The organism is Proteus sp. FME41, from assembly GCF_014897315.1.
In the GTDB taxonomy this organism is placed as follows: domain Bacteria; phylum Pseudomonadota; class Gammaproteobacteria; order Enterobacterales; family Enterobacteriaceae; genus Proteus.
Genome location: NZ_JABUYL010000003.1, coordinates 115,343 through 173,013, shown reverse-complemented (window position 1 = coordinate 173,013; position 57,671 = coordinate 115,343). Strand labels below are relative to the sequence as shown.

Genomic DNA, 57,671 nt, shown 5'->3' with positions numbered 1-57,671 from the left:
CACAGATCTTAATCTGGGATAAAGCCAATCTGGATGGTAAGGTCGTTGTTAATGATATTACTGAAACAGCGAAAAAATTCGTCCCTCAAATGAAAAAAGAGGGAGCTGACCTGATTGTGGCTATTCCTCACTCTGGTTTTGCATCAGAGCCATACAAAGCGATGGCTGAAAACTCAGTGTATTATTTAAGTGAAGTTGATGGCATCAATGCCATCATGTTTGGTCACGCTCATGGCGTATTCCCAAGCAAAGAATTTGAAGGCATTAAAGGCGTAGATACCGCTAAAGGTACAGTAAACGGTGTTCCAGCTGTTATGCCAGGCCAATGGGGAGATCACTTAGGTGTCGTTGATATGGTTATCAATAACGACAGCGGTAAATGGGTGATGACGGAAGCAACGGGTGAAGCGCGTCCTATTTTTGATAAAACGAACAAAAAAGCATTAGTTGAACGTGATGCTGAGTTAGCAAAAATTATCGAAAGCGCACACCAAGGTACTCGTGATTTCGTGGGTAAACACATTGGTAAAGCGTCTGCTAATATGTACAGCTTCTTAGCATTAGTACAAAGTGACCCAACAGTACAAATTGTTAACGATGCACAAGTTGATTACACCAAACACTTTATTCAAGGTGATCCAAATTTAGACGGATTACCAGTATTAGGTGCGGCAGCACCATTTAAAGCGGGCGGTCGTAAAAATGCACCAGCAGACTTCGTTGAAGTTGAAAAAGGTGACTTAACATTCCGTAACGCAGCAGACTTATATCTGTATCCAAACACTTTAGTCGTGGTTAAAGCGACCGGTGCGGATGTTATTGAGTGGTTAGAATGTTCAGCGGGTATGTGGAATCAGGTTGATCCTAATTCAACTAAACCACAAGAACTGATCAACTGGGATGGTTTCCGTACTTATAACTTCGATACCATCAGTGGTGTGAATTATAAAGTTGACTTAACTCAACCAGCTAAATATGACGTTGATTGCCAAGTCGTTAACAAAGATGCGAATCGTATCAAAGAAGTGACTTATGAAGGCAAACCAATCGATCCTAAAGCGACATTCCTTGTTGCAACCAATAACTACCGTGGATACGGCGGTAAATTTGCAGGTACAGGTGAAGCGAATATTGCATTTGCCTCTCCAGATGAAAACCGTGCAATTTTAGCCTCTTATATCGCTAAACAAACGAAAGAAAAAGGTGAAGTAGCAACGAAAGCAGCTAACAACTGGTCATTCTTACCGATTAAGACTGATAAAGCGTTAGATGTTCGTTTTGAAACTTCGCCAAGTGAAAAAGCAGCGGCATTTATTAAAGATTTCTCTCAATATCCAATGACCTTCGTGGAAAATGATGAAATTGGTTTTGCAATTTACAAAATCGATTTAACAGAGAAGAAATAAGTTATTAGGCCTGCCCATTCAGGGCAGGTTTTTCTTACCTTTTTGAACCAAAAGAGTGAATTAATTACTCTTTAAGGGGATTTTATGCGCTTTATGAAGCTATTGCCTGCTATTTTTGCTTTAGTGCTAGCAGGATGTGCAACGCAAGCACCTGAAATTACAGAACCATTAAAACCTCAAGCTAAATTAGTTGAAGGCGTATCTTGTATTTTACCTGATGCACCAACAGCACCTTACGACTACATCGCGTCTAATGATCGCTATGGTCAAAACAGCACAGCATCAACAGATTATTTTAAGTTAGCGATTAACTACTCACCCGCTTTCTGTGATTATAAAAGCAATAATATTAAACGTTTAAATAACGATAATGAAAAAGATCGTGCAAAACGTGAGTACGATAAATTTGAAATCCAGTGTTTCTCAGACAATAAATTCGGCTGGATTGTTCATGGGCTGTGGGCTGAAACCTGTGATGGTAAATCATGGGAAGAGTGCCGTGATTGGAAAGACATACGCAAGCATCCTCGTTTATGTAAAGGCGATTTACCACCTTTAGAATACTCTGCTATCAAGCCTTATCTGTGTGATTCTCCGGGTATCGATCTGTTACAAGGCGAATGGGAAAAACATGGAGTGTGTGCATTTGATACACCAGACGCATTCTTTGGTAAACAAAAAGAGTTGTATGAAGCGTTAGTATTACCAGAAGGCCGTCCTTCAAACAGTGCATTGATTAAGTTCTTAAAAGAACATAATCCATCACTGAAGGACAAAGAAATTCAAATTAATCGAGATGAATTCTATATCTGTTATAGCAAAGATTTCGAAGTCATTGATTGTCCGAAACGTGAATTTTGATCTTAGGGATAAATTTTAAATGAACCATAAATACAAACTCGTTGCACTTGCAGTAAGCTCAGTCTTATTAGCAGGTTGTGCAAAGAACTACGACGAAGCTAATGTTGTTGATGTGCGTGTTATCGCAATGAACGACTTCCACGGTGCGCTAAAAGCGCCAGGTCCAAACAAACCTGGTGGCATCGAGCATATGGCTACGTTAATTAAAGAAATGAAGAAAGATAACCCGAACAACATCGTTGTTGCGGCGGGTGATATGGTTGGTGCAAGCCCACTGTTATCTTCAATGTTCCATGATGAGCCTTCAATTGAAGCATTATCATTAGCTGGCTTAGAAGCAACTTCTGTGGGTAACCACGAATTTGATAAAGGCATGGGCGAGTTACTGCGTAAACAAAACGGTGGTTGCCACCCAGTAACGGGTTGCCAAGGTCCAACTGAGTTTAAAGGTGCAGATTTCCAATACTTAGCGGCTAACGTTATTGTTAACGAAACGGGCAAAACCTTATTCCCAGAATACGTGATTAAAGAATTCAACGGTATTCCTGTTGCATTCATCGGTTTAACTTTAGAAGGTACTGCGGCTATCGTAACACCTAAAGGAACCGAAGGTTTAAGCTTCCACAATGAAGCAAAAACAATTAATGCATTAGTGCCTCAGTTAAAAGCAAAAGGCGTTCAAGCAATTGGTGTCCTGATCCACGAAGGTGCTGCACAGCGTCGTGATGGTGGTCCAGTTAATATCAACGCATGTAATGGTATTACAGGTAAAGTACTGGGTGTTGTTGAACAATTAGATCCCGCTATTGACTTCGTTGTTACTGGTCATACTCACCAAGCTTACAACTGTACTATCAACGGTAAATCAGTAACATCTGCACAATCTAATGGTGCAATGTTAACGCGTATCGACCTAAAATTAGATAAAACAACAAAAGATGTTGTTGATATCAATGCAAAAAATATTTGGGTTGATAATCGTAAATATGAAAAAGACCCTGCAATCACTAAATTGCTAGAAGCTTACGAAAAAATTGCTACCCCATTAGCTAACCGTATTATTGGTAAGTTAGAAGGTAACCTGAACAAGCAAACTAATGACGCGGGTGAGTCTGCACTGGGTCAAGTAATTGCTGATGCGCATTTATATACTGCAAAACCAAAAGATATGGGTGGCGCACAAATCGCATTGATGAACAGCGGTGGTATTCGTGCAGATATGACAGGTGGTGATGTTTCTTATAACGCAATCTACACTGTACAGCCATTCTCTAACGTCCTGTTAACTCAAACGTTAACGGGTGAACAAATCAAACGCCTATTAGAACAACAATGGGATCGTTCACGTCCACAAGTGTTAGCGATTTCAGGTAACTTCCAGTACACATGGGATAGCAAAGCGTCTAATGGTAACCGCGTTATCGCAGAATCAATGAAAATTGATGGCAAACCAGTAGACATGAAAGCGTCTTACCGTGTTGTCGCTAATGAATATTTAGCCACTGGTGGTAGTAACTTCTCTGTACTGAAAGAAGGTAAAGATCCAGTTTACAGCGTGCCAGATGTTGATGCAGTCGTGAAATACTTTGCTGAGCAGTCTCCAATTGCTCAACCAAAAGCAAATAACATCACACGTAAATAACGTATTTTCATACGCCTTGTGAAAATCGCACCTTTTACTTCGGTAAGAGGTGCGTAAATAAATAAAGAGAGCAAAGTGTTGAACACAAAGGGTCCATCCCTACCTTTGTATTCATTGCGCACTTTGCTCTTTTTTTATTAGTGTATTTTAAATAGGATGGAATTTATTGTTGCTTAACGCGATAAAATGTCGCATTATGTAAATAAGATCTTTAATTAAGTAAACCTATAAACCAGATGGCTTGGAGTGTAAATCATGGCTATTTCCGTAAGACTAGATGAAGACTTTGTGTCTGATGCTAAAATTCATGCGGAAGCGAAAAGCAGAAGTGTTCCTAAACAAATTGAGCACTGGGCTAAAATAGGGCGTATAGCTGAAGATAACCCTGACCTGCCATATAGCTTTATCGAAGAATTGTTACTGGCACAGGCGGAAGTCGAAAACAAAAAGGTTTCTCGATATGTCCGAACCACAAAAAGAGATTGATGTTTATCAGTCGGCTCGATTTGAAAAGGCAATGAAAAAATTGCCTGAATCAAATGTGAAAATTATTGAAGATGAAATTGATCAAATAATTGATAATCCATTGATTGGTGAGCAGAAAAAAGGTGATCTTGCTTACCTTAGAGTACACAAATTTAGGCTTAATGAATTAACTGTACTACTAGGTTATTCGTGGATAGCCAACAACGTTGAGCTATATCTACTGCATATAGGGTCTCATGAAAATTTCTATGATGCTCAGAAAAAACAGCGAAAAACCGATTTGAAATTAATTAAATCATAAATGAATGGTGGCATAAGGTCGCCATTCTTGTTTTGTGGATATGTAATAAAAAAAAAGCCCACAGTGGCTGTGGGCAAGGAATAAAAGTAAAGAAAGAGGGTATTATTTAGGGTCTTTTGTCAGATGTCTGTTCTAACACTTATTTGAAGATTTTAAAGCGTGCATCATCTTCTATATAATTCTTCTCGCCAGCCTCTTGTTCAATTGAACCAAAGACCATTTGTGCTCTTAATTTCCATGTTTTTGGCAGATCCCAAGTTGCATGAACTTCGTCATCAATAATTGGGTTGTAGTGCTGTAATGAAGCGCCTACGTTTTCTGCTGATAATGCTGTCCAAACAGAAAGCTGTGCCATACCGCTTGCTTGTTCTGACCATACAGGGAAGTTATCCGCATACAGTGGGAATTGCTCTTGAAGACCTTTTACAATATCGGTATCTTCAAAATAAAGAATGGAACCTGCACCTGCTGCAAAGCTATCAATTTTAGCTTCAGTTGCACTAAAGGCTTCTGCGGGGACTAATTTTTTTAGGGTGTTTTTAACGATATCCCACAGTTTTTGATGTTGTTCACCAAACAAAATAACCACACGAGATGTTTGTGAATTAAATGCTGTTGGGCTTTCTTTAACCGCTTCTTTAATCACTGCAGTGACTTTGTCTTCGCTAATGGGAAGTTGATTACCTAAATGATAAATTGTTCTACGTTTTTTCATTAAATCAGTAAATGCGTTAGACATGATGTCTCCTTGATAAATTTAAGCGCTTAAAGCGTGTCTTAGCTTGAGCTAATCTATGGACATACTATAGGGGCTATTAGTGATTTATTGATATATAAAAAATTTAATCAGCTACGTCAAAATATTCGACCTAGTTTTTAACTGCTTGATTTAGATTCTGTTTATCTCCATATCTAAACTCAGGGGCAAGCTGGCTAATACCTAAGCCACCGCCTTTCTTCACTTTTATCTGCACGGGAATGCGTTCTTTCATGGCTTCTACGTGACTAATTACACCAATAATTTTTCCAGAAGCATTAAGACTATCGAGTGCATCTAGTGCGATATCTAGTGTATCAGGATCTAGCGTGCCAAAACCTTCATCTAAAAACAGTGATTCAATTTGGGTCTTATTACTGACCAAATCTGAAAGCGCTAAGGCGAGCGATAAACTGACTAAGAAGCTTTCACCACCAGAAAGAGTGCGCGTATCCCGTAGCGCATCGGCTTGCCATGTATCAGCAATTTGTAGCTCAAGACTTGCTGGTGTTTTGCGTTGTAAGAAATAACGACCATGCAGTTTTTCTAAACGGCGATTGGCTAAATAAATGAGGTGATCAAGCGTTAAGCCTTGAGCAAAGCGGCTGAATTTATCACCCGAGGCTGAGCCGACGAGTTCATTAAGATAGCTCCAATCATCAAAATGCGCCTGCTGCTTAGCAATATGAGTCAGAAGGCTTTGTTGCTCTTTACGCTTTTCTTCATCGGTACGCAGTTGTTCTTGAATACGAAATTTGGCTTCTTGCAATTGGGCAAATTGCGTTTCTAACAGTAATAATTGCGCAGTAATTTGTTCAATATTTTGCTGTGTTGCCAATAATGGCCGTTGTAATAAGTGTTGCTGATAGGCTTTTTGTTGAGTATCTAAGCGCGTTTTTTCTTGTAGTAGTTTGTCTAGGCGTTGTTTTTGCTGTTGTTGTAGATGTTCTCTTTCTTCAACCGATAATAAAGACGCTAAAAACGCAGCTTCATTAGCAAAAGGGCTTTGTGCTAATGCTAGCTGATAGTGTTCAGTCGCCTGTTGTGATTGAACGCTTGTGCGTTGATACGCTTTTTCATTTTCTTGATATTGACCAATAAGTTGATTAAGGCGAGTTTCGAGCCTATTTTTTTCTTCGCTATAGTGTTCAATTTGTTTTTGTAACAACTGGCTTTGTTTATCTAATTCGCCGCGAACATCTTCGGTCGTTTGTATTCCCAATAGTGCTTGGCGTTCTGTCTGTAATTGTAATTGCTGATGGTATTGCTGTTTTAAATTGACCAATAAGCTATCGAGCTCTTTTTGTGTTTCTGCTAAATAACGGGTTCTCTCTTCTTGTGTTAATTGCCATTCACGAAGAGTTTGCAGCAATTCCTGATACGCTTTTAATGTTGATTGATATTGTTGGCTCTCTTTTTTACGCTCACTAAGCCATTGTGTTTTTTCTCCAAATTGGCATAACACATAGCCTTGCTGTTCAACGCGAGATTGAATATCGTGAGCTAACTGTGTCTGCTGTTGAAGATATTGTGCCGTTTGTTGCTGTTTATTGGCGACTTCTTTTTGTTGCTGAGCAAACTCATTTTGTTGATGAATAATCACTTGCTGTTGTTGATTAAATTGCTCTTTAGCTGCAGACAATTGGGTATATTGTTGCTGTATTTGGGTTTCTAATGCCTTATAGTTTGCTTGTTTTTGTGTGAGTGATTTATCTTCTTGTTCAAGAGTAGAGTCTAATGCCGTTAATGCATTTTCTTCGCAATGAATAGTCGGTAATGCATGTGCTTGTGATAAGGTTTGCCACTGTTTTTCTAATATTTCACGCTCTTGTGTAAGTTGCTTAATTTCTTCATTTAATTTTTCATTTTGTGTCTGATAATGAGTACATTGTGTTTTTTGTTCGACTAATTCTACCGTTAATGCATGGACGTATTGTGTTAGGGTATCTAATCGTAGTTTTGTTTCATCAACTTGAATTTCTTTGTATTTCTCAACATAAGGATGTTCAGTTGAACCACAAACAGGGCAGGGATTATCTTTAATTAAACGCTGTCTCTCTTCTTCATATTCCGCTAGTTTTCGTATTAAAAGATAATTATCATTTAAGTCTTTAAGGTGTTGTTCTTTCTCTTTTAAAACAAGATCATTTTTGTGGATGCTTTCAGTCAGCATGACTATTTTTTGCTGATTTTCTGACTGAGTTTTTTGGTGCTGATGTTCAGTTTTTATTGCTCGTTGTAATTGAGCGTGTAATCCCATCAGTTTAGCAAGTGCATTTCGTTGCTGAGATATTTGCTGTAAACGAGGTGGGATGTCGGCAATTGCTTCTGTTTTATTTTGTAATTCAAGTTGTGTTTGTAACTTATTTAATTGTTGTTGCTGTAAGTTAAGGTTGTGCTGTTGTTCTTCTAGTGCTTTAGTCGCTTTTGCTAGGGCGAGTTTGAGTGATTGTTCCTTTTCTTGCTCTATTTTTTCACTCTTTTGGCTAATAAGATATTTTTCTGTGACTTCGTCATATTGCTCAAAATAGCGTTGCCATAAAGGTAAATTTTCAGCAAGCTGAGCATAAGCGGTATGTTGAGTTAAATAATCATTTAATTCATTGGCTTGTTTTTGTGATGTTGCTAGCTGGTGTGCCGTTGATTGAATTTTTTCCAGATATTCTGATTGTGTTTTTTCGAGTGTGTTTTTCTGTTTTGTTTTTGCTGAAATATCTTGCTGTAATAACACCAATTGATTATCTATAGGCGTTACCTTCTCACGAATTAATTGCAATATTTTCTGTTTTTTCTCATCATGATTTTTTAATGATCCGCGAATTTCGCTTAATTTTTCATTAATCGGCTGGCTTTGTTGTTCAATAACGTGTTTTTCAGTTTTAAGTGTAGAGAGTTGTGTCTCTATATAGGATTGTTCTTTTAGAAGACGTTTGTTTTCATCATAAGCAGGGCGAATTTTTTCCGCAGGTTCACTATTTTCAAGGCGTTGAATATCTGGTTTTGCTGCAACTAATGCTTCTTGTGCTAAATTTGCATCAATTTGAGCCGACGCTTGTTGCTGTTTTAGTGTTGCTTCTTGTTCTTGCCACTGCTTTGCACTTTGATATTCTAATTGTGTTTGCTTTAATTGATTTTCTTGTGCATTAAATCCCTGTTGTTCGGTTAATAAGGCTTGGCGAGTCGTTTCATCTAATAACGCCATCATATCGGCTTGTTGTTTTAATGTTTTAAGTGTGTGTTCTTCTTCTCGCCAATGTTTAAAGATAACCTGAGAGATATGACGATAAATATCGGTGCCAGTCAGTTCTTCTAATAATTCAGCACGAGATTTATCATCTGCATTTAAAAATGCCGCAAATTGTCCCTGTGAAAGCAACATTGATTTAGTAAAACGATCGAAATCGAGTCCCGTAATGCTCACGATCATCTCTTTTACTTGGCTGATTTTGCTGGCTAAGATTTTATCTTCACTGCCTTCAATATTGATTTTGACAAGTTCAGCTTGTGGTGCTTGAAGATTACCCTCTTCTTTATAATTGGCACGACGTTGTTCCCAGAAGGCGCGATAAGCCACACCTTTGACTTCAAATTCAACTTCCGCTAAGCATTCTGCGGTATGACGTGTCATTAATTCATTTTGTGATTGGGTGACTTTATCTAATCGAGGAGTTCGATGATAAAGCGCTAAACTAATGGCATCTAAGAGGGTTGTTTTTCCTGCGCCCGTAGGGCCCGTAATCGCAAATAAACCGTTGCTGACAAAAGGCTCTTGGTTAAAGTTAATTTTCCACTCGCCTTTTAAGGAGTTAATATTTTTAAATCGCAGACTTAAGATTTTCATTGCGCTTCGTTATCCTCTTGCTCTGCTATTTCAACGGCTTGTTTAAACAATGTGGTTAATCGTGTTTTGGTTTCGGCTGAATCAAATTCATGTTGTTCTAAACGCCGTTCAAAAACATCATAAACAGTTAATTCAGTGAGTGTTTCTTTCTCATTTTGAGTGAGTACTTGACGCTGTTTTCTGGCTCTTCTTAATAAGATCACGTCAAAAAGTGGGTCGTTAGTTAGTTCTTGAATGCGAGCTTGTATATCACTGAGATAATCTTGAGTGGAAACCTCAATATCGAGCCAGATAGTGGTGTTCGTTTCGCTATATTGATTTTTTAAATCCTCAAGCTGTGTGGCTATCTCTTTTAATGAACCCGTGACAGTACGTAATGGTTGGAATTCAGGAATAGGCAGTTGTGTCAGTTCAGTTAATTTATCTTGCTCAAAGTCGATAAGACAGACACTTTTTTGTTGTCCGCTTTCATCAAAACTTAAAGGAATAGGAGAGCCACTATAACGAATATGACCTGATTTATTCACCACTTGAGGGCGATGAATATGACCTAAAGCAATATAGTCAAATTCGGGGAAAAGGGTTGCTGAAAAGGCTTCTAAGCTGCCGATATAAATCTCACGTACAGAATCCGTTACGCTAGCACCAATAGTGGTGAGGTGACCTGTTGCAATAATAGGGATCTTTGCATTTAATTGTTTACGTAAATCGAGAGCAGCTTGATATTGAGCTTGATAATACTCTGCAATGGCTTCTTTTAAGGCATTTTGTTTTTCAGCACCGGATTGCCCACTTCGGCTGCTAATCATGTCTCTGGGTCGTAGATAAGGGATCGCACACAGTAAGGCACCGGGAGAATGATCTTTTTGAGAAAGAATAAGCGGTGCTTGTGGTGTTTCAGTGTGAACATTAGCAATAACAGTGGTATTTAAACACGCTAATAGTGATTTAGATTCATTGAGTGTTGCGACAGAATCGTGATTACCACCTAAAATAATCAATTGGCATTGTGTGTCTCTCATTGCAACAACAAAGCGGTTGTAGAGCTCTCGGGCATAGCTTGGGGGCGAGCCAGTATCAAATATATCACCAGCAACAATCAGTGCATCGACTTGATAGCGATGAATTTGCGCTAATAACCAATCAAGAAACTGCTGATGTTCTTGTGCTCGGGTCTTAGTAAAAAAATATTGCCCTAAATGCCAGTCTGATGTGTGAATAATCCGCATTGCTATCCCTCTTTTTTATCTGGTGAAGAGTATAGCGCACCTTGCTTTTTTAGTGAAAACTCAACAATAAGCCCTTTTTTGAGTGATATTTCACCAAAAAATAATTTATTTACCTTAACAATAAGGGGGTATTTCAGTAATGTTAAGGTTAGTCATAAATCTGTCATAAAAGTGCATCATAATCATTTTGACCCTCTATATACATTAAACAGGATAGAGTATGGCAAGGCGTATTCTTGTTGTTGAAGATGAAACCGCAATTCGAGAGATGATCTGTTTTGTTCTGGAACAAAATGGTTTTCAACCTATTGAAGCAGAAGATTATGATTCTGCATTGAGTTTCCTTATCGATCCTTACCCTGATCTGGTTTTATTGGATTGGATGATCCCCGGGGGATCGGGCTTACAGGTAATAAAACAGATGAAGCGGGAAAGTAATACCCGTGATATTCCCATTATTATGCTAACAGCAAAAGGGGAAGAAGAAGACAAAGTCCAAGGCCTAGAAACAGGTGCGGATGATTATGTGATCAAACCTTTTTCACCTAAAGAGCTTGTTGCACGCGTAAAAGCAATTTTACGACGCTTATCACCCATGTCAGCAGAAGATATTATTGAATTTAATGGATTAGGTCTTGATCCTGTTTCTCATCGAGTCACCAGTCAAGATAAACCGATTGATATGGGCCCTACTGAATTTAAGCTCCTGCACTTTTTTATGACACATCCTGAACGTGTGTACAGCAGGGAACAACTGCTAAACTATGTTTGGGGAACGAATGTTTATGTTGAAGACCGTACCGTTGATGTGCATATCCGTCGTTTGCGTAAAGCTATTGAAGAAGATGGTCACGACAGAATGATACAAACAGTACGCGGAACGGGATATCGTTTTTCTGCCCGTTTCTAAGTCACTATGGGAGTAATCGCCAGGTGTTAGAACGACTATCGTGGAAAGCCCTCGTTTGGGGGCTATGTCTATTTTGTTTACCTGCTTTTATATTATCACTTTTTATCGGTCATCTTTCTTGGTTGTTGGTGGCGTCACTACTGAGCGCGCTTGCTTGGCATGCCTATAATTTACTGAAATTATCTAAATGGTTGTGGTTAGACCGTTCTGTATTGCCACCTGAAGGCAGAGGAGGGTGGGAGCCTATTTTTTATGGCATTCGACAAACCCAACAACGCAATCGTAAACGACGTCGAGAGCTGGGTGATTTAATTAAACGTTTTAGAAGTGGTGCTGAAAGCTTACCCGATGCCGTCGTAATGATGACCAATGAAGGTAATATTTTTTGGTGTAATAGCCTTGCCCAGCATTTATTAGGTTTTCGTTGGCCAGATGATAATGGGCAAAATATTTTTAACTTATTACGTTACCCTGATTTTCTGCACTATTTTACTGCAGGTGATTTTAGTCATCCTTTAACGATTTCACTTAATAATGGCTCTATTGTTGAGTTTCGAGTCATGCCATACAGTGACGATCAGCGTTTAATGGTGGCGCGAGATGTCACAGAAAAAAATAAGTTAGAAAATGCTCGACGCGATTTTTTTGCCAATGTTAGCCATGAGTTAAGAACACCGTTAACGGTTATTCAGGGTTATCTTGAAATGATGGAAGAAAATAGTGTAGAAAAACCGACAGAACACAAAGCGATTGTGACAATGCAAGAGCAAGCTAAGCGTATGGATACATTAGTTAAACAGCTTTTACAACTTTCCCGTATTGAATCTGCCCCTCATATTGATTTAACTAAAGTGGTTGATATTCCTGCTATTTTAATACTGTTACAACAAGAGGCTGATTCATTAAGTCAAGGACAGCATCACTTTATCTTTGATATTGATGAGCAATGGGCTGTGCGTGGTAATGAAGAGCAACTGCGTAGTGCTGTTTCTAACTTAGTGTATAACGCGATTAATCACACAGAAGAAGGCACAACAATAAAAGTCAGTTGGAAGAAAATTCCACAAGGGATGTTATTTAGTGTTTCAGATAATGGCTTAGGGATCAGCGCAGAACATTTAACGCGTTTAACAGAGCGTTTTTATCGTGTTGATAAAGCCCGCTCTCGCCATTCTGGTGGTACAGGATTAGGGCTAGCGATTGTGAAAAAATCACTTCTCCATCATCACTCACAATTGAATATTGAAAGTAAAGTGGGAAGCGGAAGTACTTTCTCTTTTATTTTACCTCAAAGCTTGTTGTTTGCTAAAAAAGCACACTAATCTCATCTTTTAAAGCCGTTATCACTTATTTTTCTAAATTAGTGACAACGGCTTTTGTACTTTATCGACTTTTTCGATATCAATAAAAACTAATATCGTAGTGTTAAATTTTAATATTATTAATTAATCAGAACTTTAAATAAGGCTAACACCCTATATTCTTGGTGATAAAATGCACAAATCATATCGTGCATATTCGATGATATATGATAGTAATAACTAGCTCTGAAAAATAGTTTAGATGATTATTCTGGTTTTTAGATTGGCTATTGCCTTTTTCCATTATAAAAGTTTTACTTGTAGCCAGTTATCGGCGATTTTTTCTATTTGAGACATCATTGCTCCACATAAAATGATTTTATGTGGATATTATCCTAAATAATAACGATCTAAACTTAAATAGACATTGTTGATTTGATGTTACGCTATTTCTTCTTTTTAGCGTAATCCAACCATTTTCGTAACTATATATTAACAAAACTTATGGCACATAGATTAACGTCCAGAGATATTCTGGCATTAGGGTTTATGACCTTCGCCCTCTTTGTTGGGGCTGGCAATATTATTTTTCCTCCCATGGTCGGTTTACAATCCGGTGAATTTGTTTGGACTGCCGCAATAGGCTTTCTTATTACGGGTGTCGGTTTACCCGTATTAACCATTGTTGCATTGGCAAAAGTGGGAGGCGGTATTGAAGCATTAAGCACGCCAATTGGTAAATCAATGGGGCTATTATTAGCCATTGTTGCTTATCTTGCTGTTGGTCCTCTTTTTGCTACACCGCGTACAGCAACCGTCTCTTTTAAAGTCGGTATTGCACCTTTAGTGGGTGATACCGAAATGTCATTATTGATTTACAGTATTGTCTATTTCTTAATTGTTATCGGCATTTCGCTTTATCCCGGTAAATTATTAGATAGCGTAGGCCATATTCTTGCCCCAATTAAAATTTTAGCATTGGCAGTATTAGGCTTAGCTGCTGTATTTTGGCCTGCGGGTGGTGCTATTCCTGCCACAGAGGCTTATCGTGATATGGCGTTAACTCAGGGTTTTATTAATGGTTATCTGACTATGGATACCTTGGGTGCAATGGTGTTTGGTATTGTCATTGTTAATGCTGCGCGCTCTCGTGGTATTGATAATTCGTCACTGTTAACGCGTTATACCATGTGGGCAGGTATTATTGCGGGGGTATTGCTAACGGCAATTTACTTGAGCTTATTTAAGCTTGGTTCTAGTAGTGGCAGTATTATTCCTGGGGCGCAAGACGGTGCTGATATTCTACATGCCTATGTTCAATATACTTTTGGTAACTTTGGTAGCTTCTTTTTAGCTATACTGATTTTCTTAGCCTGTATGGTAACCGCGGTTGGTTTAACCTGTGCCTGTGCTGAATTCTTTAGTCGTTACTTGCCCATTTCTTATCGTACATTGGTGTTAATTTTAGCGATATTCTCAGCAGTAGTATCAAACTTAGGGCTAAGTAAACTGATTGCGTTTTCTATTCCTGTGCTGATTATGATTTATCCACCTTGTATTGTGATTATTTTGATGAGTTTCACTTTACGTTTGTGGAATAATCCCACTCGTATTATTGCTCCAGCAATGGCCGTTAGCCTGTTTTTCGGTGTTTTTGATGCAATAAAAGCCTCTGATTATTTGAAGCATTTATTACCTGAGTGGGCAACTAAATTACCGTTAAGCGAACAAGGTTTAGCGTGGTTAATTCCGGTATTAGTCACCATTGTAGTCTGTGGTATTTATGACAGAGTCGTAGGCTCGAATAGTAAAAAAGTGATCCATACAGAAATAACGAAATAAGCCATAAAGTACATTGATATTAAACGTAAAAAGGGAAGCGAAAGTTTCCCTTTTTTAATGGTATATGTTTGAGGTATTAATTAATAAAAGTAGAGCCCTGTTTTATATCCGCAATAGGATGCTGATTTTCATCTAAATAGTAATGAATACCGGCGACGATACCCTCTTCACCTTCATAGAAGATTTTAAAGCGAGTACGATTGCCATCATGATAAGCAATCACGGCACAGCCGCCTTCTCCTAAACAAAATTGATGAAGATGACCCGTTGAGATGCAAATACTGTTATCACCAGATACCGTGATTTTACAGTTATCACCGGTGTTAATTGCAACCGCGTTGTTTCCTGTGACATTGATTTGCGCTAAATCGCCCGTGTTAGAAACTTTTGCGCGATCTTGAGAGGCAGTAATAAAATTACGCATACCACTGTTTGCGATATGAACACCATTGCCTGATGCGTAAATCTTGACATCGTTACCACTGTTACAAATGCGAGAACGCCCTCCTAAGCTACCAATACGACACTGATTACCTGTATTGCAGACTTTTCCAGCAAATCCTGTGTTCATCAATTGATTGCTATAGCCTGTGTTGGCAATGCTGTTTTCATCGCCAGAAAAAGCCACAATATTATTACTGCCACATAAAGCAAGATCTGTGCTTAGTTGCTGGCTTTTTAGGATCAATTGATGCCATTCGGTAGAGAATTGAATGTTTTCAGAGGTTGGTAAAGTGTTGTGGTATGGCAAGCGTTGTAATGTGACACCTTGTTGTTGTTCATTGCCGAGCAGGAACAAGATGTTTTCCATGACTTCTTGTTCCTGTTTGGCAAAGGATGCTTCACTAAAATGACGTAAATAAACATATTGAATAAAGCTCTCTATCCACTGTGTACGGCGCTGTTTTATCAACTCACAATGGATAGCACTGTAAGTGCCTCCATCAGGAAAATAACGTAAAAACCAACGATAAAGCGAAGTTGAAACATGCAGTTGTCGTAAGTCTTCTTTTGTTAATATAATATTTTCCTTTGAAGGGACTGACATATAAGCTCCTAAATCTAGGTATTAATTAGTGTCTGTGGTAACCGTCAACCATACTGCGAAACGTTTGGAACGGTGTTCTTCCCGTTGTACACAAATAAAGGTGACCCAAGATAAAAAAGACACTACATACGGCTAATATTTGATGTGCGATTAATAACCATGCTTTAAACATCACAGCATCAGCAGGAATAAATGTAGGATTTTGAAGTAACACGCCTGTGATTAATAGAAGTGGAACTAATGCATACATCACACCTAAATAGGCCATTTGTTGCAGTGGATTAAATTTTACATTTTGTGTCGCTGGGAAAGGGTGATCTTCCCCTTTAATTATCCCATAGAGGTAAAAACGAGTTTGCATAAAGGCACGTTGAAACCAGTTTTTCCCATCAATGCGGTAAAATTTACCATTACCCCCGACAAGGTTAATCAAGACAAAGGATAACCAGCAAACTAACAGCAGGTAACCACAGATCTCATGCACACTGACCAATAACGCCGTATCGTGCGCAGAAAGTAGGGCAAAATGGTTAATGCCACCGCTAAGGAGCAATAAAATAAATAAAGAGGCATTACTCCAGTGCCATAAACGCACCGCTTTAGAGTAAAGATAGAGCTTCTCTTCTTTGTGCGACTCACCATGTGGTGTGGCAAAGCGATAACGCAAAAAGCCATGAAGTGCGAGTACAAGTAGCATACCAATAATCAAGACACCGGCGACAATAAGCCAAAGTGGTAAATAGTCAGGTGTATAGATTAAGACATACTCTTTGAGTGCTGCTTGAAATTGAGTGCTGTCTGGCATTGTATTGACGATACTCATACTTTACCCTCCTCTTTAGCATGAGGCCCTACACGACGATAGAGATGGGGTTTCCCTACGCCATCGAGTTGATAAATATAGTAATCGTGTGTTTTAAGCCACTCTTGAATTTGAGGGCTGTCTTCTTTGCCAAATAACAAGGCATTTTGTGGACACGCACTCACACAAATCGGTGGAAACCCTTTTTGTAATCGAGACTCAAGACAGAAATCACATTTATCAGCAACATGTGTAACAGGGTTAAGATAACGAACTTGATATGGACACGCTGATATACAGTAGCTACAGCCAATACATTTCTCTTTATCAACACGCACAATACCATTGGTTTCATCACGCCAAGATGCACCTGTAGGACATACAGGAATGCAAGGTGCGTCTTCACATTGCTGGCAAGAGTGTCTAAAGAAATGGTATTTGTCGTTGTCTTCTTTTAGGCTTAATGGAATATGAGCAATATCCATTCTTGCCATTCCTGTTGGCACTTTATTTAATCGACGGCATGCAGTGGCACAAATATTACAGCCATTACAGAGCGTCTCATCATGGATCATGGCATAACGGATAGGTTTTTTCTCTGCGCTTGCCGCAAGTGCACTTCCTAGTGGCGCACTGAAAAAAATGACCGATCCCATGCCTGCTACAAATTTACGGCGAGAAACACGCATTATTTTTGCTCCTCAGTCTGATGATGTTGTAATTCCCACATTGCATTTCGTCGATAAGGCAGAACATTAAGGGTTTTCATGTTGTTCTACCTCTATCCATTCAGTTAAGCCTCGTGCTTTTCCATAGCTCATTAGTGTGTTACTAAAGAGATAAGGAGCATCGTTAGAGGCTAAAACTTGCTGAATATCTTGAAAGTCAGGGTGAGCTTTCATCAGTGTCAGTGCATCTTCAATCTCTGAAGCCGTATAATGAAAAGGTTCAGACATCAACATGCTTTGTTTCAATGGACGAGGATAGGTTTCACACTCAAAACGCACAACTCCCGCAATTGCAGTACAAATATCCGCGTGGCGATTTAATAATTGCAGTTGTGCGAAGTTATCCGACATAAATTGATCAGAGTAGAAATAATTCTCACCATTGAGACTTAAATGGGCGATATCAATAAACTCGTCGCTTTTTAACGCAGTTTCTAATTGCGCAATATCTTCAGTTGTTAGTGAATAGGGCGCATCATACAGCGTTGAAATAGCTAATAGTTCACCTTCTTTTGAACATTGACGTATCGCATTCGCTAGATGTTGTTCAGCAGATAACGTTGCGACTTCTTCAGCCGATTCTTCTGCAATATCAGTTAAGGTGTTAGAGATACGCCCAACACCTGTTTCTGATAGTGGCAGTAGCCAACGGCGACGAGAAATATCGGGTTGTTCTAACGCAATATCTACATCATCAGCGATATCAGGTGGTATAGAAGCCGATGCATTTTGTTCTATCATCATGATCTCCTTCTTTTACCCATCAACTTGGTAATAAACCACGAGACGCTAAATCGTCTGCAACATCTTGTAATCCAAGGCGAACCAACGTTTCTTTTGTTGGGCAACCTAATTGTGGGTCCCAGCCCATTTCTTCATAGAACATGGTGAGAGAAAGTTTCATATCTTCTCTGTCCATTTTGTCTGTACCTTCAGTAAAGACCGGAATATCAGGATCTTTATCAAATACCCATGAACAGATTTGGTCATGTTCATTACGCATATCCATCGTATTCATTAATTTAACGGTATAAGCGCGGTGTAAGGTGAAAATGCGTTCTGAAGCTAAATCGAGATCTTTAGACGTTGTCGGTTCACCTGTAATGGCAGTAAAGAACTTAGCTTCCATTTCTAAATCGCCACGATAATTACGGCTCTTATGGGGTGAAACGGTCATCGGCCATACCCAGTTACATAAAGTGACGGCATCGTGTAAGCAGCTACGTAACAGTGTCCATTTGGTATAAGCAATTTTGGCTTTATTGATAGGTGTATAATTTTTGGTTTCATCAAAAGCATCGCCAGAGCCAAATAGCTCACCCGCAATTTCTTTTTGCAGTTTTAGCGGTAAACCACTACCGATATAGTTGATATGAGTATGAGTCATCGCATCGCGGTTAAACATACAGTTAACGATAGAACCAACTTGAGCGGAAGCTTCATTAGCATGGTGAATTGGGAAGCCCATTGGGGACCAAAGTTTATTTTTCTTGTTAGCCCAATACTCTTCACCTAAATTCCAGCGTTGCGCAATCAGGTAAGAGCCATCAGCAAGGTGACTAAATTCACCTTTACGATGCGCTAAGCGGTAATAGAAATCTTTGATAAACTCAGGGTTGCCTTCTTCCAGTTTATCCCAAGGAATATCGTTATATTCTTCTTCAGAAAGTACACGTTTAAAGACACCGTGGGTATAGCAATAAGTGAAGTCACGATGCAGTTGACCGTAGTTACACCATAATCCCATATCATCAAAAATATTTAGGCCAACAAGGTTACCCACAACATTACCATCCCCTTTTTTCTCAACATCTTTAGGGCCATTAGGGAAAATGGTTGTATGAACAAAGTTAGCGACACAAGTGTTACCACCTGTTTGTGGCACACCAAATTTCTTCGCTTGTGGAACGTTAAGCTGTGCCATACAGCGAATAGGACAAGAGTGGCAACCGCCCATTTTTACAGTGTATTCTTCGGCTTCTGGGCCTAAGTCAAAGGTCGATTTCATGGTTCTAAAACCAACAGTATTGATATCACCAGGAGGAATTTCCCCTGTTTCAATTGGGCCGCCTTCTGCCGCACCCCAATACAGTCCTTTACGTGCAGTCCAACGAGAGCCTGGATCTGAGTATTCAGCCCAAGATTGTGGTGTGCTTGGTACAACGTGGTTGTTATTAGAGCCAATCAGTTGTGTCATCATGTAGTCGTTAAGTTCTTTTAACGCTTTACGATCGGCAACATTAACCCCACGACTACCTTCAACAACAATAGCTTTTAATTTTTTAGAACCTAAGACCGCACCAACACCCGCACCACCACTGTGGTTACGGCTGTTAATGATCCCAGACAAAGGCACGAGGTTTTCGCCCGCAGGGCCAATGGTTGCAACACAGGCCTCAGGGCTTGTCTGAGCACACAGCTCTTCTGTGGTTTGACGCACCCCTTTACCCCATAAGAAAGAGGCATCTTCAATAGAAACTTGGTCATCATCGATATGGATCCAAACCGGCTTATCTGATTTACCTTCAATGATCAGTGAGTCGTAGCCCGCAAATTTCATCCATGCCGCAAAAAAACCCCCCATATGGGCATCAACGACGAGATTACCGCGTGTAAAAGTAGAAAGAGAGGTAATATTAACGCGAGAGCTACAAGGCGCGCCCGAACCCGTTAATGGGCCCACAGCAAAAACAACTTTGTTTTCTTCGTCAAAAGGTTTAACGCCGGGGGCAACTTCGTCATACATAATTTTGTAGCCAAAGCCCATCCCTCCAATTAAGGATTTAAATTTGCTTGAGCTTTCACGAGTGATGGCACCGGTGGTTAAATTGATTCTTAGAATATTTCCAGTCCAGCCGTTAATCATAATATTGCTTCCTAATCTAAATGTGGTTCAGTGATGTGATTATCTGGATTTATTAAACAGTAATTTCTTTCCATTCAATGATTTGCAGAGCACCTGTTGGGCACGCTGATGCACACTCACCACATAAATTACATTTGCCGGATTTTTTAGTTTGTGGATTGACGGTAGCCATCATCCAAGGACAAGCGGTTGTACAGGCCGCACAGCCAATACAACGACGCGTATCGACGACAATACAGCCAAACTCTTCTTGATAACGGATCGCTTTTACTGGGCAGACCTTCATACATTCTGGATCTTTACATTGGCGACAAGTATCCGTTGTAAAGTTTAAATCGCCATAAAGCCCACCGCCGGAGCCAATACCTTTATCACCAAAATAGAAATGACGGTGAATTTTAGTACGAGAGAAGAAAGAACCAACGCTGCCATCATTCCATGTTGTACATGCCGTTTCGCAACGGTGACAACCTGTGCAACGTGCTCGATTTGTAACTAAAACACCTTTAGGGGTTGTGGTTAATTGAATGATACCGCTGTCTATTTCTTCTTGCTTACACCCTAAAAGAGAAAGCAGTGCGGGTGCTATTGTGATCCCTGCCAGTCCTTTACCGGATATTCGCAGAAACTCTAGTCTTGATAGTCCAATATCTAATAGTGGACGATGATGTTTATCAGACATTAATATTTATCTCCGCTTAACTAATTTATATAAGAAATAAGTTGTGATGATAAATTCTTTATTTATCCGCTTGCTTTAGCGTTATATAAAAAATACAATAACGATATCAGCAGAAGATATATTATAGATTTCAACTCTTTTTATGATAAAAATACGGTGTGGTTAAATGTTAAATATTTGTATTTACAATGTGTTATATCCATTTCTTACGTATTTTTATTATCCTCTCTGATAGTGTGGTTATTAAAAAATTAATACTGTGATTGCTATCATAGAAATAAAAATAGTAAGTGTTATTAATTTAGTTTAATTAAATGATTATTATTTTTATCTGTAATTAAGAAAGAGAATAAATACCATTTATATATATTCTATTATTGAAGTGATATTAACGGTGATTTGCTCTTATATTCTATCTAATATTATTATTTTAATAATAAATTGATATTTGATGTTAATTATTTATTTAATAAAAAATTAGGATTGATTATTATTAATAGAATTATATATGAATAAATTGTAAAACCATGACTAGATCATTTTTATAAAAAAAGAAACCTTATCTAATCAAGAGAAGGTTTCTTATATTAATATTATTCTGTAGTTTAGTGATTAATAACCCACCGCTTTACCTGCTGGGCGGCGAACATCATTTGATCCATAAAGATAACTTTCACGTACCGCACCAGAAACAGCAGAATCATTACCTGATGATGCAGGGATAACACCTTTTTCTCCAGGAAGCCCGACCATAATGAGTTCAGCCGCTCCCCATGGGGTTTGTTCTATCATTTTATATCCCATGGCTGAGAGTTTTTCTAAAGTGTCTTTTGATAATCCTCGTTGCTCATAATAAACCTCATCCGGTAACCATTGATGGTGAATACGAGGGCTATTAACCGCTTCTTGTGGTGGCATACCAAACTCAATGATATTAAGTGCCGTTTGTAAGGTGATTGAGATAATACGAGAACCTCCCGGCGATCCTAAAATAAGGAAAGGTTTGCCTTCTTTAGTCACAATCGTTGGGCTCATTGATGATAGTGGGCGTTTTAATGGTGCAATGCTATTGCGTTCACCTTGCACTAAACCATAGAGATTCTTTTCACCCACTTTGGTTGTAAAATCATCCATCTCATTATTGAGGAAAAAACCAGTGCCTGAAGCAATAACAACGGCACCAAAACGACCATTAATGGTGTAAGTGGTCGAAACAGCATTGCCGTCTTTATCCATAACAGAATAGTGTGTTGTTTCAGGACTTTCATGAGGTGCTATGCCCGGTTGTACATTTTCTGATGGCGTTGCTTTATTCGGTTTAATTTGTTGGCGAAGTTCAGTGGCATAGGTTTTACTTAATAATTTTTCTGTTGGATTTTTAATAAATTGAGGATCACCAAGAAACGTATTTCTGTCCATATAAGCATGGCGCATTGCTTCTGTCAGAGTATGAACATATTCAGCGGAGTTAAACCCCATCGATTTAAGATCGTAACCTTCTAAAATATTTAACGTTTGACAGATAGTGACACCTCCTGAACTTGGAGGTGGTGCAGAAATAAACTCATAACCTCGATAAGTACAGGTGATAGGTTTGATTTCTGTAATAGTGAAGTTAGCAAAATCCTCTTGAGTTAACAGGCCATTATGTTGTTTCGACGCTTCTTCAACTTTTTTAGGAATTTCACCTTGATAAAATGCATCAGCCCCTTGGTTTGCAATCAGTTCAAGTGTATTGGCTAAGTCAGTCTGAATTAGACGATCACCCGGCTGCCATGGCGTCCCATTTGGTTTTAAGAAAATTTTTGCTGATTCAGGATCTTGTTTAAAGCGCTCTGTTGTTGTTTCTAATACATCCGTATCAGCGCGCGTTAAAATATAGCCTTCTCTTGCAAGTTTAATGGCAGGAGCCATGACATCTTGGCGTGAAAGTGTACCGTATTTTTCTAATGCAGCATCAAGGCCTTTGACTGTACCAGGTACACCTGAGGCGAGATAACCGTACAAACTGGCCTCTTTAATCAAATTACCTTCTTTATCTAAATACATATTTTTAGAAGCCGTAATGGGGGCTGTTTCTCTAAAATTAATAAAGGTATTTGTGCCATCAGCAAGGTGTATTGTCATAAAGCCACCACCACCAATGTTACCACAACAGGCATTTACGACCGCTTGTGCATAACCAACAGCAACAGCTGCATCAATGGCATTTCCTCCTTTTTGTAAGATATCGCTACCGACTTGTGAGGCTAAATGTTGAGAAGAGACAACCATACCTTGTTGTGCTTCAACGGCAGGCTCATAGGCTGCATAGAGTGAATGAGAAAAAAGGGCAGTGAGTAACAGCAAGTGAGTTCTTTTTATAGTAATCATTATTATCTCCATTAATAACAGCGAGTTATCATAAATTAAAGCAAGTGAGATAGAAGTAGTATACGCTGTTATTAATGTTAATTAACAATTGCGTAACAATAAGTATAGAGAGAGGTTATTAATGAGAAGAAATTTTTTTGCAGTGATGATCACAAAATTCTCTTTAAGCTGGTAAATAATAAGATTATGGATAATTAATAATGGCAATAAGGGGATGATCTAAGAATAGATAAGTGCTGCGATAATCAATAAAAAAGCCTGTTTTCACAGGCTTTTAGAAATACATTAGCTTACCTAAATATTACAGTTTGCTAGAGTTTGCTTTCAGATATTTAGCAACGCCGTCTGGAGATGCGCCCATACCTTCTTGACCTTTTTCCCACTGTGCAGGACAAACATCGCCGTGCTCTTCGTGGAATTGAAGTGCATCAACCATACGGATCATTTCATCGATATTACGACCTAACGGTAGATCGTTAACGACTTGGTGACGAACAACACCTTCTTTGTCAATTAGGAATGAACCACGCAGCGCAACGCCTGCTTCTGGGTGTTCAATGCCGTAAGCTTTGATGATGTCATGTTTAATATCCGCAACCATTGGGTATTTAACTTCACCAATACCGCCATCATCAATTGGCGTTTTACGCCATGCGTTATGAACGAATTCTGAGTCCATAGAAACGCCGATGATCTCAACACCACGTTTTTTGAATTCTTCAAAACGGTGATCAAATGCAATCAGCTCTGAAGGGCAAACAAAAGTGAAATCCATTGGCCAGAAGAAAATAACGGCAGGTTTGCCTTTGATAAATGAATGCAGGTTGAAATCGTTAACAACTTCACCATTACCTAAAACAGCAGCGGCTGTGAAATCAGGGGCTTTGCGAGTAACCAGAACCATAATGTACTCCTGTAAATTGAAAGAGTTTATACTCGTCATATTTCAAGTTGTAGCGTTGTTGACTGCGTTCATTCGCACTAGTCACATACTTTTGTATGCTCCTAGCGACTCATTCACTTGTCGCCTAGCTACACCTCGAACTATTTAGAGTAAATTCAGAGCGTATACCCTGTTTATACTCGTCATATTTCAAGTTGTAGCGTTGTTGACTGCGTTCATTCGCACTAGTCACATACTTTTGTATGCTCCTAGCGACTCATTCACTTGTCGCCTAGCTACACCTCGAACTATTTAGAGTAAATTCAGGGTGTATACCTTGTTTTAAATGTAAATCAGGGTGTTTACCCTGTTTTTAAATGATGCATACAGCATAAATAATCAATCGCTATTGATAAAGTCAAACAGAACAATCTATTTGATAGATTGTAGCTATCAACTGAATACAACAAAGTAGGATTATTTATGACTCCTTGTATAACAGCTTATTCTAATCAACTTTGAAAATGAATACTATGCTTGTTAAAAAATCGTTACGAATAACAGGCTGGATTGGCTTGGCATCTGTTTGATATACCAAATGTAATCTCAATTAATGACAAAAAGATGACTCTCAAAATAGCTGTTAAATGTATCAGTCATCAAGTTGATGATGCTGTGCTCTTTCTAACAATTGTGGATAAAATTGCCAAAAAATCTCACTTAATTCGTCATAATGGGTTTCAAGTGCAATGTAAGAGCCCGCTAGAGCACTTAAGCGCGGTCTTCTTCTCGCCATTCCTTTCAATGTTTGGGCAATATACGCTTTATCAGCATAACGGGTTAACCAAGATTGTGACCATAAATACTCGTTGAGTTCTTGAAACTTTTCAGGCGTTTGCCATAAATCGGGCTCAATAATATTGCGTGTCTTAGTGATAAAATCAGCTAATGGTAGATTAGGCTCAAATATCGACCAATTTAAAGAAAGAAAGTGGTCCCAAAAGACATCTAAGGTGATGGGAGAAACTCGACGATATTCTTCAGGAAAGAATAAGCGCGCCTGTTTGACTAACGGGTGTGTGTCGGTTAGCACATCAATGCGTCTATGCATACGAATTCCCTCAACCACAGCTTGGCTGTAATCAGAGCTTGGTGTGCCTTTGACGTAATCTGCCATCATATTGCCTAATAAAGAGCTTTCTGCTCTAAAGGCTAGATGTAAGTGAGCAAGATAATTCATCCCATCATCATAACGCTTTTTGAATAAAAAAGGGCTTCTTTGTTGCACTGATAAGCTGGCAGCACTAGACTAGTCCGCCTGTTTTTTATGAAAGTAGTCGTTTAATTATGCGTGTATCAGACTTTAGATTTGAACTGCCCGAAGCCTTGATAGCTCACTATCCACAACCTCAACGCAGTGGTTGTCGTTTGCTCTCTTTAGACGGTGAGACAGGCACTTTATCACACGGTATTTTTACCGATGTGTTAGATAAGATAAATACTGGTGATCTGCTTGTTTTCAATAACACTCGCGTGATCCCTGCGCGTATTTATGGTCGTAAAGCGTCAGGAGGTAAAATTGAGGTGTTAGTTGAGCGTATGCTTGATGAGCATCGTGTACTTGCCCACGTTAGAGCGTCTAAATCACCTAAAGAAGGTGCTGCATTAGTGCTGGGTGAAGATGAAAGTGTACAAGCCACTATGGTTGCACGTCATGATACACTTTTTGAAATTCGCTTTGATGATGAAAGAGATGTTTTAACTATCCTGAATAGTATCGGACATATGCCGTTACCTCCTTATATTGATCGTCCTGATGAAGAGTCTGATAAAGAGCTTTATCAAACTGTCTATAATGAGCGCCCTGGTGCGGTTGCTGCCCCGACGGCGGGATTACACTTTGATGAACCCTTACTTCAAGCCTTAAGAGAAAAAGGGGTTGAGATGGCGTTTGTCACACTGCATGTTGGTGCAGGAACCTTCCAACCTGTGCGTGTTGATAATATTGAAGAACACACGATGCATTCTGAATATGCAGAAGTACCACAAGACGTGGTTGATGCAGTGTTAGCGTGTAAAGCGCGAGGGAATCGTGTTATTGCAGTAGGGACAACGTCTGTTCGTTCATTAGAAAGTGCGGCTAAGGCGACAAAAAATGCGTTAATTGCGCCTTTTTTTGATGATACCCAAATCTTTATTTTTCCGGGTTACCAATATCAAATTATTGATGCTCTGATTACCAATTTCCATTTACCGGAATCGACATTAATTATGCTGGTTTCTGCCTTTGCTGGGTATCAAAATACCATGAATGCTTATAAAGAAGCTGTTGAGCAAGAGTATCGTTTTTTCAGCTATGGTGATGCAATGTTTATTACGCATAACCCTTTAGCTATCAATGAAAAAGTCGGACAAGAATAAAGAGTTACTATTCTTTTTAACGATTTTCTTCATTTTATGAGTTGTTATTTCAATTTTATGGCTTAATCCCTTTGACTAAGTACGGGTTTTTATTGAAGTAACATATACAGCCGTCTAACAAATGATTAGAATGTGCTGTTTTTTATTTCGCATTGGACTGTTTTTCTGATGCTTGGAGGATGAGTGAAATACGAATTAGATAAAACCGACGGCAATGCACGTCGTGGCCGCCTTATTTTTGAACGTGGTGTTGTCGAAACACCTGCATTTATGCCTGTAGGAACGTATGGCACCGTAAAAGGAATGACACCAGAAGAAGTAAAAGCAACCGGTGCACAAATTCTTTTAGGTAACACTTTCCACTTATGGTTACGTCCAGGTCAAGAAATCATGAAATTACACGGTGATTTACATGATTTTATGCAATGGCAAGGTCCTATTTTAACGGATTCAGGTGGTTTCCAAGTCTTTAGTTTAGGCGCAATGCGTAAAATTAAAGAAGAGGGCGTTCACTTCCGTAACCCGATTAATGGTGAAAAGATTTTCTTAAGCCCAGAAAAATCAATGGAAATCCAATACGATTTGGGTTCTGACATTGTAATGATTTTTGATGAATGTACGCCATACCCTTCCGATTGGGATTACGCGAAAAACTCAATGGAAATGTCATTACGTTGGGCTAAACGTAGTCGTGATCGCTTTGATGAACTCAATAACAAAAATTCATTATTCGGTATTATTCAAGGCGGTGTTTACGAAGATTTACGTGATATCTCCGTAAAAGGACTAGTCGAAATTGGTTTTGACGGTTACGCTGTCGGCGGCCTTGCCGTAGGCGAACCTAAAGAAGATATGCACCGTATTTTAGAGCATGTCTGCCCTCAAATTCCTGCGAATAAACCGCGTTATTTAATGGGGGTTGGTAAACCAGAGGATTTAGTTGAAGGTGTTCGTCGTGGTATTGATATGTTTGACTGTGTCATGCCAACACGAAATGCACGAAATGGTCATTTGTTTGTTACAGACGGCGTAGTGAAAATTCGTAATGCAAAACACCGTTCAGATACATCAACATTAGATGAACATTGCGATTGCTATACATGTAAAAATTATAGCCGCGCTTATTTGCATCATCTTGATCGTTGTAACGAAATTTTAGGTGCAAGGCTGAACACTATCCACAACTTGCGTTATTATCAACGTTTGATGGCTGAAATTCGTCAGTCTATTGAAGACTCACGTTTTGACGAGTTTGTTCACGAATTCTACGAACGTATTGGAAAACCCGTACCACCGCTAAATGGCAGTGCGAGTAAGTGTGATTAATGTATACGAGAAAGCCCAATTCTGTGTATGATATTGGGCTTATAACTTGAATATCGTCGATATCGACAACAATGAGGAAAAGTGAATGAGTTTTTTCATTTCTGATGCTGTTGCTTCTGCTGGACAAGCAGCTCCTGAAGCTAGCTTTATGTCTATTTTACCAATGTTAGTGATTTTTGTTCTGATTTTCTATTTCATGATCCTACGTCCACAGCAAAAACGGACTAAAGAACATCGTAAACTGATGGATTCTATCGGTAAAGGTGATGAAGTTTTAACAACAGGTGGCTTAATCGGTCGTGTTGTTAAAGTTTCAGATAACGGCTATGTCGTTGTTGAGTTAAATGAAACAACAGAAGTAACTATCAAACGTGACTTTGTTGCCGCTGTATTACCTAAAGGCACAATGAAAGCTATTTAATTAATTTCCCCAAAGGGAAAAGGGAACTGCCGTGCTAAACCGTTATCCTTTGTGGAAGTACCTGATGTTGATAGCCGCTATCCTCATCGGTCTGCTTTACGCACTTCCTAACCTATATGGTGAGGATCCGGCTGTTCAAATCACTGGCGCGCGGGGAACCGCCGCCAATGAGCAAACACTGGATCAAGTTCGATCTTTATTAGATAAAGAAAAAATTGAAGCGAAATCTATTGCACTTGAAAATGGTGCGATTTTGGCTCGTTTCGGTAACCCTGACATTCAGTTGCGTGCCCGTGAAGTGTTGTTGCCTGCGTTAGGCGACCAGTTCATTGTTGCACTTAACCTTGCACCGGCAACACCAAAATGGTTAGAAGCCATTGGCGGTGAGCCGATGAAACTGGGGCTAGACTTACGTGGTGGTGTTCACTTCCTAATGGAAGTTGATATGGAAACCGCGTTAGGTAAACTTCAGGAACAAAATGTTGAAAGTCTACGTACATTATTACGTGACGAAGGCATTCCGTATTCATCTATCCGTAAAACGGATAGTTATGGCGTTGAAATCCGTTTCCGTAATTCAGATGATCGCTCTAAAGCTTCAGATTACCTAACTCGTCGTAACCAAGATCTCATTTTTAGAGATGGTGCCAATAACTCATTAAGAGCTATTTTTACTGACGAACGTTTGCGTGATGCACGTACTTATGCGGTACAGCAAAATATCACAATTTTACGTAATCGTGTTAACCAGTTAGGGGTTGCTGAGCCATTAGTTCAACGCCAAGGCGCTGACCGAATTGTGGTTGAATTACCCGGTATTCAGGATACCGCACGTGCTAAAGAAATTTTAGGCGCAACGGCAACTTTAGAATTCCGTTTAGTCAATACTGTGGTTGATCCTTCTGCTTTAGAGACGGGCCGTATTCCGGGCGACTCAGAAGTAAAATATACCCGTGAGGGCATGCCAACGATTCTTTATAAACGCGTTATTTTAACGGGCGACCACATTACTGATTCAACCTCTCAGGCTGATGAATATGGTCAACCACAAGTGAACATTTCACTTGATAGCGCAGGTGGCTCTATCATGTCTAACTTTACGAAAGACAACGTCGGCAAGCCGATGGCAACACTTTTCGTAGAGTATAAAGACAGCGGTAAACGTGATGAAAATGATCGCGCTGTATTGGTTAAAAGTGAAGAAGTTATCAACGTTGCAAATATTCAATCACGTTTAGGAAATAGCTTCCGTATTACGGGGATTTCAAACGCAAATGAAGCACGTCAATTGTCTTTATTATTACGTGCTGGTGCGTTGATTGCACCAATTCAAATTGTTGAAGAAAGAACCATTGGACCAACTTTAGGCCTGCAAAATATCACGCAAGGCTTGGAAGCGTGTTTATGGGGTCTGATTGCATCTGTTGCCTTTATGATCATTTACTATCGTAAATTCGGTATTATTGCGAGTACGGCATTAATGGCAAACTTGGTGTTAATTGTTGGGGTAATGTCACTATTACCTGGTGCAACACTCACTATGCCAGGTATTGCGGGTATCGTATTAACGCTCGCCGTCGCTGTTGATGCCAACGTACTGATAAACGAGCGTATCAAAGAAGAGTTACGTAATGGTCGTTCAGTACAACAAGCAATCCACGAAGGTTACAAAGGTGCCTTCTCCAGTATTATTGATGCGAACTTAACCACACTGATTACAGCGGTGATCCTTTATGCAGTCGGTACCGGCTCGATTAAAGGCTTTGCTATCACTACCGCTATCGGGGTTGCAACCTCCATGTTTACCGCTATCGTTGGTACACGTGCGATTGTAAACCTGCTGTATGGTGGTAAACGCGTCAAGAAACTGTCTATTTAAGGAGCACGTTGTGGCACAGGATTATACTGTTGAACAATTAAACCATGGTCGTAAAGTCATTGACTTTATGCGTTGGGACAACGTCGCCTTTAGTATTTCGTTTCTGCTTTTGATAGCTTCTATTGCTATCATTTCCGTGAAAGGATTTAACTGGGGATTGGATTTTACAGGTGGTACGGTAATTGAGATCAATCTCAGTCAACCTGCCGATCTTGATAAAATGCGTGATAGCCTAGATGCAGCAGGCTTCAAAGATCCTCTGTTACAAAATTTTGGTAGCAGCCGCGATATTATGGTGCGTATGCCTCCTGTTGAAGGACAGGCTGGCCAAGAATTAGGTAAAAAAATTATCGATGTTATCAATGCTAAAGTTGATAACGATGCGGTAGTTAAACGTATTGAATTTGTTGGGCCAAGTGTGGGTAGTGAATTGGCTCAAACAGGGGCAATGGCGTTGTTATCTGCACTTATCTGTATTCTTATCTATGTCGGATTCCGTTTTGAATGGCGTTTGGCGCTAGGTGCCGTTATTGCACTTGCGCATGACGTGGTGATCACACTGGGTGTTCTTTCCCTGTTCCACATAGAGGTTGACTTAACCATTGTAGCGTCATTAATGTCTGTTATCGGTTACTCACTGAATGATAGTATTGTTGTATCAGACCGTATTCGTGAGAATTTCCGTAAGATCCGTCGAGGAACATCATATGAGATTATGAACGTTTCTCTAACACAGACATTGAGCCGTACCATTATGACATCAGCAACAACATTACTTGTTGTATTAATGCTGTATATCTTTGGTGGTTCAATGCTCGAAGGTTTCTCTTTGGTTATGTTAATCGGTGTTTCAATCGGGACTGTTTCTTCTATTTATGTGGCTTCTGCATTAGCACTGAAAATGGGAATGAAACGCGAACACCTGATTGTACAAAAAGTGGAAAAAGAGGGTGCAGATCAGACAACACTCTTACCATAATAGAGCGTTTTTCTGATAAAACATCGCAAACACCCTGCCAGTGTATACTGACAGGGTGTTTTTTGTTCACTGAACAGGTACACTGTTTATGAGTATTGTCAAAAGTAGGAATAACTATGCATTGCCCATTTTGTGGAGCCGTAGATACCAAGGTAATTGATTCCAGACTTGTTGGTGATGGTTCACAAGTGCGCCGTCGTCGTCAATGTCTTGTTTGTCATGAGCGTTTTACGACCTTTGAAGTTGCAGAACTGGTGATGCCTCGTATCGTAAAAAGTGATGAAATACGTGAGCCTTTTGATGAAGAAAAACTTCGTCGAGGAATGCTTAAAGCATTAGAAAAACGCCCTGTGAGTTCAGATGATGTTGAAGCTGCGATAAGTCATATTAAATCACAGTTAAGAGCAACGGGTGAAAGGGAAATCCCTTCAAAAGAAATTGGTAATTTTGTTATGGAGCAACTAAAAAAACTCGATAAAGTAGCCTATATTCGATTTGCTTCCGTTTATCGAAGCTTTGAAGATGTTCGTGATTTTGGTGAAGAAATTGCAAAATTACAAGATTAATTCAGGTTTCATTTTAATAATTTGAAAAATAACGATAAATAATAAATTTACATACAATTATTATGACAAATAACAACAGCAACAACTCAAGTACTGATGAATGGCATAACGATGAGATTTACATGCGCCGAGCAATAGAGCTTGCTGCATTAGGGCGTTTTACAACATCGCCTAATCCTAACGTGGGCTGTGTGATTGTTAAGGACGGTAAAATTATCGGTGAAGGCTATCATCATCATGCTGGTGGTCCGCATGCAGAAGTCAATGCATTGAAAATGGCAGGGGATAAGGCAAAAGGGGCGACAGCTTATGTCACTCTTGAACCTTGTAGTCATTTTGGCAAAACACCGCCTTGTGCTGATGCTTTGATCAATGCGGGTATAAAACGTGTTGTTGTTGCGATGCAAGATCCCAATCCTCAAGTCGCAGGGCGTGGATTGCACAAATTATTATCAGCAGGAATGGATGTTTCACACGGTGTTTTAATGCAAGAAGCTGAAAAACTTAATGTCGGCTTTTTCAAACGCATGAGAACAGGCTTTCCTTATATCCAGCTAAAATTAGGTGCTTCTTTAGATGGAAAAACTGCATTAGCATCAGGTGAAAGCCAATGGATAACCTCTCATGCATCACGTCGAGATGTACAGAATTTTCGTGCTCAAGCAAGTGCAATTTTAACCACAAGTGCGACAGTATTAGCTGATGATCCGTCAATGAATGTGCGATGGGATGCACTTTCGGATGAGGTAAAAGCCCTTTATCCAGAAGATACTTTACGCCAGCCCATTCGTATTGTGACGGATAGCCAAAATCGAGTCACTGCAAACCATAAGATCACACAATTGGAAGGTGAATGCTGGCTAGCTCGTACACAATCACAATCAAGTGAATGGCAAGGTAATGTCTCAGAAATCTTATTACCGACCAATGGCAAAAACAGTGGTGTGGATTTAGTGTTACTGATGATGCAACTGGGTAGACGCAATATTAATACGGTATGGGTTGAAAGTGGGGCACATTTTGCGGGGGCATTGCTGGAAGCAGGGCTTGTAGATGAGCTTATTATTTACATTGCACCTAAAATTTTAGGAAATGATGCTCGTGGGTTATTTGCGCTTTCTCCACTTACATCATTGTCAGAAGCACCTGAATTTACTATAGATTCTCTTCAACAAATGGGCTCTGATATCAGAGTCTGCTTAAAACCTCGTTATTAATAGACGCAAATAAGTGTGTCTACGGCGCTATTTGTAGTAAAATGGCGCCGTGTGTGTTATTTCCTGTCGTTACGACATTGTTATCAGCCAACTAAATGCCTTGATTTATCAAGGGTTTTTGGCTCCTTTTCTGTGTAATTATAAAACAGAGCGCAGTAAAGGAAAGAATATGATAAAATCCGCGCCCCGCGGATAGGAGAAAAAGGTAACCTATGAACGTAATTAAAGGTGTTGTCGCGGCGCCAAACGCACGCGTAGCAATTGCAATTGCCCGTTTTAATAATTTCATCAACGACAGCTTATTAGAAGGCGCAGTTGATGCATTAGAACGCATTGGACAAGTTTCCTCTGAAAATATTACCGTCGTTTGGGTTCCTGGTGCTTATGAGCTACCGTTAACAGTTAAAGCTTTAGCTGAAAGCGACAAATACGATGCAGTTATCGCATTAGGTACTGTTATCCGTGGTGGAACCGCACATTTTGAATACGTTGCTGGCGAATGCAGCTCTGGTTTATCTCAAGTTGCAATGCAAAGCGAGATCCCTGTGACTTTTGGTGTTTTAACTACTGAAAATATTGAACAGGCTATTGAACGAGCTGGAACTAAAGCGGGCAACAAAGGTGCTGAAGCGGCAATGACAGCACTTGAAATGATCAATGTACTTAAAGCCATAAAAGGCTAATCATCTGTTTTAACTTAAGGGGAATTTTGTGAAACCTGCTGCTCGTCGTCGTGCTCGTGAGTGTGCTGTTCAGGCTATCTACTCATGGCAATTATCCGGAAATGACATTGCGGATGTGGAATTGGAGTTTTTATCCGAGCAGGATACCCAAGGTGTAGATATTGCTTATTTTCGTGAGCTTTTAGTGGGTGTTGCCATTAATGCAACACGTTTAGATAAGGCAATGCAACCTTATTTATCCCGTCAACTTGAAGATCTTGGCCAAGTTGAAAAAGCGATTTTACGTTTAGCAATGTTCGAACTTAGCTTCCGTGAAGATGTTCCTTACAAAGTTGCGATTAACGAAGCGATTGAACTGGCTAAGGTATTTGGTGCTGACGATAGCCATAAATTTGTTAATGGCGTGCTTGATAAAGCGGCACCAACAGTACGACGTAAAAAATAACGTTATTCACGTTTCCTCTATGGTAAATAAATAATTCAAGGCCGGTATTTCCGGCCTTTTGTTTAATCTAGCTTAGTGTGCACAGCGCAATAGGAAATAAATAATGCCTTGTGGTGAATTCTCCCTTATCAAGCAATATTTCACTTCACAGCCTGTAAAACGAAAAGATGTTAATACAGGCATTGGAGATGACTGCGCAATATTGACAGTACCTGAAAAACAACAAGTTGCGATTAGTACCGATACTTTAGTGAGTGGCATTCACTTCCTTCCTTCTATCTCACCTGAAGATTTAGCCTATAAAGCACTTGCTGTAAATATTAGTGACTTAGCTGCCGTTGGTGCAGATCCTTCTTGGGCCTCATTAGCTTTAACGCTTCCTGATACAAATAGTGAGTGGCTTGAAGCATTTAGCCGTTCATTCTTCGCTTTAGCTGATTATTATGCAATTCAGCTAATCGGTGGTGATACCACTCGTGGTCCTTTAAGTTTAACCATAACAATTCAAGGGCTTGTTCCACAGGGAACCGCATTACTTCGTTCCGGCGCTAAAATAGGTGATTGGATTTACGTTACTGGATTTTTAGGTGATAGTGCAGCAGGGCTTGCCGTCTTGCAAAACAGATTACAACCAACAGAAAAAGAACATAGCGATTATTTTGTCGCAAGGCATTTACGCCCTCAGCCTCGTTTACTACAAGGTCAAGCATTACGCCATTTAGCGACATCTGCGATTGATATTTCTGATGGGCTTATTTCAGATTTAAATCATATTCTCACTGCAAGTGGTTGTGGCGCTCGTCTTAACTTAGAAGCATTACCTTATTCCCCTGCGATGAAAGCTGAAGTCAGTGAAGAGCAAGCGGAGATTTGGGCGTTAAGTGGTGGTGAAGATTATGAATTGTGCTTTACCGTACCTGAAATCAATCGTGGTGCGTTAGAGATTGCGTTGGCGCATACAGGTGCTGATTTTCATTGTATCGGACAAATTATGCCAATTGCTGAAGGGATCCGTTATTTACGTGATGGTAAAGACGTACACCCTAATTTGAAAGGATTTGATCACTTTAGCGAGTATAACGAATAACGTTTATCTAAACAAAAAGGCGCTTAATAGCGCCTTTCAGAGTGTTGATGCTATCTAAATGAGTATTTTGATAATTATTAAAAATTTATTATCTTAGTTCTTTTTCACAAATTCAGATTTTAACTTCATTGGTCCAAAGCCATCAATTTTACAATCAATATTATGGTCGCCTTCCACTAAACGGATACCTTTTACTTTTGTTCCGATTTTTAGCATGGTAGAACTACCTTTGACTTTGAGATCTTTAATCATCGTCACTGAATCGCCATCGGCTAATAAGTTACCGTTAGCATCTTTAACAATGAGTTCATCGCTTTCAGCTACAGGTTCAGCATCGTTCCATTCATGAGCACATTCAGGGCATACAAACATTGCACCATCTTCATAGGTGTATTCTGAACTGCACTTAGGACAAGAAGGTAATGACATAATAATACTCTCAAATATTATCAAAATGGGGCGTGATTAATCGTCAAAATGAGGATAACACTTGTCCCATAAATTAAAGGACACATTATCATTTAAGTGTGAAAATTCTAAAGCAATGCGCTAAATAGCACTACATCAGATAATGCGAAAGGGCAACAGTATAATGGATTTGATAGGAATTTGCATCTTTCACCGATTATGAGGTAAAGAATGAAGAAAAGTAGGCTAAATATAGAGAGTTAAATAGAAAATAATGATAAATAAAAGTGGTTTTAAATATTATCTAACTCAATGATATTAAAATTATAAATTAATAAATATAACTAAAAACAAATGCTCTCATCTTAAAAGAATGCATCATCAATAATAGTGTTAATTTTCTTGTTTTAATTTTACAAAATTACTCACTGAGCCACGCTCTATAAGTTTGGGTGTAAGCACTAGAACATTGTCATCAGCATCACTATTTTCCATACGATGTAATAATTGGCTGACAGCGAGTTTACCCAATTCATCTTTGGGTTGGTGAATAGTTGAAAGAGGTGGGATCATATAAGAAGCGAGATCGATATCATCATAGCCCATGACTGAAATATCATCAGGCACCCGCAATCCTTTTTGATAAATAGCTTGATAAGCACCAACTGCCATTGCGTCATTACAGGCAAAAACAGCTTGTGGTAAGGCCGAAAGTGAAAGTAATTTTTGCATGGCACTAAATCCACCTGCAAATTCAAAATCACTTGTTAATACAAACTCTTCTCGAATAGCTAATCCCGCTTTTTGCATTGCATTGTAATAGCCTTGCAAACGATGTTTTGCAGGGAGTTTATCTTGTGGGCCTGCAATACAGGCAATTTCAGTAAAGCCTTTTTCAATCAGATAATGGGTAGCAATTTCTCCCCCAAGCAGAGAGTTATCTTGAATAATATCGCCACCATATTCAAACGGGGACCAATCCATCATAACCATAGGTAAACGAGGATAACGATTTAAAACTTCACGAGAAGGCGCTCTGGCTTCAGTACACATCAACAATAAGCCATCAACACGTTTTTGTAACAACGTTTCAAGGCTGCTATCCATGCGCTCATAGTCACCTTCGGTATTACATAGAATTAGGCTATAACCTTTTTCATAGCAACTGCGTTCAACACCGCGCACTACTTCAGCATAAAACGGGTTGCTACTGGCGGTGACTAACATACCGATAGTGTGAGTACAGTTCATTTTTAAACTGCGCGCTAAAGCTGATGGCGCGTAATTTAAGGTTTGAATTGCGTCATTAACTTTTTTACGAATGCCTTCGCTGACATAACGATTATTATTGATAACGTGGGAAACGGTGGATGTTGAAACGCCCGCCAAACGGGCGACATCTTTCATTGTTGCCAAAGTTCTATGCTCGCTCTGCTAAAAATGATTCGATTTCATGACGCCAAGGAACAGACGATTGCGCACCATGGCGGGTAACTGCAAGGGCTGCCGCCGCATGAGCAAAACGAATCGCTTCAATTGAAGGTTTGCCTTCTAACATTGCAGTGACAAATGCACCGTTAAATGTATCACCTGCAGCAATGGTATCAACCGCTTCGACACGAAATCCAGGAATTATCATCCCGTTTCCTTGCTCGCTAAACCAGACTCCTCGACTGCCTAATGTAATAAGGACGTGTTTGATGCCTTTACTGTGTAAAATATTAGCCGCATTGGCGGCACCCGCTTCATCATGCACAGAAACGCCTGTTAATATTTCAGCTTCTGTCTCATTTGGGGTGATAACATCGATAAAACTCAGAAACTCATCTGATAACGGTTGAGCTGGCGCTGGATTTAAAATCACTTTTGTGTGGTGTGACTTTGCTAGCTTCGCTGCTTCAAATACGGTATCAAGTGGAGATTCTAATTGCATTAATAAAGCATCAGCATGTTCAACTACAGTATGATATTGCTTAAAATATGTTGGTGTTAGTGCACTATTCGCGCCAGCAACAATACTAATCACATTTTCACCTTGCTCATTAACAAGGATCATCGCCACGCCTGTCGGTGTTTGTGGAATAATACTAATGGCATCGATATGGATCTTGTCTGTTTTAAGCTGTGAAATTATTTCGCTACCAATTGCATCATCACCGACACAAGCAATAAAAGTAATATCAGCACCGCTGCGACCGCAAGCAACCGCTTGATTTGCCCCTTTACCTCCAAAGGCTATTTTGTATTGATGACCAATAATGGTTTCACCTGGTTTTGGAAATTGTGAAATATTCATAATGTGGTCAACATTGATGCTGCCTAGAACAGCAAGGCGAGGGGTTGTCATTGCCTTTATCCTTGTGAAAATGTGTTTTTATAATGATTTAAACCGCCACGGAGCACGCTTACTCCGTGGTATTTATGGTTGTTATTTTTTAATAATTAACTCAAGTTCGACAGGGATTGTAGCATCCACTTTTTCGCCTTTGAGAATTTTATCCGCCGTTTGAATGCCGATAATTCCGATTTGATCAGGGCGCTGCGCAATGGTTGCGCCTAACATGCCACGATTTACAGCTTTGATGCCATCATCTGTACCATCGAAACCAATTACTAATACATCAGTACGCCCCGCAGTTTGTAATGCACGTAATGCACCTAACGCCATTTCATCATTTTGTGCAAAAACAGCTTGAACGGCTGGGTAAGCGGTTAATAGATTTTGCATTACATTAAGACCTTTCGTACGGTCAAAATCAGCAGGCTGACTTGCCAGTATATTCAGTTTATGGGCATCAACAGCTTGTTTAAAACCGTCACCTCGTTCACGTGAAGCTGAGGTTCCTGTGATCCCTTCTAACTGAATCACTTTGGCATCATTAGCGACTTTTTCAGCAATATAATCCCCCGCCATTTTACCCCCAAGGCGATTGTCAGAAGCGACATGGCTGACAACTTCGCCTTTGTTGGCAACACGGTCTAACGTGATCACGGGAATTTTGGCTTTATTGGCTAAAATAACAGCATTACCCACAGCGTCAGAGTCTGTTGGATTAATCAGCATCAAGCGAGTTCCTCTCACCGTAAGATCTTGTACGTTAGCCAGCTCTTTAGCAGGGTTATCCATTGAGTCGAGTACAACTAAGTCATAACCTAATCTATTCGCTTCTTTCTGTGCACTGTCTTTCATTGTGACAAAGAAAGGGTTATTAAGCGTTGAGATAACAAGTGCGATAGATTCTTTGGCAAATGCGTTGGCACTGATTGTGGCGCTTAATGCAACAACAGAAAGAAGCGTTGCCATTTTTTTGAGTTTCATAATATAAGTTCCTGTCGGGGTTCGGATTAAGAGAATAGGGAGTTATTTTTTGTTATCTACTAACACAGCAAGTAGGATGACCACCGCTTTTACTATCATTTGATAGTTTGATGATATTCCTAATAAATTCAGTGCATTGTTTAAAAAACCTAAAATAAGCGCGCCGATTAACGTACCAATAATACGACCTTTACCACCCGCCAGACTGGTACCACCTAGAACAACCGCAGCAATGGCATCCAACTCATAACCATTACCCGCCATAGGCTGTGCTGAAGAAAGGCGAGCGACTTCAATGACGCTAGCAAGAGCGGCTAATAAACCACACAGTGCATAAACAATGATTTTGATTTTATCGACACTAATACCCGATAAACGTGTTGCGGATTCATTGCCCCCTAAGGCGTAGATATAACGACCTAAACGGGTATGGTGTAATAAGTACCACGCAGCTAAAAAGACGATCATCATTAGCCAAATTGGGGTTGGAATACCAAAAGGACGACCAATACCGAACCAGCTAAATAGATCGGCGTTATCGCTAAAACCTGTACTCATTGGGCTACCATCAGTATAAACACGGGTTACACCACGCAGTAACAACATCATGACTAAGGTAGCAATAAAGGCTTGAACCTTACCTTTCGCAACAATAATACCTGTTACACCACCAATGGCAGCACCCAGAGCTAATGCACCGACAACAGCAACAAAAGCATTGACATCTGCGCCTACCATGGATGCTGCGACAGCACCTGTTAATGCAAGTAATGAGCCTACAGATAAATCGATGCCTGAGGTTAAAATAACCAGTGTCATGCCAACGGCCATAATGGCGTTAACGGAGGTCTGTTGTAGAATATTGAAAATATTGTTTAAGGTGAAAAAATTAGGGCTAAGCATAGACACAACAACAATCAAAAGAAGCAAAGCAATCAGTGATTTTTGCTCTAATAACCACGCTTTTGAGAACCAACGTTTTGACGCTGGGATTGAATTCGTGCTCATATCAAACTCCTACTTTAGCGTCATATTGTTTACCAACAGCCGCAGCCATTAGCATTTCTTGTGTGACATTGTGAGCTGAAAACTCACCACTGATACGGCCTTCATGCATCACCAAAATACGGTCACTCATTCCCATTACCTCAGGCATTTCAGAAGAAATTAAGATGATGCTTAATCCTTCTTGTTTAAATTTATTAATTAGCTGATAAATTTCTTTTTTCGCACCAACGTCTACGCCACGAGTGGGTTCATCAAGAATGAGTACTTTAGGGCGAGTCATAAGGCCTCTTGCGATAGCGACTTTTTGCTGGTTTCCCCCAGATAAAAAACCAATAGTTTGATCCATTGATGGGGTTTTTATATTAAATAATTTAATAAAATCACCAACAGTCAGTTGCTCTTCTTTATGATTGAGCACTCCCATGCCTCGACTAAAATAGCGTAGGGCAGTCAGCGACATATTTTCTTTTACAGACATACCTAGTACCAAGCCATCACGTTTTCTGTCTTCAGAGATATAAACAATTCCTTGTTCTAACCCTTCAGCCGGTTTTTTAATTTGACAAGGTTTACCCTCTAATTCTACGGTGCCATTTGTTTTAGGTAATGCGCCGTAGATAATTTTCATTAATTCAGTACGGCCTGCACCCATTAGGCCTGAAATTCCAAGAATTTCATTTTCATGTAATGAAAAACTGACATCGTGAACATCTTCACCACTGAGGTTAATAACATTGAGCTTGGTTTTACCTTGAGGGATATTAATGCGGGGATATTGGTCTTCTAATTTACGACCCACCATCATTTCAATTAGCGTATCTTCTTGCAGTGAAGATACGATTTTTTCACCAATAAACTGACCATCGCGAAGCACCGTGACATCATCGCAAATCTCAAAAATTTCTTTGAGTCGATGTGAAATATAAACAATGCCACAACCTTGATCTCTTAGTTCACGAATAACACTAAACAGAGATTCAGTTTCTGTATCGGTTAATGCATCTGTTGGTTCGTCCATAATAATGACTTTAGAACCAAAACTGAGCACTTTGGCGATTTCCACCATTTGCTGATCACCAATCGATAATTCAGATACTAAACGGTGACTGCTATACGCGAGGTTTAATCGAGCTAATAATTTATCAGCCTCAGCATACATTTTCTTCCAATCGATAGCCCCAAAAGCACGCGTAAATTCACGGCCTAAGAAGATATTTTCTGCAATAGTTAATTCAGGAATAAGGTTAAGTTCTTGGTGAATAATGCCTATTCCTGCTTCTTGAGACGATTTCGGGCCGTTAAAGCTACAACTTTCGCCTTGATAAATGACTTCGCCGGCATCTTTTTTATAGATCCCAGTGAGTACTTTCATCAGTGTTGATTTGCCAGCACCATTTTCACCGACTAAGGCCATCACTCGACCAGGATAAATTCGCAGAGTAGCGCCTGATAGTGCTTTTACACCGGGGAATGACTTATCAATATCTTTAAGTTCGAGTAAAGGTTTCATATTGTCCTCAGAAAGTCACACCAGAAAACAACACAATATTGGCATACGGAGTGCACTCGCCTGTTCTAATAACGGCTTTATTTTCAGGAAGTTGCTTTTTAAATTCGTCATGAGAAACATACATGATTTGAATAGGTTTCTTCTGCTCTTGTTCTAATAAGTAGAGATAAGAGATGATTTCATTAAACAGTGAGGGATTGATGGTTTTTATTTCTTCTGCCAGCATCACAGCTTCAACTTGCATCTCATGAGTGATTGTTTGCAACACGGACATAAAGTCAGGTATTCCCTGTGTAAGAGCGAGGTCGATACGTTCAACAGAGGAGGGAATCGGTAATCCGGCATCTGCAATAGTGATTTTGTCAGTGTGTCCTAAACGTGAAATTACGCTCGAAATAGGACTGTTTAGTAATACACCTTTTTTCATATTTTCTCCTCAGCGAAACGTTTCGCTGTTTATATAGTAGGAAAGAAAAGAGGGAAAACAAGTTTGATTTATTCATATTGTGAGCATGATCGAAACGTTTCGTTGGCGAGTAAAAAGAAAAATAAATCTAACTGATTGAATAAATTAACGCTGAATGGATTCAATAAGAGAAGTTATTATTTGCAGTGATTTTCATAAAATATGAGTAGGGTCGGCATATTGCAGAGAATAATTTGAGTAATAATAGAGTGAGGTTTACTTTATTTGTTAAGTTTTTCTTACGTTAGGTGGCTATATAGAATGGATCATTGGTGTCATTATTTTTTTGGCTATTGTTTCTGCTATTTTTAAACCTCGCCGTTGTGACGTTTGTCATCTTAGTTTCAAAAGGAAATATTACACATGGACAATTGAAGGTAAGAAACAACATTTATGTCCTCACTGTAACTCAAAAATGAATAAAAGAATTAGCAATCAAAGGTTTAATAGTCGTTTTGGTAAGTGATGATTATAGGAAGAATGCCCGTTTAAAACGGGCATTTAAAGTTAGTTAGCTTGGTAAGCTTTAATCGATTCTTCAATACCTTCTGCGTCTAACCCTAAGTCAGCTCTGATCTCCTCTTGTCCACCTTGTGGCACAAATTGATCAGGAATACCTAAGTTTAAGACAGAGACTAAGCAACGCGCTTGCATTAATAACTCGTTTACGCCACTGCCAGCACCGCCCATAATGGCATTTTCTTCTAGCGTCACTAACATATCATGCTGTTCCGCCAGAGAAAGAATAAGTGATTTATCCAAAGGTTTGATAAATCGCATATCCGCAACGGTTGCATCCAGCTTTTCAGCCACTTCTAACGCTTCTGGTAGCAATGTACCAAAGTTTAAAATAGCGATGCCTTTACCTTGGCGACGAATAATCCCTTTCCCCATAGGCAGCGGACTAAGTGGTTGCAATTGAGCACCAACACTAGAGCCTCTTGGATAGCGTACAGCAACAGGACCATCTTGATAGTGATAACCGGTATGAAGCATTTGGCGACATTCATTTTCATCACTTGGTGCCATAATGACCATATTAGGAATACAGCGTAAGAATGAAAGATCAAATGCACCTTGGTGTGTTTGGCCATCGGCTCCCACAACACCCCCACGATCAATAGCAAACAAAACAGGCAGTTTTTGAATGGCAATATCGTGGATCACTTGGTCGTAAGCACGTTGTAAGAACGTTGAGTAGATAGCAACAATCGGCTTATAACCGCCAATGGCCAAACCTGCCGCAAAGGTCACAGCGTGTTGTTCTGCAATCGCGACATCAAAATATTGTGCAGGATATTCTTTTGAGAAACGTACCATACCCGAGCCTTCGCGCATTGCTGGGGTAATTGCCATCAGTTTGGGATCGGTTGCGGCTTCTTCACATAACCAGTCACCAAAGATTTTGGAGAATGTAGGCCGTGCATTAGGGCTTTTAGGTAATGTACCGGCTTGCGGATCAAATTTAGGGACGGCATGCCAGCTAATTGGATCTCGTTCTGCAGGCGCATAACCACGACCTTTTTTGGTCATAATGTGCAGAAGTTGAGGGCCTTTTAAATCGCGCATATTGGCGAGTGTTTGCACTAGCGCGATAACATCATGACCATCAACTGGGCCAATGTAGTTAAAACCTAATTCTTCAAACATGGTGCCAGGAACGACCATGCCTTTAATGTGTTCTTCAGTCTTTTTTAGTAATTCTTTAATTGGGGGAATACCAGAAAAGACTTTTTTTCCACCTTCACGTAAGGTGGTATACAGTTTACCTGATAACAATTGAGCAAGGTGATTATTCAATGCTCCAACGTTTTCTGAAATCGACATCTCGTTATCATTAAGTACGACAAGCATATCTGGTTCAATATCTCCTGCATGGTTCATGGCTTCAAAAGCCATACCTGCGGTAATTGCACCATCACCAATCACACAAACGGTTTTTCTGTTCAGCTTTTCTTGTTCGGCAGCAACCGCCATACCAAGACCTGCGCTGATAGAGGTTGAAGAGTGACCAACACAAAGCTTGTCGTATTCACTCTCATCACGCCAAGGGAAGGGGTGTAACCCATTTTTTTGACGGATAGTATCAATGCGATCACGGCGACCTGTTAAAATCTTATGTGGGTATGCCTGATGACCAACATCCCAAATGAGGTTATCAAAAGGAGTTTTATAGACGTAATGAAGAGCAACCGTTAACTCAATAGCACCTAAACCTGAGGCGAAGTGACCACTCGAGCGGCTGACACTGTTAAGAAGAAATAGCCTTAGCTCATCACAGAGTTTAGGTAAACTCTCTTTTGGTAATAGGCGCAAATCTTCGGGTGTTTCAACCAACGCCAATGTGGGATATTTTTCGATATCAATGCTCATGTGATGCCTATTAATTAATCACTTGTAATAGGGGAAAGAACAGGTAAGCTGCTCTCTTTATTTTTTATTAGTTTTTCCGTTCGACGATAAAACTCGCTAATTGTTTAAGCGTAGTCGTATCGTACTCGTATTGCTCAAGAAACGCTAAGGCATCCAGTGCTTCGTTATACAATTCCTGTGCTTTCTTTTGAGCTTTTTCTAAACCAAGAAGGGCGGGATAAGTGCTTTTTCCTGACACTTGATCGCTACCTTGTCGTTTGCCCGTTTCTTCAGTACTGCCAATCACATCTAAAATGTCATCTTGTACTTGAAATGCAAGGCCAATGGAATGGGCATATTTGTCTAATGCAGGCAAAACCTCATGACCTTTTTGCCCAGCACTTAATGCACCAAGGCGGACGGCTGCACGAATAAGTGCACCAGTTTTATGTAAATGAATTTTTTCAAGAGAGGCTAAATCAATAGATTTGTCTTCAGCTTCAAGATCCAGTGCTTGACCGCCACACATACCTGCAAGGCCACTCGCTGTAGCTAATTCAGCAATCATTGCGACACGGTCAGCTATTGCGACATCGGGCATTGGATCTTTTGCTAAGATCTCAAAAGCCAGCGTTTGCAATGCATCACCCGCTAAAATAGCGTTAGCTTCACCAAATTCAATATGACAAGTTGGTTTTCCTCGACGTAAATCGTCATTATCCATTGCAGGTAAATCGTCATGAATAAGGGAATAAGCGTGAATACATTCTACAGCCGCCGCAGGGGGATCTAGGTTAAGTGCAGGGACTTTAAACATTTCACCTACAGCATAAACGAGGAAAGGGCGTAAACGTTTCCCTCCTAAAAGAGCGCCATAATGCATGGCTTTTCCTAGAGGCATATCAGCAAAAGGTAAGGCGAGCAAAGCTTGATTTAATGCATTATCAACACGCTGGTGGGCGGAATCTAATTTATGACGGAACGCATCCGTACTTGAAGTTGCGTTACTCAATTATTCTGCCTCTTGGATAAAATTATCAGGAGTTGCATTGTCATCTTCTTTAAGAAGAATACGAACACGCTGCTCAGCGTCTTGTAACGTTTTTTGCCCAACACGAGCTAGGCGAACGCCATGTTCAAACTCATTAAGCGCTTCTTCTAAAGGGAGTTCACCGGATTCTAAGCGGTTTACAATTTGCTCAAGTTCTTGCATAGATGCTTCGAAACTTGGTGCTTGTGCGATGTCTTCGTTAATTGGTGTTGTTTTCTTAGCCATAATATTTTTGATAATAAAGCAAGTGAGTGCTGAATAATAGCGATCATCTTACTACAACTAAGAAGAAAATTTCTTATTCAGTCGATGATTTTTGCGGGTGAGCCCTAAATATTGGTGATATACTTTGTGACTTTTATAAACTCCAGTCAATTAACAACACTGTAGTTTATTTCTCTACTCAATAACCTATGACCATTGACTATGAAGTTTATTATTAAATTATTCCCCGAAATTACGATCAAAAGTCAGTCTGTTCGTATACGTTTTATCAAAATTCTTACTAGCAATATCCGAAATGTACTAAAGACATTAGGTGATGAAATCACGGTTGTCCGTAATTGGGATAACATTGTGGTTGTTAGCAAAGATGAAAGTAAAAGTGAAGCAGTGTGTGATGCGCTAACCCGTATCCCTGGTATTCACCATTTTTTACAAGTTGAAGAACATCCATATACTGATTTGCATAATATTTTTGAGCAAACTTTTGCGGCATTTAAGCATTTAGTTGAAAACAAAACATTCTGTGTTCGTGCCAAACGCCGTGGTAAACATAGTTTTACTTCTAATGAAGTCGAACGTTATGTGGGGGGTGGTTTTAACCAACATGTTGAAAGTGCAAAAGTGAAATTAACGCGTCCAGATGTCACGATTAATTTAGAAATTGAAGATGACAAACTTATTTTAGTGAATGCGCGTTATGAAGGTATTGGTGGCTTCCCAATTGGTACGCAAGAAGATGTATTATCACTGATTTCTGGTGGATATGACTCAGGTGTATCAAGCTATATGCTTATGCGTCGTGGTAGCCGTGTTCACTATTGTTTCTTTAATTTAGGTGGCTCAGCACACGAAATTGGTGTTAAACAAGTCGCGCATTATTTATGGAACCGCTTTGGTCGCTCTCATAAAGTACATTTTGTTGCAGTTGATTTTGAACCCGTTGTCGCAGAAATTTTAGAAAAAGTCGATGATGGCCAAATGGGCGTTGTGCTAAAACGTATGATGGTGCGTGCGGCATCAAGAGTGGCAGAACGTTATGGCGTTCAAGCCATTGTTACGGGTGAAGCATTAGGCCAAGTTTCTAGCCAAACCTTAACTAACTTACGTTTAATTGATAATGCGACTGATACGTTAATTTTGCGCCCTCTTATCACGCATGATAAAGAGAACATTATCAATATTGCTCGTCAAATTGGTACAGAAGATTTTGCTCGTACTATGCCTGAATTTTGTGGCGTAATTTCAAAAAGTCCAACGGTGAAAGCAGTAAAAGCGAAAATAGAAGCAGAAGAAGAGAAATTTGATTTTGCTATTCTGGATAATGTTGTTGAAAACGCCAAGAATATGGATATTCGTCGTATCGCAGAAGAAACGGTACAACAAGTCACTGAAGTTGAAATGGTCTCTGAGTTTGGTGCTAACGACGTTATTCTTGATATTCGCTCACCAGAAGAACAAGAAAGCAAGCCTTTAAAATTAGACGGTGTAGATGTCAAAGAGTTACCTTTCTATAAATTAAGTACACAATTTGGTGATTTAGATAACGCAAAAACCTATTTGCTCTATTGCGATCGTGGAATGATGAGCCGTTTACAGGCGCTTTATTTACGTGAGCAAGGTTTTGAGAACGTTAAAGTCTATCGTAAAAAATAATATATAACGTTTATGTTGTTGATAAAAAGCCACTATAGAGTGGCTTTTTTAATTATACAACTTTTATGTTGGGGAATGTCGCTGCCATTCTCCAGATGATTACTTTTCTCTTATTGCTTGACCATCATCATGGTGCTTGCGCGAGCCCACATTTTTTACAAAATGCTTCATATTTATAGAGCCAAGGGCGTATGTTGGCTCTTAAGCTAGAAATTATTATCTAATACGAAGAAATGTATATTACATTGAGTAACTAAGTTTGTTTTTAATAATATTAGCAGACTAAAATAGTCTAAATATAAAGAATATCTGAAATAAAAATAGAACCGCTTTAATAATATTATATATTTGCGGTTCTAACTATCTACTTACTTATCCCCAAAGCCTGTAAATTCATCTTGGTAATTATAAATGCCGGGTGGTAATACAAGTTGTTTGGCAACATCGGCAGCGACTTCTTTGCCTTTTAAGCGCTCGATAATTTTTAGTGCAAAATCGATAGATGTTGCAGGTGCTTGGCTAGTAATTAAATTAACTCTTTCATCATAATAGACACGATAATCGACCCATTTTTTGGGTGATATTTTCTCTTTTAATGCAGGGAAGCCTGTCATATTCCCAATTGGGAAAATATTATGAGTTTCGAGAATGATTGCAGGAGCAGCACAAATTGCAGCCACAAGTTTATTTTCACTGTGCATGCGACGTACTTTCTCGACCACTAAAGGGCTATCTCTTAATGTTTCAGTACCTTGTAATCCACCGGGTAGAATAATAACGTCATAGTGATGATCAACAACACGAACTAAAGGGGCATCTGCCACAAGCTTTATGCCTCGTGAGCAGGTAATGACAAGATCATCAACGTCATCCTCCGCACTTGCAAGTACAACATGAATACCCGCTCTGACTAATAAATCGACTGTAGTCACAACTTCGGTTTCTTCACTTCCATTAGCTAGGCAGATGATCGCTGATATGGTCATAATTGCCTTCCTGTTGTTTGATAAATTGAAAAAGGTGGTTATTTTCGGGTAAGACAAGGCCTTGCGCTGACGCCCGACGTAATAAATAACCTGTAATATAGTCAATCTCTGTATGGCGTTGATATTTTATATCTTGATACATAGATGAATAATTATTTGCTGTTTGTTCTATAGTATCAATAATATAGCCATAAAGGTGAGTTTTTGAAGTGGGTACAACACCTTCACGTTCCATTACTTGATAAACTTCATCACAGATTTTGTGAATATGCTCAGGATATCGCAACAAATCTCCATTACGACATTGGTAATAAACCGTTAATGGGTTAATAACACAATTAACAGCTAATTTTAGCCAACTAATGGTATGGATATCATTATGCCAAGCCACATCAGGTAATGCTTGATGTAGAGTTTCTGCTAAAAAGCGGTATTCTCGAGCTGCACTATTTAATGGCCCTAGATGCGTCATTCCTGTTGCTGTATGAATAACATCTTGGCCTTGTTGGTAAGCACCATGAGTAATAATACCCTGTAAAATGGGCCTTATAGTATGATGTGTGGCGGTTAATTCATCCGCGGTACCCATGCCATTATGAATTAATAAGATAGGGCATTGTGCCGAAAGATAGGGTAATAGAGCATTAACGGCATCTGAAACTTGCCAAGATTTTAAGCAAACAATAAGTAATTCACTCTGTTTTAGCCATTCAAGTTGATTGGCAATGATGCGCTGATAGAAAGGTGCACCATTAATATTATCGACACTCACATCTAAAAAAGGTTGGGGCACTCTGAGCCAGCCTTGTACTTCATGGGACTGAAGTGTTAATGCTGCAACCCAAAGTTTACCTATTGAACCACATCCTAAAACGGTAATTTTCATTGTGCCTCTTCTTTTGAAATGCGTAATAGAGTAAGGCGGTTACTTACTGTCATTAGACTATCTTGCTAAAATTATAACATTGATTCTACTGCTCTGTTTAAAGTATGTTTACTCTTTACCATAAGTATAAATTTGCTATTGAATGTGCAATGCTTTTTTACAACCCTAAAAGAAGCTATTATTTGGGTTGTATTTATTTATTGAGGAAGAAAGAATGCCATCTTTTGATATCGTATCTGAAGTTGACTTACATGAAGTGCGTAATGCGGTGGAAAATGCACAACGTGAACTGACTACTCGTTGGGATTTTCGCAACGTTGAAGCAAGCTTTGAATTAAACGAAAAAGCAGAGTCAGTGAAAACAACCAGTATCTCTGAATTTCAGGTTCAACAATTATTAGATATTCTGCGTGAGAAAATGGCAAAAAGAGGGATTGATGGTGCAGTATTAAATATCCCTGAAGAGATGACTCACAGCGGAAAAATGTACAGCGTAGATGCCACTTTAAAGCAAGGTATTGATACCGCATTAGCAAAGAAAATTGTTAAGCTGATCAAAGACAGTAAATTAAAAGTTCAAGCTCAAATTCAAGGTGAACAAGTTCGTGTTACAGGAAAATCTCGTGACGACTTACAAGCAGTGATGAAATTAGTCAGAGAAAATGATTTAGGGCAACCTTTCCAGTTTAACAACTTCCGTGACTGATCATTTATTATTTAAGTCATAAAAAATGCGCTGAATTAACAGCGCATTCTTGTTTTTATTCTATGAATTTATTGATAATTAAATAGAGGGTAATAGCGACTCTAAGGTTATTCTTGGGGTTTTCTTCGTATCGACTTTAATATAAGCACTTTGCTCATTAGCGATAATCACCACCTCATTAACCCCTGGTTGCTGTTTAAATAGATGTTGCAGTTGTTGTTGTTGACCTAAAGATAAATTAGCAGGTAATTCAATACGTAAGCTACTAACATATGAGGGTTGGCGTAATGTTAAGCTAATTAGAAACCAAATAACGCCAATAGATAGACAGCCTAAAAAGACAACTTGTGCATCATAATGCTGATAAAGCCAGCCACCTAAAATTCCGCCTAATGCCACACCCAAAAACTGGCTGGTGGAATAAATACCCATTGCAGTGCCTTTATAACCAGCAGGTGCTTCTTTACTAATTAATGAAGGAAGAAGTGCTTCCATAATATTAAAGCCAATAAAGAAGACTTGAATACCTGCAATAATTAACCATAAGCTGGAACCTGAGGTAATTAAAATAATTTGAGCGATAATCAGTAAAAAAATACAGAATAAGAAAACCTGTTTCATCTTTCGTTTCTTTTCTGCATAGATAATAAAAGGTAATACGGTAATAAAGGCAATAAGCATGGTGACTAGATAAACAATCCAATGCTTCTCTTTCGCTAAGCCTGCACTATTCATAACCAGAGGAAGTGCAACGAAGGCGGCCATTAATAAAGTATGTAGTGAAAAAATACCTGTATTAAGTTTAAGCAGTTGCGCATCAAATAAAACCTTTTTTACACTGCCACGAACAAAACCTGATTCTCGATTAAGAATATGATGTTCGCTATTCGGTACAGTAAAAAGGGTAATAATAATGCCACCAAAAGCGAGTAGAGCAATGCCCCAAAAGAGGCCCTGTAAGCCAAAAATATGCGTTAAAACAGGTCCTAAAACCAAGGCTAAAGCGAATGTTACCCCAAAGCTAATACCAATAAAGGCCATTGCTTTTGTTCTGTTTTGTTCTCGTGTTAAATCTGATAGTAAAGCCATTACCGCGGCTGAGATAGCTCCTGCTCCTTGTAATGCTCTACCAATAATAATGCCATAGATATTGTCGCTGATAGCCGCAATTAGGCTACCAATAATAAAAATAATTAAGCCAAAAACAATCATAGGTTTTCGACCAAATTTATCAGAGAAAATACCAAAAGGAATTTGGAATATAGCTTGTGTTAATCCATAAATACCGATGGCTAATCCAATGAGCGATTCAGTTGCGTGTTGTAGTTGAAGCCCGTAGGTGGTTAAAACAGGGAGTACCATAAACATGCCAAGCATGCGAAGAGAGAAAACAGTGCCTAGTCCCCATGTTGCTTTGCGTTCTAATGGGGTCATTTTATTATCATTCATGGATTACCTCGTATTACTGATACCTCCTATTGTAATGGCATTCCTTAGCGAGGTTAATCAATAAATGGGATACAAAAAAGACAAAACTGTACTGATATCGTGTGAAGGCGTAAAAGGGATAAAAAAACACCAGTCAGAAAGCTGACTGGTGTTTAGGTTACTTTAATAAATACATTATCTTAGGTACGCAAGAACCGCTTCTGTTGAGCTAGTTGGATCAACAGACATCATTACGCTTAATGAAGTGATTGCGACAATAGAGAAAATAAATAATTTTCGTGCCCACACAATATCATTGGTTGCTTTATAACCAGATAATGCCATGCCTAACCACCAAATACTGACGGCTGAAGCCACAATCAGATATTTATAGCCAGCATAACCCACTAATGTCAGCATTAAGGTTGCAATCATAAATGCCAGAATATAGAGAATAATATGACGTTTAGCGACTGAGATCCCTTTAATGACAGGTAATACTGGAATATTTGCAGCTTGGTAGTCTTTAAAACGGAAAATGGCAATGGCATAAGAATGAGGCATTTGCCACAAACTAAAGATAAGTAATAGGATTGCCGCGCCTGCATCAAATTCACCGCTAACGGCACAATAACCGATAACAGGAGGTGCAGAGCCCGATAAGCTTCCAATCAGTGTGCCATAAACAGATTTACGCTTCATATAGAGGCTATAAACCCCAACATAAATAATAAAACCGAATACCGCGATAAACATTGCAAGTGGATTGGCTGCTACATAGAGCAGCACAATACCTGCAATACCTAATACTGAGGCATATATCAGGCTAACTTGAGGGTCAATTAATCCTTTAACTAATGGGCGATTCTTCGTTCTTTCCATGATACGGTCAATATCACGGTCAATATAGTTGTTAAAAACACAACCAGAAGCAACGACCAGAGACACCCCAAGTAGCGTCGCGAAAAATAGGGAGTAATCAATCTCACCTTTAGAAGCGAGCAGAAAACCACCTATTACAGAAATTAAATTTCCAAAAATAATTCCTGGTTTAGTGACTTGTAGGTATTGCTTAATCATAGCGACAACTCTTAATCCATCATCATATTGATGTTCAGGTTGTACATAATCCACAACGAGCCTACGACAACAATGCCGATGATAAGCAGTGTGAACAGGAATGCGACGACGTTCCAGCGCTCTTCTGATGACGTATTCATATGTAAGAAGCAGACTAAATGAACCACAATCTGCACAACTGCCATACCGACAACAGTCCATAGAATTGTTGCTGGTGTCGCTGTTCCTTCCATCACCATCCAAAATGGAATAACGGTGAGGATAACAGACAGAATAAAGCCAATCAGATAAGACTTCATGCTGCCGTGGCTTGCGCCTGAAGGAGAAGTATTTGGATGACTCATTACATCGCTCCCATCAGATAAACTACGGTGAACACACAGATCCAGACAACGTCAAGGAAGTGCCAGAACAGACTTAAACAGCTTAAACGAGTACGGTTAACTTCTGTTAAACCGCGGCGTGATACTTGGATCATCATAATAACAATCCAAATTAAACCTGCGGTTACGTGAAGGCCGTGCGTTGAAACTAACGCAAAGAATGCAGATAAGAATGCACTGCGATCTGGGCCATAACCTTCTGCAATTAGCTCATGGAATTCGTAAACTTCCATGATGACAAAACCTAAGCCGAATAAGAAAGTGACAAATAGCCATAGATTAACTTGGCTAACACTGCCTTTATTCATGCTCAGCATAGCGAAACCAAAAGTGATACTACTAAACAGCAGTAAGAAGGTTTCAACTAAAACAAAAGGTAAGCTAAAAATTTCTTTACCAGAAGGACCATCTGCAATCCCGTTAACAAGCACCGCATACGTGGCGAATAGGCTGGCAAACAGGATAAGGTCGCTCATTAGGTAGATCCAGAAGCCGAAAACTTTTGTGGCTCCTGCATCGTGGTGCCCATGATGCTCATGGGCGTTTGTGTTATTTACAGTTTGAGTAGACATTATTTCACACCTGCTTTTTTCAGTTCTTCATAATGCTTATTCTCGAGAGCTTCAATTTCAGGTACTTGGACATAATAATCCACATCTGTATCAAAGCTTTTCACGATCCAAGTGACAATCATGCCAGCGAAACCAACGATAGCTAACCACCAGATATGCCAGATCATGGCAAAACCAAGGACTAAGCTGAATGCTGAAATAATCACACCAGCACCTGTATTTTTAGGCATGTGGATTGGTTCGTATTTGGTTGGACGCTGATAAGCTGTGCCTTTTTCTTTCTGATCCCACCACTCATCACGTGTTTGAACATTAGGTTCAACGGCGAAGTTATAGAAAGGAGCAGGTGAAGAAATTGACCATTCCAGAGTACGTCCGCCCCACGGATCTCCCGTTAAATCACGGTTTTGATCACGGTCGCGAATACTGACGTAGATTTGAATAACTTGGCAAGCAATACCAATAGCAATCAGTGCAGCACCACCCGCAGCAACCAGCAGCATTGGGTTAAATTCTGGATTAATATTTTGGCTTAAACGACGAGTCATACCCATAAAGCCAAGGATATACAGTGGCATAAAGGCCATAAAGAAGCCGATAAACCAGAACCAGAATGCGCGGATACCCCATTTTTCATTCAGTGTAAAACCGAATGCTTTAGGGAACCAATAAGTCATACCCGCAAAACAACCGAATACGACACCACCGATAATAACGTTATGGAAGTGGGCAATTAAGAATAAGCTGTTATGTAAAACAAAGTTTGCACCCGGAACTGCCAACAGAACCCCGGTCATCCCCCCTACAGAGAAGGTAATAAGGAAACCGATAGTCCATAACATTGGGCTTTTGTATTCGATACGGCCTTGATACATCGTAAACAGCCAGTTAAAGATCTTAACCCCTGTCGGTATGGCGATGATCATGGTGGCAATACCAAAGAAGGCGTTTACATTAGCGCCAGAGCCCATGGTAAAGAAGTGGTGTAACCAAACGATAAATGACAGTACGGTAATAACAACAGTTGCACCCACTAATGAGGTGTAACCAAATAACCGTTTTTTAGAGAAGGTTGCCGTGACTTCAGAGAATACACCAAATACAGGCAGAACAAGGATATAAACTTCTGGATGACCCCAAGCCCATACGAGGTTGATGTACATCATCATGTTACCGCCCATATCATTGGTAAAGAAGTGCGTACCAAGATAGCGATCCAACGTTAACAATGTAATCGTGACAGTTAAAATTGGGAATGCAGCAATAATCAGGACGTTAGTACATAAAGCAGCCCAAGAGAATACGGGCATTTTCATCATGCTCATACCCGGCGCACGCATACGCAAGATAGTCGCGAAGAAGTTAACCCCGGTTAGAAGCGTACCAATACCGGATATCTGTAAACTCCATATCCAATAATCGACTCCGACTCCTGGGTTATATTCCAAGCCAGAAAGTGGTGGGTAAGCTAACCAACCTGTTTGTGCAAATTCACCAATACCTAAAGAAAGGTTGATAAGTACCACACCAACGACAAAGAACCAGAAGCTCAATGAGTTTAGGAAAGGGAAGGCAACATCACGTGCACCAATTTGTAAAGGCACAACAAGGTTCATCAGACCCACAACAAAAGGCGTAGCCATGAAGAAAATCATGATAACGCCATGAGCGGTAAAAATCTGATCATAATGATGAGGTGGTAAGAAACCAGCTTCACCCGCAGAGGCCAGAGCTTGCTGGCTTCTCATCATAATGGCATCGGCAAAGCCACGGAACATCATGACCATTGCAACGATGATATACATAATACCAATTTTTTTATGGTCAACACTGGTTAACCATTCGCACCATAACCATTTCCATTTACGAAAATAAGTTAATGCGCCAACAACAGCAAGTCCGCCAAGAACAATACCGAGTAAAGTAATAACGATAATGGGTTCATGTAACGGGACTGCATCGAGAGTTAATTTTCCGAACATGCCTTTATTCCTCTGCTCCTGCATGTGCCGCATGGCTCATGTTCATATTCATTGTTGCATCAGTATTTGCAGTCTGATTGCTACTTGTGTGAGCGCCATGACCAGTGTGACCAAATTTAGAAATAGTCTCTTGGAATAGCATTGGCTTCACGCTTGAATAGTAGGTCACTGGATTTTTCTGGCTTGGTTTAGCAAGTTCATTAAATGCAGTGGTGGTATTTAACGTGTCTGGTGATTGTTTTACTTTTTCAACCCATGCATCAAAACTGGTGCGATCAGGTGTTGCTATCGCAGTAAATTTCATATCAGAGAAGCCATGTCCACTATAACTTGCTGACATACCTGGATATTCACCCGGTTCGTTAGCAATTAAGTGAAGTTTGGTCTGCATTCCTGCCATCGCATAGATTTGTCCACCTAAACGAGGAATAAAGAATGAGTTCATGACAGAGTCAGATGTGATTTTGAAATTAACAGGCACATTTGCAGGGAAAGCCAGTTCATTGACTGTTGCAATACCTTGCTCTGGGTAGATAAACAACCATTTCCAATCCATTGAAACGACTTCAATGGTGATAGGTTTTTCTGTGGACTCTAATGGTTTGTAAGGATCAAGCTCATGGGTTGTTTTCCATGTGATGCTAGCCAAAATCACGATGATGATAATAGGCACAGTCCAAACAACGAGTTCAATTTTATTTGAGTGAGCCCAGTTTGGGCGATAGGTAGCTTTAGTATTGGATTCGCGGTAGCGATAAGCGAAAACAATCACCATCAGTATTACCGGTATCACGACAATCAACATTAAACCAAGTGCAATGAGGATTAATGTTTTTTGCTCAGCGCCGATAGCGCCTTTGGGATTCATTAACGCCATATCACAGCCACTCAATAAGAGCGCGGCTGCTAATAGCGAGAGTGTCCCAATACTTTTTATGTATTTCATAAGTCTCATCCAACGACCTAAATGGCAAAGGTTCTATTGTTGTTTCATCAGTATCAGTAAGGACATTTTACGGTAAGGTTGCGACAGTGTAAACAATTGTAATGGTAAGTAGGGGGTTGGTTGGTCTTTTGTGTTAATGTGATCACAAGTAATCAAACTATTAAATAAATGTTAATTTAATTATTGGATATTAACGATAATTTCATAAAGTATCATATTTTTAAAATAAATACATATTTTTACAAATAAAAATGCAGTGAAAAATGTAAGAAAACGTATTTTGATTAAAAAAGTAGCAATTGAGAGGTCGGAGGAGAGTTTGTAAATAAAAACCTTTTTATCATGATGTTTAATGTCTGAATTTGCTTGGTGTATAATTTTTAATATCGATAATGGGCTTTTTATTGAATATTTATATTTAATGAGAAAATTTTCATTAAGTGGTAAAAAAGGATTACAGCGGATAAAAATCAATCCGCTGTAATAAAAATTAACAATTTACTATCAGAAGTTATACTTCACACTATACACAATGCCGTCTTGCAGAAAACTTTCGCCTAATTTTTTATAAGCATAACGATATTGAATACCTGTTGTGATTGCTGTTGTTGGATGCCACCAAATTGCTAATGCACCATTAAGGCCATTTTTACCTCCATTGCCATAACGTTTGTGTCGCTGAAACTCCATTTCATGCCAGTTAGTGAGGCTAAATTTTTGATTTTTTATATTAAAATCATATCCAGCAACCCAGCCTGTTACATAGCCGTTATTGCCTGAATATTTAGATTGCTCAACATAATGAAGGGCAATAAAAGGTTTAAACCATAAATTAGCGATTTGTGTGTTATAGCCAAAGCCATAAAGAGTATTAACTTCATGAAAGTTACCACCATACTTTTTACCTGGAAGTGACCATGTACCATAAACATGTCCATATAAATTAAAGTTACTTTCGCCTAAATAAATACGAGCCGTGCTTTTAATGGTATAGCGTTGATTATCCCCTGGTTGAATCTCTCTTTTATTGAAGGGGTTTTCTAAATCAAAAAAGCCATAGAACTCTCCCCATGAAAAATTGGCACCACCTTCAAGCTCTAAATAAGCAAAATCATCTTTATGAGATGTTTTGCCTGTTTTGTGTGTGGTATGTGTCGTCCAATCTAGGTAATTGATACTTGTGCTTACAAATCCTCCTAAATAACTGGCCTGAGTAGATAGAGAAAATGTAGCTGCGATGACAAACAAAAATGGTTTTTTGATCATAAATTATCTCGATGGTTTATGGTCGGTTATATTTGCGTTGAATGTTCAGTTTTTCTTTTTTATTAGAATAATAAACTATTAAAATCCATTTTATAGAAACTTGTACTCAAAATAGGATCTGTTTCTAGAATTTTTATATTAGTTTAAAAAATGGGAGATTTAGTATTTTTTTATTTGTTTTTTTGCGTTAACAACAAAAATTAAAAATGAATAATTGAAAAAAAAGAGGGATTTTAAGGAGATAATGGTGAAAAAGGGCTCTTAGATTAAAAAGTAATATGAACAGCGCCAAAATACCTCACGACACAAGAATTAAGGGATAGTATCATTAACCAATATCTGTTTTTATCTTACTTGGAATTTTCATTGTGACCTCATTTGCTGAACTTAACGCCCTTCCTGCTGAACAACTCGCTAATCTTAATGAATTAGGTTATTTAACCATGACCCCAGTTCAAGAAG

The 57,671-nt window shown here is 39.4% G+C and carries 52 protein-coding genes (2 of these 52 running past the window's edge); 21 read left to right on the top strand and 31 right to left on the bottom strand.

All coding sequences use genetic code 11. From position 1 onward, the window contains the following. The 5 genes from INT04_RS04615 to INT04_RS04595 all read left to right on the top strand — a co-directional run. Positions 1–1,406 carry the 3' portion of a bifunctional 2',3'-cyclic-nucleotide 2'-phosphodiesterase/3'-nucleotidase gene (locus INT04_RS04615; RefSeq protein ID WP_193014963.1) on the top strand. 550 nt of this gene lie to the left of the window's left edge, so the window shows 1,406 of its 1,956 coding nt (coding positions 551–1,956); its start codon lies off the left edge, out of view; its stop codon occupies positions 1,404–1,406. Between the two features lie 84 nt (positions 1,407–1,490). Then, complete coding sequence (locus INT04_RS04610; protein ID WP_193014962.1) at positions 1,491–2,267, top strand: ribonuclease T2 family protein; 777 nt, start codon at positions 1,491–1,493, stop codon at positions 2,265–2,267. A 19-nt stretch (positions 2,268–2,286) separates the two neighbouring features. Continuing rightward, positions 2,287–3,909 (top strand): bifunctional metallophosphatase/5'-nucleotidase, encoded by a 1,623-nt coding sequence (locus INT04_RS04605; protein ID WP_193014961.1) that lies wholly within the window; start codon positions 2,287–2,289, stop codon positions 3,907–3,909. A 255-nt stretch (positions 3,910–4,164) separates the two neighbouring features. Continuing rightward, entirely contained in the window at positions 4,165–4,395 is a 231-nt protein-coding gene (locus tag INT04_RS04600; RefSeq protein WP_004245167.1) for a ParD-like family protein, read from the top strand. After that, on the top strand, positions 4,370–4,696 hold the full coding sequence (locus INT04_RS04595; RefSeq protein ID WP_193014960.1) for a type II toxin-antitoxin system RelE/ParE family toxin: 327 nt from the start codon (positions 4,370–4,372) through the stop codon (positions 4,694–4,696). The genes INT04_RS04600 and INT04_RS04595 overlap by 26 nt, the downstream gene beginning before the upstream one ends. A 139-nt stretch (positions 4,697–4,835) precedes the next feature. Here INT04_RS04595 and INT04_RS04590 read toward each other — a convergent pair whose 3' ends face one another. The 3 genes from INT04_RS04590 to sbcD all read right to left on the bottom strand — a co-directional run bounded on the left by INT04_RS04590 (position 4,836) and on the right by sbcD (position 10,523). Next, on the bottom strand, positions 4,836–5,435 hold the full coding sequence (locus INT04_RS04590; protein ID WP_193014959.1) for a nitroreductase family protein: 600 nt from the start codon (positions 5,433–5,435) through the stop codon (positions 4,836–4,838). Between the two features lie 130 nt (positions 5,436–5,565). Beyond that, the gene (locus tag INT04_RS04585) at positions 5,566–9,294 is read right to left on the bottom strand and encodes an AAA family ATPase (protein WP_193014958.1); all 3,729 of its coding nucleotides are present in this window, start codon (positions 9,292–9,294) and stop codon (positions 5,566–5,568) included. Continuing rightward, positions 9,291–10,523: an exonuclease subunit SbcD gene (gene sbcD, locus INT04_RS04580; RefSeq protein WP_193014957.1), complete on the bottom strand. Its 1,233-nt coding sequence runs from the start codon at positions 10,521–10,523 to the stop codon at positions 9,291–9,293. Before sbcD ends, INT04_RS04585 begins: the two co-directional genes overlap by 4 nt. A gap of 220 nt (positions 10,524–10,743) precedes the next feature. On the opposite strand from sbcD, the gene phoB reads away from it, so the two are divergent. The 3 genes from phoB (at position 10,744) to brnQ (ending at position 14,576) form a co-directional block, all read left to right on the top strand. Then, complete coding sequence (gene phoB, locus INT04_RS04575; protein WP_023580900.1) at positions 10,744–11,433, top strand: phosphate regulon transcriptional regulator PhoB; 690 nt, start codon at positions 10,744–10,746, stop codon at positions 11,431–11,433. A gap of 23 nt (positions 11,434–11,456) precedes the next feature. Continuing rightward, positions 11,457–12,755: a phosphate regulon sensor histidine kinase PhoR gene (phoR, locus tag INT04_RS04570; protein WP_193014956.1), complete on the top strand. Its 1,299-nt coding sequence runs from the start codon at positions 11,457–11,459 to the stop codon at positions 12,753–12,755. A 483-nt stretch (positions 12,756–13,238) separates the two neighbouring features. Further along, positions 13,239–14,576: a branched-chain amino acid transport system II carrier protein gene (gene brnQ / locus INT04_RS04565; protein WP_193014955.1), complete on the top strand. Its 1,338-nt coding sequence runs from the start codon at positions 13,239–13,241 to the stop codon at positions 14,574–14,576. Positions 14,577–14,652: 76 nt separating this feature from the next. Here brnQ and ydhT read toward each other — a convergent pair whose 3' ends face one another. From ydhT to INT04_RS04520, 9 genes are all read right to left on the bottom strand, one after another. Beyond that, positions 14,653–15,624, bottom strand: coding sequence for a protein YdhT (gene ydhT / locus INT04_RS04560; RefSeq protein WP_193014954.1), 972 nt, complete (start codon positions 15,622–15,624; stop codon positions 14,653–14,655). 25 nt (positions 15,625–15,649) lie between these two features. Further along, positions 15,650–16,447 carry a thiosulfate reductase cytochrome B subunit gene (gene phsC, locus INT04_RS04555; protein WP_193014953.1) on the bottom strand — a complete coding sequence of 266 codons (798 nt, stop codon included), beginning with the start codon at positions 16,445–16,447 and terminating at the stop codon, positions 15,650–15,652. Next, complete coding sequence (locus INT04_RS04550) at positions 16,444–17,115, bottom strand: 4Fe-4S dicluster domain-containing protein (RefSeq protein WP_193014952.1); 672 nt, start codon at positions 17,113–17,115, stop codon at positions 16,444–16,446. Before INT04_RS04550 ends, phsC begins: the two co-directional genes overlap by 4 nt. Positions 17,116–17,181: 66 nt before the next feature. Then, on the bottom strand, positions 17,182–17,895 hold the full coding sequence (locus INT04_RS04545; protein WP_226893973.1) for a YdhW family putative oxidoreductase system protein: 714 nt from the start codon (positions 17,893–17,895) through the stop codon (positions 17,182–17,184). Positions 17,896–17,917: 22 nt separating this feature from the next. Continuing rightward, the gene (locus INT04_RS04540; RefSeq protein WP_193014950.1) at positions 17,918–20,020 is read right to left on the bottom strand and encodes an aldehyde ferredoxin oxidoreductase; all 2,103 of its coding nucleotides are present in this window, start codon (positions 20,018–20,020) and stop codon (positions 17,918–17,920) included. Between the two features lie 52 nt (positions 20,021–20,072). Beyond that, positions 20,073–20,702 (bottom strand): ferredoxin-like protein, encoded by a 630-nt coding sequence (locus tag INT04_RS04535; RefSeq protein ID WP_193014949.1) that lies wholly within the window; start codon positions 20,700–20,702, stop codon positions 20,073–20,075. A 612-nt stretch (positions 20,703–21,314) separates the two neighbouring features. After that, positions 21,315–23,075, bottom strand: coding sequence for a gamma-glutamyltransferase (gene ggt, locus INT04_RS04530; protein WP_193014948.1), 1,761 nt, complete (start codon positions 23,073–23,075; stop codon positions 21,315–21,317). A 301-nt stretch (positions 23,076–23,376) separates the two neighbouring features. Then, the gene (locus tag INT04_RS04525) at positions 23,377–23,979 is read right to left on the bottom strand and encodes a peroxiredoxin C (RefSeq protein WP_193014947.1); all 603 of its coding nucleotides are present in this window, start codon (positions 23,977–23,979) and stop codon (positions 23,377–23,379) included. 631 nt (positions 23,980–24,610) lie between these two features. Then, positions 24,611–25,198, bottom strand: a complete 588-nt coding sequence (locus INT04_RS04520; RefSeq protein ID WP_193014946.1) for an ACP phosphodiesterase — start codon at positions 25,196–25,198, stop codon at positions 24,611–24,613. Between the two features lie 107 nt (positions 25,199–25,305). On the opposite strand from INT04_RS04520, the gene queA reads away from it, so the two are divergent. From queA to thiL, 10 genes are all read left to right on the top strand, one after another. Beyond that, on the top strand, positions 25,306–26,379 hold the full coding sequence (queA, locus tag INT04_RS04515; RefSeq protein ID WP_193014945.1) for a tRNA preQ1(34) S-adenosylmethionine ribosyltransferase-isomerase QueA: 1,074 nt from the start codon (positions 25,306–25,308) through the stop codon (positions 26,377–26,379). Between the two features lie 183 nt (positions 26,380–26,562). Beyond that, the gene (gene tgt, locus INT04_RS04510; RefSeq protein ID WP_193014944.1) at positions 26,563–27,705 is read left to right on the top strand and encodes a tRNA guanosine(34) transglycosylase Tgt; all 1,143 of its coding nucleotides are present in this window, start codon (positions 26,563–26,565) and stop codon (positions 27,703–27,705) included. An 85-nt stretch (positions 27,706–27,790) separates the two neighbouring features. After that, positions 27,791–28,126 (top strand): preprotein translocase subunit YajC, encoded by a 336-nt coding sequence (gene yajC / locus INT04_RS04505; RefSeq protein WP_193014943.1) that lies wholly within the window; start codon positions 27,791–27,793, stop codon positions 28,124–28,126. Between the two features lie 31 nt (positions 28,127–28,157). Beyond that, positions 28,158–30,005, top strand: a complete 1,848-nt coding sequence (gene secD / locus INT04_RS04500; protein WP_193014942.1) for a protein translocase subunit SecD — start codon at positions 28,158–28,160, stop codon at positions 30,003–30,005. Positions 30,006–30,015: 10 nt separating this feature from the next. After that, positions 30,016–30,984: a protein translocase subunit SecF gene (secF, locus tag INT04_RS04495; RefSeq protein WP_193014941.1), complete on the top strand. Its 969-nt coding sequence runs from the start codon at positions 30,016–30,018 to the stop codon at positions 30,982–30,984. A 116-nt stretch (positions 30,985–31,100) separates the two neighbouring features. Next, positions 31,101–31,550: a transcriptional regulator NrdR gene (nrdR, locus tag INT04_RS04490; RefSeq protein ID WP_193014940.1), complete on the top strand. Its 450-nt coding sequence runs from the start codon at positions 31,101–31,103 to the stop codon at positions 31,548–31,550. A 62-nt stretch (positions 31,551–31,612) separates the two neighbouring features. After that, complete coding sequence (gene ribD / locus INT04_RS04485; RefSeq protein WP_193014939.1) at positions 31,613–32,767, top strand: bifunctional diaminohydroxyphosphoribosylaminopyrimidine deaminase/5-amino-6-(5-phosphoribosylamino)uracil reductase RibD; 1,155 nt, start codon at positions 31,613–31,615, stop codon at positions 32,765–32,767. Between the two features lie 212 nt (positions 32,768–32,979). Further along, positions 32,980–33,450: a 6,7-dimethyl-8-ribityllumazine synthase gene (ribE, locus tag INT04_RS04480; protein ID WP_036932916.1), complete on the top strand. Its 471-nt coding sequence runs from the start codon at positions 32,980–32,982 to the stop codon at positions 33,448–33,450. Between the two features lie 28 nt (positions 33,451–33,478). After that, positions 33,479–33,895 (top strand): transcription antitermination factor NusB, encoded by a 417-nt coding sequence (gene nusB, locus INT04_RS04475; protein ID WP_193014938.1) that lies wholly within the window; start codon positions 33,479–33,481, stop codon positions 33,893–33,895. A gap of 103 nt (positions 33,896–33,998) precedes the next feature. After that, a complete protein-coding gene (thiL, locus tag INT04_RS04470; protein WP_193014937.1) occupies positions 33,999–34,982 on the top strand; it encodes a thiamine-phosphate kinase in 984 nt (327 codons plus the stop codon). A 93-nt stretch (positions 34,983–35,075) separates the two neighbouring features. Here the strand turns inward: thiL and INT04_RS04465 are convergent, their stop codons facing one another. From INT04_RS04465 to xseB, 10 genes are all read right to left on the bottom strand, one after another. Beyond that, a complete protein-coding gene (locus INT04_RS04465) occupies positions 35,076–35,411 on the bottom strand; it encodes a zinc ribbon domain-containing protein YjdM (protein WP_193014936.1) in 336 nt (111 codons plus the stop codon). 372 nt (positions 35,412–35,783) lie between these two features. Beyond that, positions 35,784–36,806, bottom strand: coding sequence for a ribose operon transcriptional repressor RbsR (gene rbsR / locus INT04_RS04460; RefSeq protein WP_193014935.1), 1,023 nt, complete (start codon positions 36,804–36,806; stop codon positions 35,784–35,786). A gap of 4 nt (positions 36,807–36,810) precedes the next feature. Continuing rightward, entirely contained in the window at positions 36,811–37,737 is a 927-nt protein-coding gene (rbsK, locus tag INT04_RS04455; protein ID WP_193014934.1) for a ribokinase, read from the bottom strand. 81 nt (positions 37,738–37,818) lie between these two features. After that, entirely contained in the window at positions 37,819–38,709 is an 891-nt protein-coding gene (rbsB, locus tag INT04_RS04450) for a ribose ABC transporter substrate-binding protein RbsB (RefSeq protein ID WP_193014933.1), read from the bottom strand. 42 nt (positions 38,710–38,751) lie between these two features. Then, complete coding sequence (gene rbsC, locus INT04_RS04445) at positions 38,752–39,717, bottom strand: ribose ABC transporter permease (RefSeq protein ID WP_193014932.1); 966 nt, start codon at positions 39,715–39,717, stop codon at positions 38,752–38,754. 1 nt (position 39,718) lies between these two features. Then, complete coding sequence (gene rbsA, locus INT04_RS04440) at positions 39,719–41,227, bottom strand: ribose ABC transporter ATP-binding protein RbsA (protein ID WP_193014931.1); 1,509 nt, start codon at positions 41,225–41,227, stop codon at positions 39,719–39,721. A gap of 7 nt (positions 41,228–41,234) precedes the next feature. Then, positions 41,235–41,654, bottom strand: a complete 420-nt coding sequence (gene rbsD, locus INT04_RS04435; protein WP_193014930.1) for a D-ribose pyranase — start codon at positions 41,652–41,654, stop codon at positions 41,235–41,237. A 546-nt stretch (positions 41,655–42,200) separates the two neighbouring features. Further along, positions 42,201–44,066, bottom strand: a complete 1,866-nt coding sequence (gene dxs, locus INT04_RS04430; protein ID WP_193014929.1) for a 1-deoxy-D-xylulose-5-phosphate synthase — start codon at positions 44,064–44,066, stop codon at positions 42,201–42,203. 67 nt (positions 44,067–44,133) lie between these two features. After that, positions 44,134–45,057 carry a (2E,6E)-farnesyl diphosphate synthase gene (ispA, locus tag INT04_RS04425; protein WP_193014928.1) on the bottom strand — a complete coding sequence of 308 codons (924 nt, stop codon included), beginning with the start codon at positions 45,055–45,057 and terminating at the stop codon, positions 44,134–44,136. Then, the gene (gene xseB, locus INT04_RS04420; protein WP_193014927.1) at positions 45,058–45,321 is read right to left on the bottom strand and encodes an exodeoxyribonuclease VII small subunit; all 264 of its coding nucleotides are present in this window, start codon (positions 45,319–45,321) and stop codon (positions 45,058–45,060) included. Between the two features lie 201 nt (positions 45,322–45,522). Here xseB and thiI point away from each other — a divergent pair, with 201 nt between their 5' ends. Further along, the gene (gene thiI / locus INT04_RS04415; protein WP_193014926.1) at positions 45,523–46,974 is read left to right on the top strand and encodes a tRNA uracil 4-sulfurtransferase ThiI; all 1,452 of its coding nucleotides are present in this window, start codon (positions 45,523–45,525) and stop codon (positions 46,972–46,974) included. A 368-nt stretch (positions 46,975–47,342) separates the two neighbouring features. Here thiI and yajL read toward each other — a convergent pair whose 3' ends face one another. After that, positions 47,343–47,960, bottom strand: a complete 618-nt coding sequence (gene yajL, locus INT04_RS04410; RefSeq protein WP_193014925.1) for a protein deglycase YajL — start codon at positions 47,958–47,960, stop codon at positions 47,343–47,345. Then, the gene (gene panE, locus INT04_RS04405) at positions 47,929–48,846 is read right to left on the bottom strand and encodes a 2-dehydropantoate 2-reductase (protein WP_193014924.1); all 918 of its coding nucleotides are present in this window, start codon (positions 48,844–48,846) and stop codon (positions 47,929–47,931) included. The genes yajL and panE overlap by 32 nt, the downstream gene beginning before the upstream one ends. A 214-nt stretch (positions 48,847–49,060) precedes the next feature. Here panE and INT04_RS04400 point away from each other — a divergent pair, with 214 nt between their 5' ends. After that, a complete protein-coding gene (locus INT04_RS04400; protein ID WP_193014923.1) occupies positions 49,061–49,552 on the top strand; it encodes a YajQ family cyclic di-GMP-binding protein in 492 nt (163 codons plus the stop codon). Between the two features lie 78 nt (positions 49,553–49,630). On the opposite strand, the gene INT04_RS04395 is transcribed toward INT04_RS04400, so the two are convergent. From INT04_RS04395 to INT04_RS04365, 7 genes are all read right to left on the bottom strand, one after another. Continuing rightward, on the bottom strand, positions 49,631–51,001 hold the full coding sequence (locus INT04_RS04395; protein ID WP_193014922.1) for an MFS transporter: 1,371 nt from the start codon (positions 50,999–51,001) through the stop codon (positions 49,631–49,633). 174 nt (positions 51,002–51,175) lie between these two features. After that, positions 51,176–52,060, bottom strand: a complete 885-nt coding sequence (cyoE, locus tag INT04_RS04390) for a heme o synthase (protein ID WP_193015052.1) — start codon at positions 52,058–52,060, stop codon at positions 51,176–51,178. A gap of 11 nt (positions 52,061–52,071) precedes the next feature. Next, entirely contained in the window at positions 52,072–52,404 is a 333-nt protein-coding gene (locus INT04_RS04385) for a cytochrome o ubiquinol oxidase subunit IV (RefSeq protein WP_006535101.1), read from the bottom strand. Continuing rightward, a complete protein-coding gene (locus INT04_RS04380) occupies positions 52,404–53,015 on the bottom strand; it encodes a cytochrome o ubiquinol oxidase subunit III (protein ID WP_036932890.1) in 612 nt (203 codons plus the stop codon). The genes INT04_RS04385 and INT04_RS04380 overlap by 1 nt, the downstream gene beginning before the upstream one ends. Then, entirely contained in the window at positions 53,015–54,997 is a 1,983-nt protein-coding gene (gene cyoB, locus INT04_RS04375) for a cytochrome o ubiquinol oxidase subunit I (protein WP_193014921.1), read from the bottom strand. Before cyoB ends, INT04_RS04380 begins: the two co-directional genes overlap by 1 nt. Before the next feature lie 4 nt (positions 54,998–55,001). Further along, positions 55,002–55,952 (bottom strand): cytochrome o ubiquinol oxidase subunit II, encoded by a 951-nt coding sequence (gene cyoA, locus INT04_RS04370; RefSeq protein ID WP_193014920.1) that lies wholly within the window; start codon positions 55,950–55,952, stop codon positions 55,002–55,004. Positions 55,953–56,447: 495 nt separating this feature from the next. Beyond that, the gene (locus INT04_RS04365; protein WP_193014919.1) at positions 56,448–57,209 is read right to left on the bottom strand and encodes an outer membrane protein OmpK; all 762 of its coding nucleotides are present in this window, start codon (positions 57,207–57,209) and stop codon (positions 56,448–56,450) included. A gap of 368 nt (positions 57,210–57,577) precedes the next feature. On the opposite strand from INT04_RS04365, the gene dbpA reads away from it, so the two are divergent. Next, a protein-coding gene (gene dbpA / locus INT04_RS04360) for an ATP-dependent RNA helicase DbpA (protein WP_193014918.1) crosses the window boundary here: on the top strand, positions 57,578–57,671 show its start. The gene runs 1,280 nt beyond the window's last position; the window shows 94 of its 1,374 coding nt (coding positions 1–94); it begins with the start codon at positions 57,578–57,580; its stop codon lies beyond the right edge, outside the window.

What these genes read in the sequence shown, in the direction of transcription:
- INT04_RS04610 (WP_193014962.1), top strand. Translation starts at nt 1,491, where the DNA reads ATGCGCTTTATGAAGCTATTGCCTGCTATTTTTGCTTTAGTGCTAGCA.
- INT04_RS04605 (WP_193014961.1), top strand. Translation starts at nt 2,287, where the DNA reads ATGAACCATAAATACAAACTCGTTGCACTTGCAGTAAGCTCAGTCTTA.
- INT04_RS04600 (WP_004245167.1), top strand. Translation starts at nt 4,165, where the DNA reads ATGGCTATTTCCGTAAGACTAGATGAAGACTTTGTGTCTGATGCTAAA.
- INT04_RS04595 (WP_193014960.1), top strand. Translation starts at nt 4,370, where the DNA reads ATGTCCGAACCACAAAAAGAGATTGATGTTTATCAGTCGGCTCGATTT.
- INT04_RS04590 (WP_193014959.1), bottom strand. Translation starts at nt 5,435, where the DNA reads ATGTCTAACGCATTTACTGATTTAATGAAAAAACGTAGAACAATTTAT.
- INT04_RS04585 (WP_193014958.1), bottom strand. Translation starts at nt 9,294, where the DNA reads ATGAAAATCTTAAGTCTGCGATTTAAAAATATTAACTCCTTAAAAGGC.
- sbcD (WP_193014957.1), bottom strand. Translation starts at nt 10,523, where the DNA reads ATGCGGATTATTCACACATCAGACTGGCATTTAGGGCAATATTTTTTT.
- phoB (WP_023580900.1), top strand. Translation starts at nt 10,744, where the DNA reads ATGGCAAGGCGTATTCTTGTTGTTGAAGATGAAACCGCAATTCGAGAG.
- brnQ (WP_193014955.1), top strand. Translation starts at nt 13,239, where the DNA reads ATGGCACATAGATTAACGTCCAGAGATATTCTGGCATTAGGGTTTATG.
- ydhT (WP_193014954.1), bottom strand. Translation starts at nt 15,624, where the DNA reads ATGTCAGTCCCTTCAAAGGAAAATATTATATTAACAAAAGAAGACTTA.
- phsC (WP_193014953.1), bottom strand. Translation starts at nt 16,447, where the DNA reads ATGAGTATCGTCAATACAATGCCAGACAGCACTCAATTTCAAGCAGCA.
- INT04_RS04550 (WP_193014952.1), bottom strand. Translation starts at nt 17,115, where the DNA reads ATGCGTGTTTCTCGCCGTAAATTTGTAGCAGGCATGGGATCGGTCATT.
- INT04_RS04545 (WP_226893973.1), bottom strand. Translation starts at nt 17,895, where the DNA reads ATGATAGAACAAAATGCATCGGCTTCTATACCACCTGATATCGCTGAT.
- INT04_RS04540 (WP_193014950.1), bottom strand. Translation starts at nt 20,020, where the DNA reads ATGATTAACGGCTGGACTGGAAATATTCTAAGAATCAATTTAACCACC.
- INT04_RS04535 (WP_193014949.1), bottom strand. Translation starts at nt 20,702, where the DNA reads ATGTCTGATAAACATCATCGTCCACTATTAGATATTGGACTATCAAGA.
- ggt (WP_193014948.1), bottom strand. Translation starts at nt 23,075, where the DNA reads ATGATTACTATAAAAAGAACTCACTTGCTGTTACTCACTGCCCTTTTT.
- INT04_RS04525 (WP_193014947.1), bottom strand. Translation starts at nt 23,979, where the DNA reads ATGGTTCTGGTTACTCGCAAAGCCCCTGATTTCACAGCCGCTGCTGTT.
- INT04_RS04520 (WP_193014946.1), bottom strand. Translation starts at nt 25,198, where the DNA reads ATGAATTATCTTGCTCACTTACATCTAGCCTTTAGAGCAGAAAGCTCT.
- queA (WP_193014945.1), top strand. Translation starts at nt 25,306, where the DNA reads ATGCGTGTATCAGACTTTAGATTTGAACTGCCCGAAGCCTTGATAGCT.
- yajC (WP_193014943.1), top strand. Translation starts at nt 27,791, where the DNA reads ATGAGTTTTTTCATTTCTGATGCTGTTGCTTCTGCTGGACAAGCAGCT.
- nrdR (WP_193014940.1), top strand. Translation starts at nt 31,101, where the DNA reads ATGCATTGCCCATTTTGTGGAGCCGTAGATACCAAGGTAATTGATTCC.
- ribD (WP_193014939.1), top strand. Translation starts at nt 31,613, where the DNA reads ATGACAAATAACAACAGCAACAACTCAAGTACTGATGAATGGCATAAC.
- ribE (WP_036932916.1), top strand. Translation starts at nt 32,980, where the DNA reads ATGAACGTAATTAAAGGTGTTGTCGCGGCGCCAAACGCACGCGTAGCA.
- thiL (WP_193014937.1), top strand. Translation starts at nt 33,999, where the DNA reads ATGCCTTGTGGTGAATTCTCCCTTATCAAGCAATATTTCACTTCACAG.
- INT04_RS04465 (WP_193014936.1), bottom strand. Translation starts at nt 35,411, where the DNA reads ATGTCATTACCTTCTTGTCCTAAGTGCAGTTCAGAATACACCTATGAA.
- rbsK (WP_193014934.1), bottom strand. Translation starts at nt 37,737, where the DNA reads ATGACAACCCCTCGCCTTGCTGTTCTAGGCAGCATCAATGTTGACCAC.
- rbsB (WP_193014933.1), bottom strand. Translation starts at nt 38,709, where the DNA reads ATGAAACTCAAAAAAATGGCAACGCTTCTTTCTGTTGTTGCATTAAGC.
- rbsC (WP_193014932.1), bottom strand. Translation starts at nt 39,717, where the DNA reads ATGAGCACGAATTCAATCCCAGCGTCAAAACGTTGGTTCTCAAAAGCG.
- rbsA (WP_193014931.1), bottom strand. Translation starts at nt 41,227, where the DNA reads ATGAAACCTTTACTCGAACTTAAAGATATTGATAAGTCATTCCCCGGT.
- rbsD (WP_193014930.1), bottom strand. Translation starts at nt 41,654, where the DNA reads ATGAAAAAAGGTGTATTACTAAACAGTCCTATTTCGAGCGTAATTTCA.
- dxs (WP_193014929.1), bottom strand. Translation starts at nt 44,066, where the DNA reads ATGAGCATTGATATCGAAAAATATCCCACATTGGCGTTGGTTGAAACA.
- xseB (WP_193014927.1), bottom strand. Translation starts at nt 45,321, where the DNA reads ATGGCTAAGAAAACAACACCAATTAACGAAGACATCGCACAAGCACCA.
- thiI (WP_193014926.1), top strand. Translation starts at nt 45,523, where the DNA reads ATGAAGTTTATTATTAAATTATTCCCCGAAATTACGATCAAAAGTCAG.
- yajL (WP_193014925.1), bottom strand. Translation starts at nt 47,960, where the DNA reads ATGACCATATCAGCGATCATCTGCCTAGCTAATGGAAGTGAAGAAACC.
- panE (WP_193014924.1), bottom strand. Translation starts at nt 48,846, where the DNA reads ATGAAAATTACCGTTTTAGGATGTGGTTCAATAGGTAAACTTTGGGTT.
- INT04_RS04400 (WP_193014923.1), top strand. Translation starts at nt 49,061, where the DNA reads ATGCCATCTTTTGATATCGTATCTGAAGTTGACTTACATGAAGTGCGT.
- INT04_RS04395 (WP_193014922.1), bottom strand. Translation starts at nt 51,001, where the DNA reads ATGAATGATAATAAAATGACCCCATTAGAACGCAAAGCAACATGGGGA.
- cyoE (WP_193015052.1), bottom strand. Translation starts at nt 52,060, where the DNA reads ATGATTAAGCAATACCTACAAGTCACTAAACCAGGAATTATTTTTGGA.
- INT04_RS04385 (WP_006535101.1), bottom strand. Translation starts at nt 52,404, where the DNA reads ATGAGTCATCCAAATACTTCTCCTTCAGGCGCAAGCCACGGCAGCATG.
- INT04_RS04380 (WP_036932890.1), bottom strand. Translation starts at nt 53,015, where the DNA reads ATGTCTACTCAAACTGTAAATAACACAAACGCCCATGAGCATCATGGG.
- cyoB (WP_193014921.1), bottom strand. Translation starts at nt 54,997, where the DNA reads ATGTTCGGAAAATTAACTCTCGATGCAGTCCCGTTACATGAACCCATT.
- cyoA (WP_193014920.1), bottom strand. Translation starts at nt 55,952, where the DNA reads ATGAGACTTATGAAATACATAAAAAGTATTGGGACACTCTCGCTATTA.
- INT04_RS04365 (WP_193014919.1), bottom strand. Translation starts at nt 57,209, where the DNA reads ATGATCAAAAAACCATTTTTGTTTGTCATCGCAGCTACATTTTCTCTA.